The following is a 57,671-nucleotide window of genomic DNA, read 5'->3' on the forward strand; positions in this document are numbered from 1 at the left end:
CGGTACCCAGTTGATCCTGGGTGTCTTTGATATCCAGATTCAGGTTGCCAACCGTTGTCGTAGAGAGTTTTTGCTGGCTGCTGTTTTGGGCGGTGCTGCTGATTTGAGCGGCTGACGTTTTCAAAGTCATGGGCTTCAGCGGGCGGGTAACCCCATTCTCTTCAATCTGCCCGGCCATACCGACCTGGGCCTGCATTTGGGCTGAGTCCACATTGATATGGCTTTCACTGACCTCTTCAAAGCTTTCCAGATTGACTCGGATATTGTTGATCTCGGCAGGTCGGGTCAGCTCAAGGGTGACAGGAACGCGAGTGGTATCGGATTGCAGTTCATCAATACGAACCTGTTCAACAATAGCCTCGGTGGATGAGGTGCCAGTCTTTTTATCGGTTTTGTAGAAGGCATTCTTCACCTGTCCATGGCCTTTTACCGGCCCCTGAGAGAGAGACGCTTCTATGTTGTCTGTTGAAACGGTTGATGTCTGAAAACCTTGCTTATTAGTATCGGACTGGAACTCCAGAAGTCCCGTGCCCAGAGAGACTGTCTGGCTTAATGGTTTGCTGGGTGCTGTGTCCTGTCGGTCCTTGACCTCTTCCAGCTGTTTGAACAAGGGATCAAGCTGCTTCTTTTCGTTATCCGGCAGGTGTTGCCTGGCGGCTTCCAGAGTGTTGGTCAGTGTTTCTACAGCCTTCTGGCCGGCCTGATCATCCATGGACAGCTTGCTGGTCAGTCGGGTGCTGTTCACTATCCCTTTAATCTGAACAGGGCGGGCTGTGAACTGCTCGTCACCGTTGGCATCTTTGGTGGAGAGTTTTTCCGGAGGCTGAGTTGAGGTTTCAATGGCTATACCGCCGAGGCTCAAGTCTGTGCCGACCGAAAGATGCTTGGGCAGGTAGGAAGCGGAGGGATTCAGGCCTTCCCCTTTCAGTTCTTTGAACATGATTTTGGTTGAAAGGGCATCCGGTGAGCTCTCTGTGCCTTTCCAGGCAACGATATTGCCGGCGGTGCCTGTGACTGTCCCGACAGTATCGCCTTCAGTGATTTGAAGCGTGGCTTTGGGGAAACTGGTTTTGACATAGTCCAGGCCTTTCTCGGCATCAAAACCCATGGAAAAGCCAACTTGCTTGATATTCAGTGGTCCGGAAACCTGTGGGATAGCTCCTGTTTCGTTATCCGGGGAGGCGTTCGGTAAGGCGATTCGAGTCTGTGCATCCAGTTCTTCGACCGAGACTTCCAGATCGGTGTACGACAGTTTGCTTTGCGGCGTCTGCCAGGCTTCAACCTTGCGAGACAGGGTGTACTCTTTCTGGTCGACTTCTGTGGTCGGGGCGGTATTCATCAAATAGCCCACGCCGCAGTTATGCAACGTGGCGGTATCCAGTTTGATGTCCAGACTTTCGCCGGTAATACTTTTCTGCAGTTCTCCGCCTTCCAGTTTGACCTGCTCCGCTTTGATCCTCATCAGAGCCAGGTCATTACCCGGTGGGGATGTCTCCTCATCGTCTGGCGAGCTGGGAACCGATTTGTATTTCAATGAAGCATTACGCACTTTGGCTGATTGTGCTTTCAACAGACCGTCAGTGTTGTGGGCATCGATCTGTCCGATCCCGATCTCGGTTTCAATTTCCCCGGTGGGATCTGAGGTACGGGCAACATGAATAGAGATATCTCTGGCCGTACCGCCACCTTGCAGCAGCAGTGATTTATCAGTCACCTCATCGGGACGGCTGGACAGAGCAAAAGACTCGGCATCGACTTCCGGGATAGAAATCTGGGTAATATTGCGGCTGACATCCACATGGCCGGTAATTGTCGGCGCCTTACCTTTGGCCTGAATGCCGCCGTTGAGATCCGCCTCGCCATCTTTGATTTTGAACGCGACATCCAGAGCATTACGGGGGCCTTCATGCTCGGCCTTGATATAGACCACACCCCGCCCAAGCTTGACCGGGCCGGTAATATCGTAGGGTTGTTTAAAGGTGGATTGCGGGATACAAAGATCCCCTGATGCTTCCCGAAAACCGATGGCCGTTTTTGTACGGCCTGTCTGAATCTCGCCGGCCACTACGGATGGGGTAGGCATCATCTCGCTGGAAGACTGCGTAGCGACTGTCAGGCCTTTAATGACACCCTCCTTAAGGGTGATATCGCCGGATGATTCGGCCTTCAGTTCAGGGCAGGCCACCTTTAGGGTACCGTTGTCGTGAGTGATATTGATCAGGTCAGACTTCACCTTTATATCATTGGTGCCACGGGCGGTATATGGGAAGACTTCAGACAGAATCTGGCGATGAGTTTCCGGCAGCAGGGGTTCCATATTGTGGGTTTGCACCTGAGCATCCACATTTTGCAGCTGCACATGCAGAGGGTTGTTCCCACCATCTGTTGTGGAGGGAGCACTTGTGGGGAAGTCGGCAATAATATCAGCACTGTTTAATTTAATGGCAGATCGGCCGGCATCGGTGCCTTTCAGGACCGTCTGGATTTCAGCATTGCGAACCTGACACTGGATCTGTTGTGGAATGACGTTTTGTCGCCAGGCCTTGAGATTCATAAACAGGGCGGTGATATTGCCATAGATACTGCCGGTGCTGAGCAGGCGCTGCAGGTAGGTGCCTTTTTCAAAATTGAGGGTCAGATCGGCATCGGAAATATTGACCTCGACATCCTCTTCCTTTCCTCCGCCCATCTTGACTGCGGCCTGGCCGGTCACTGAGGCTTTGATTCTTAGTTTCTTAAAGGCGTCTTCACCTTCTCCCTCGCCAACAGCTTCAAGGGCTTTTATCTTGATGGTGACGTTGGATAGAGAAATATTGTTGGCACTCAGGGTCAAACTTTTCAGCTTGATCTCTTCCGGCTGGAACGGTTGGCCCGAGCGGGACTTGTGGTAGGCATTCGAGAGGCTTTTCAGGGCACCGGACAGGTCATAAGTACTCAGACCTTTGGCAAAAAAGGACAGGCCAAAGCTCAGCAGGCGAAAGAGAAGCTGGCGGTCTATAAGCCGGGTTCGGTCAGTCAGTGTTACCGAGCGCTCGTCTGTGGTTTTTGAGCGAAACAGTTTCCATGAGGCCGGACTGAACCAGCTGGTACTTGTAGACGGGTGCTTACGGGGAGTCCGCTCATTGAGTTGTTTGTCGCTATGTTCTTCAATGCCCGATTTTTCTCGAGCCAGGCCAAGATAGCTGACCATGCGGCCATCCTTGGTGCGATTGAGAAGCGGGTCGGCCTGAGTCAGCAGAAGATCGGCTTCACTCAACAGCTCAGGAGGGGAGCGTCTGGGCAATTCGTTGGGATTCGACGGAAGCTGCCGGGGTTGATCCGGTACCGCTCGGGTGGAGCGTTTGGGTTCCTGACTTTCAACTAGAGACGTCTTCTGGATTTCTTCATCCGGCAGATGTTTAGGCTGCGACTCCGGGGGGAGCGAAGAGGGAGAGGGTTGTGTTCCCGTGGGACGGTTTATGGAACCCGACATGGTGAGGCATCCTGCCAGTTTATAGCTTCTTTTTAGTCTAGCGTCTTCGTGATTGAGAAGACTGAGGAATAGGAAGTAACCAGAGATTATTAACTGACTGTTATTAAAAGATTTTGTTCTTGAGGGGGAGTGGACAGTCGGCTTAGTGACGAACTATGTTGATTAGGCTCTTTTTGATAAGTCCAAGCGTGGGTTGCCTACGCTGCTAGAGCGAGCATAGAAGTAAAAGCTGCTTCACCCACACGGGGTAAGCAGCTTTTTTATTGGGTAGTAATTATTTATTGGGTGGTCATTAGCGCAGATTAAAACAGATGTCTCTCGACATCAGCAAAGGTCTGCGCAAAGTAGGCCGTCATCCCATCACGGATAAACTCAGGCAGTTCCTCAAAGTCCCTCCGATTGGCTTCTGGAAGAATCACGGTCTTGATATTACTGCGTCGAGCTGCAATCACCTTTTCCCGTATCCCGCCAACCGGTAGAACATGGCCGGTCAGGGTCAGTTCTCCCGTCATGGCGATCGGCTTCGGCTTCTTGTTGAGGGCCAGGCTCAACAGGGCGCTGGCCATAGTGACACCGGCACTTGGGCCATCCTTCGGTGTTGCACCTTCCGGTACGTGCAGATGGATATGGGACTTGTCGAAGAAATCTTCCTGAGCGCCGAACTTCTTCAGGTTACTCATTATATAGCTGTAGGAAATCTCAGCCGACTCCTTCATCACCTCACCCAGACGGCCGGTCAGGCGGAAGCCCGGACGCAGGGTATGCACGCAGCTGGCTTCAACCGGCAGGGTAGCGCCGCCCATGGCGGTCCAGGCCAGGCCGGTAATGACACCAACGCCTTGAATAACCTTCTCTTTGCTGAAGTAAGGTTTGCCCAGATAGTCTTCGAGATCCTTAATGCCGATCTTGATCTTCAGGTCACGGTCTTCAAGGATTTTCAGCACCGCCTTGCGAATAATGCGCGCCAGTAGTTTCTCCAAATGACGCACACCGGATTCACGGGCGTACCCTTCGATCAGAGTCTTCAGGGTGGCATCACTGATTTTGAGCTGAGATTTCTTAAGCCCGGCTTTGCTCAGCTGCTTAGGCCACAGGTGGTTTTTGGCAATCGCCACTTTTTCCTGAGTGATATAACCGGACAGACGCAGAGTGTCCATACGATCCAGCAGCGGCCCCGGGATGGTATCCAGCTGGTTGGCAGTACAGATAAACAACACCTTCGACAGATCAATGCGCATATCCAGGTAGTGATCCAGGAACTCGCTGTTCTGTGCCGGATCAAGCACTTCCAGCAGAGCGGAAGCCGGGTCGCCACGGAACGAGGCGCCGATCTTGTCGATCTCATCCAGCATAATCACCGGGTTGCTGACATCGACCTCTTTCAGGGCCTGTACCAGCTTGCCGGGCAGGGCGCCAATATAGGTACGACGGTGGCCTTTGATCTCGGCTTCATCGCGCATACCGCCCAGACTGAAGCGATAGAACTTGCGCCCCAGTGCGTTGGCAACAGATTGGCCGATCGAGGTTTTACCAACACCCGGCGGGCCGACGAGCAGAAGAATAGAACCGGCAACTTCCTGCTTGTAGGCACCCACAGCCAGGAACTCGATAATCCGATCTTTGACATCATCCAGACCGTCATGATCCTTGTTCAGCACCTTGCGGGCATGGGCCAGATCGAGGTTATCCTCTGACAGAATGCCCCAGGGCAGGGACGTAGCCCAGTCCAGATAATTACGGGTGACGCTGAATTCCGGCGAGCCGATCTCTAGCATGGAGAACTTGTTCAGCTCTTCATCGATCTTCTTCTGGGCGGCTTCCGGGATGGTTTTTCCTTTCAGCCGCTTCTGGAACTCTTCCATCTCCGCAGTTTTGTCATCCTTGGCAATGCCCAGCTCTTTCTGGATGACTTTAAGTTGTTCCTTGAGGAAGAACTCGCGCTGATGCTTGTTGATCTTGAGGTTTACTTCCTCACTGATCTGGCTCTGCAGCTTGGCCACCTCCTGCTCTTTGCGGATCAGCACCAGAACCTTTTCCATACGACGCTGTACGGAGATGGTTTCCAGTACTTCCTGCAGCTCGGAGCCTGGTGCAGTGGTGATCGCAGCAGCAAAGTCGGCCAGCGGCGAAGGTTCGCGAGGACTGAACCGGTTCAGGTAGTTCTTCAGCTCTTCGCTGTAGAGCGGGTTGAGAGGCAGCAGCTCCTTGATCGCGTTGATCAGGGCCATGGCGTAAGCCTTGAGGGTGTCCTCGTCCTCGACCGGATCTTCCAGATATTCGACCTGCGCCAGAAATGGTGGGCGGCGGCGCAGCCAGTTGACGATGCGGAAGCGTTGTACGCCCAGGGCGATAAACTGCACCTGATCATCCACTTCAACAATATTATGGATTTTGACCACGCAGCCGATTTCCGGAAACTCCTCCGGTTCGGCAACTTCGCCGGCAATATCAGGCACGTAGGAAAGACCAAGTGCTTTATGGTCGGTCTGGGCAACACGCTTGAGGGTTTCTTCCCAGTGCTTGGCGCCAAACACCAGCGGCTGAACCTGAGCCGGGAAAAATGGCCGGTTAGTGGCGGGAATAATATAAAGCTTGTCCGGCAGATTCTGGTGGGGAAGTGTTAAAGCGGTACTGCCCAACTCATTGTCGCCTTTCTCAATGTACTCTGCAGTGTCGTCGTATTCTTCGCTCATAACTGTATTCGCAAGCTCTCTGTGCAGTGTGTCCGGTGCTGGATCCCTGGATCGATCTCACCCGGCTCGGACAATGATGTTGTGTACTGGTTTGGGGCCTGGTAGTGAGTCATCGGAAGGAGTCGGTCACCGCTGCAGGCTTCGGGTCAGTCACTCTTTGCTTTATAGATAATGGCGGCTTTCCGGTTTTAAAAGGGTATGAAGGAAATTATGGCTGAAATCCTCATCTGTGCAGGTCTGTGCACGACAGAAGACAGGAACAGGGAGAGTGTATTTATGTACGTTCGTACGGCTTTGTTGATTTGACGGCTAAGAAGCTATTAAATAGACGACTGACAGAAAAATAAAAATAACAGGTCATTCTTATGTCCATACTCTGGTCTCGCTTGCGTTTTTTGACGCTGTCCGGTTGTCTGCTGTCATTTGTTCTTTCTGCTCCATCCCATGCCATGAACGTCAAAGGTGTGGATATTCCCGATGTGCTTCCTGCGACGGATGAACGTCCGGCTATGCAGCTGAACGGCGCATCTCTACGGGTTATGTATTTGCTGGTGGATGCCTATATCGGCCAGCTGTATATGGAAAACCCCAGTACCGATCCTGAACAGATTTATCAGGATGAAGGGTATAAGCGTATGGTGTTCCACATCATGGCGCGCAGTGTCAGCGGCCGACGAATTACTTCGGTAATGAATGAGGCGCTGGAGCTGAATATTTCTCCTGCCGAACTGAAAGGCTATGAGGGTAAGCTGGAACAGCTGACGGAAATGTTCTCCGGTCGCCTTAAACGCGGTGAGCAGGGGATGGCTGAATATGTTCCCGGATTGGGGACTCGCGTCATTATTAATGGAGAGGTGCGAGGGGTGATTCCCGGCAAGGACTTCTTTAATGCTCTGCTGACTGTATGGATCGGCAAGAATCCAGTCAGCAGAGATTTCAAGAACGGTATTCTGGGCTTGAAAGAAGACGACAAGCCCGAGAAAAAGTCATAGGCGCTTGAGCCGTCTCCGGGCGATAACGGCATCAATGGAAAAGACTACCAGTGCTGCCCAGATAAACAGAAAGCTGATTTTGATGTTCGGGCCAAACGGCTCACCATAAACCAGTACTCCAAGGCTCAATGAGAGTGTTGGGCCGATATATTGCAGAAACCCAAGTGTTGTCAGTCGTAACTTGGGGGCTGCGCTGGTAAACAACAAAAGTGGTGCCGATGTAATGGCACCTGCCAGAATCAACAGGCCACTGGTAGTTGGATCCGACAGCGTAAAGGAGGACTCACCCTGCCAGGTCAGCCAGATCATAAAGCCCAAGGCAATAGGCAACAGCATCAGAGTTTCCATAAACAGCCCGGGAATAGCAGGCAGTGCGGCCTGTTTTCTTACCAGTCCATACAAACCAAAACTGACGGCCAAGAGAAGTGAGACTGTCGGAATTTTCCCCAAAGTAAACAACTGCCAGCAAACACCGGAGCTGGCCAGCAATAAGGCAATCACTTGCGGACGGCTTAAGCTTTCCCGTAGCAGCAGGGTACCCAGCAGAACACTGGCAATCGGGTTGAGGTAATAACCCAGACTGGTTTCCACAATCCGGTTGTTACTGATCGCCCAGATAAACGTCAGCCAGTTGACTGCAATCAGCACAGAAGACAGCAGCAGTATTTTTAACTGTTTCTTATCTGTGGCAATGGTAATGACCGATTTACGATGCCCAAAGAACCAGGCAATCAGGCCCAGCAGAACAAAAGACCAGACGACCCGGTTAGCCAGTACTTCAAGGGCTTGAACATGAGCCACCTGTTTGAAGTAGATGGGTACCAGCCCCCAGATAACAAAAGCACCTATGGCTGAAAAAGCGGCAATTGAGGTCTGTGCCGCGGTGCTGTCAGCATTACTTGTTTGCAATTTATGGAACCGTTTTGAAAAAGGGCTGGTAAAACACTATGAGTGGCGTTATATAGTGCCCGCGCGATAGAGCCCGCTGTCGTTTATGGCGTCCGGCCATACGGAATTTCATTTTATACCTCAGGCGGGACTTCTGAGTCACACCTTTTCTGATGTTTACGGACACCTTCCCGGTCCGGTTTTGTTGTGTTTGGAGGAAATATGTCACCGTCCCTGATGGAGTTCGGTGTTTTGTGCCTGACGTCCCTGTTTACCATGATCAATCCCATCAGTATTGCTCCGGTTTTTCTCTCCCTGACCAACGGGCTGAAAAGTGACCGTCGTCGTCAGGTAGCTGACAAGGCCATTTTAACGGCACTGGCAATTCTGATGTTTTTTGCCCTGACCGGTTCGGTGATTTTTGATGTGTTTGGTATCTCGGTGAATGGCCTGAGGATTGTCGGCGGTATTCTGTTCTTTGGCATGGGGTATGAAATGGTGCAGGCGCGCCAGAGCCGAACCCAGTTCGATAAGGCTGAAGAGCTGGAGACCATTGACGCCTACTCCCAGGATATTGCCTTAACGCCATTGGGTATTCCGCTGGTGTGTGGCCCGGGTGCGATTGCGACGGTGCTGATCCTGATTCAGGAGAAAACCTGGGACTATATGTTGCTACTGTTTGCCTGCATCTGTGTAGTGATGCTGGTGACCTGGATTACCCTGTTGTTTGCCGGCCCGCTGATGAACCGGTTGGGTGAGGGCGGAACCAAGGTGCTGACCCGGGTGATGGGTCTGATTGTGATGGTTATTGCGGTGGAGTACTTCTTTGCCGGTCTTTCTCCTATTGTCCGCAATATGCTTGACCTGCCTTTGATCTGATGCGCTCTGTAGAGTAACTAGTGTGGACAATCTAATGGCAGATCGTCGCCACGGATTGGCAGGGCCGCAGTCTGGATTGGGCAGATAGTGGGAAGCTCACAAGTGCCGGCTTGAGTATCCAGCCAGGTAAGAGCCTCGTTCAGGCTGAAAAAACGCTGACACAGGTGCTCAGCTTTGCCAGCCTGGTTTCGGTACTCCATATAGAGGGCGTATATCCGCTTGGGTATTCTGTGAGGGCGGGAGCTGAGTGGTTTAGCCTTGGTGGTTAACAGCAGAACCCCTTCCGAAAGCCAACAGTAAACCGGGCAGTTATAGCCGTGGTGGATGATAACCCGACTAAAGTGGGCAAGCTGACGGGCCTGCTGCTCCAGCTTCAACGGTGAAACAGGCTTATGGAAAACAAAGGTGCCGGCGGTGTTCAAACAGTTGGTCCCGGATGGTTCAGTAACATGCTTAAAAAGCAGAACGCCATTAAAGCAGTGCTATGAGAGAGCTACCAATAGGGAAAGACCGAAAATTGAACAAACACCTGTTGCCACACCATCGTCACTGTTATACATTACGCCCCGCTCGCAGGGCAGCGCTCTGCAGTAAGGCACTCTGGATGCGGAATGTGATCTGTAAGTAGAGTGTTAAAAATTTGGTGAGGTGTCCGAGTGGCCGAAGGAGCACGCCTGGAAAGTGTGTATACGGAAACGTATCGAGGGTTCGAATCCCTCCCTCACCGCCAAACAGCTAAGAGTTTATAAAATATTAAATCCCGCACAGTTACTGTCGCGGGATTTTTTGCATTTGTAACCCCTGAATAGCCCCACTCCAGCGCAGTTCGTCCACTTGCGCCAGCATGACTCTCCGGCTGCGTCCTGTCCCTTATCTTATTTTGTCTCTCAAAATGCTGATGGTAGTGAAAGGCCAAGGTTTCAATGTGGGAAGTAAGGTGCTGGTCGAGAAGGGTAGTATTGCCCAGGAAGTTCCAGATATTCCTGTCTACAGAAAACAGGTCTGAGCATCTACAGACTTATGATTCGGGTTATCCCCCTCTCCACCAATGAACTTTTATGGTGTAGTATGCCCGGTAATCCTGTTTTCTGATGATAGATGCAGGGATATTTAATGTGTCCATCCCACTCACTATAAGAAGTACAAAATGATGGAACAGGTATACCAGATTGATCGCCTCCTCTCTTACCTTGAGCACGACCCCGGTAATCCGGTGCTTCTGTGTAATCTCATTCATTCGCTGCTTGAGAATAGACGCATTGATGAGGCACGAGAGTGGTTACAAAAAGCACTGATTCATGCTTCCGAAGATCCTGGGGTAATTGCTCTTCAGGGGCAGTTTTATTTGGGAGATGGGGATGCGCTGAATGCAGAATGTAACTTTCAAAAGCTTCTTGATCTTGGTCATACCCATGAGAGTGTTTTTTACAATCTGGCTTATGCATCTCTTCTTCAGGGAAATGCGCATAAAGCAAAGGATATTTTGAAATCTGCCGACACCCCTTTCCTTCAGGCTGCAACATGTTTGCTTCTGGTCCGATGCCTTCATCAAACAGGTGATCTGGATGAAGCCTTGGCTGCTTTATCGGATGTGCATGCCGATGAAGCCGTACTGGCTGCTCAGGTTAATGGAATTAGAGCCCTGATTTATTTGGATAAAGAAGATCTTCAGGAATCCAGACAGTGGGCTGAAAAAACAATGGCAATCGATCCAGGCAACTTTGAAGCTTTGATCGCTATGGCCTATTGCGATTTTTCAGCAGCTGAACTGGACACTGCGAGTTACTTCTTCGATAGAGTACTTAAAATACGGCCTGATAGCGGTCGTGCTCATTTAGGGAAAGGTCTTCTTATGAGCCTTTCAAACCAGCAAAGCAAAGCTATAGAGCATTTTAATCAGGCTCTCCGAGATATGCCTGAACATCTGGGTACATGGAATGCCAAGGCCTGGGCAGAAATATTGCAGGGGGAATTCAAACAGGCTGAGCAGAGTCTGTTAGCGGCCCGTAACCTTGAACCACGCTTTGCGGAGACGCAAGGAACGCTGGCTGTTGTTTATGCAGTGCAGGGCAAGTGGGATCAGGCAGAAAAACTGGCAAAGTTGGCAATGCGATTGGATAAGTACGCCTTCTCTGCACAGTTTGCCCAGGTTCTGGTTATGGAGAATAAAGGGGATACTGGAACTGCCAGACAACGTCTGGACGCAATCTACCAAAGGCCTGTCAGCCAAAATGGTTCGCTGGAAAGTCATATTCAGCAATTCCTTCATCGCACCAAGCCGTAGTGTGGTTGTTGCTTATGACGACAGATTTTGCACTCTTTCTCTCTGAGCAGATGTTGATGACAGCCCTTATTATTGCGGCTCCAGTACTGACGGTTGCACTTGTTGTCGGGTTGTTGATCAGTATTTTTCAGGTCATGACCCAGATTCAAGAGATGACGCTGACTTTCGTACCAAAAATTATCGCGATTGTTGGTGTGTTGTTTCTGTTCGGGCACTGGATGCTGAGTACTCTGACAGGCTATGCATCTGAGTTGATACGATCTATCCCATCTTTGTTGTAGGTGTTTGATGGTAGATGTCTTAATCAGCACAGAAAAAATAGTGACAATCTTGCTGATTGCTACTCGTCTTATGCCTGTTTTTTTGGTTTTACCACTACAAAATGTTATCAGCCTGCCTAATCGGATCCGCTTTTTTATTGTCCTCGGCTTGTCTCTTGTTCTTTCTACCCTGACGAGCTCTGCGTCTCTTGATTCCCCCATGGTCCTTCTTTTCGCATTTGGCTACGAGTTGCTTATTGGGTTGGCTCTTGCCAGCATTGTTCTCGTTTTTTTTAGTGTTTCTCTTTATGCGGGAAGGCTGATTGACTTTCAGTCAGGGTTAAGTGCAGCCTCCGTTCTGAATCCTTCCTCCGGTAGTCAAAACTCTCTACTGGGAACATTGATCCTGCTGACAGGCACCTCCTTTTTCTTTTTACTTGATGCACACCATGTATTGATCAGAGGTTTGCTCTTTTCACTGGAAACTTTCCCGCCGGGGCATGGGGGAGAGTTCGACAGGTTGTGGAAGGATCTTTTGCTGCTCGGTGTTCCTTTGTTTATGTATGGTTTGCTGATCGCAAGCCCCGTAGTTATCGGGTTACTTTTCATGGATGTAGCATTCTCGGCAACAGCACGCACCATGCCTCAAATGAACCCTTACTTCATAGCGTTGCCTGCCAAGATTGCAGCGGGTGTTGCTCTTACGGCCTTGTCCATTGCTCAATTCAGTCCAGTGTTTGAACACCTGTTTACAGAACTGTTCACCCATTGGCATAAGGTGTTAAGGGGATAAGTATGGCAGAGCAGGGATCTGGCTCCGCCGAGAAAACCGAGCCACCATCTCCTTTTAAATTGCAGGAAGCCCGTAAAAAGGGACAGGTTGCCAAGAGCATTGAGGTGACCTCCCTGTTTACCTTTATAGCAGCCTGCATTGCACTGATAAGTCTATGGTCAAGCCTGCTCGACAAAACTCGTCAATATATGGCTGTCTCGCTTAATTTGGCTGATGGCAGGCCAGAAGCAATCTATGAAGCTGGATATCACCTGTTGTCTTTTTTGGGTATTCCCCTGCCTATTATGCTGATCATTCTGGTTGGTAGTGTCATTGGGAATATTCTTCAAACCGGACTTTTGCTGACGACACACCCATTGAAACCAGATATCAAGAAGCTAAACCCTATCACGGGATTTAAGCGCACTTTCTCTATGAAAATGCTGTTTGAGCTGATGAAGTCTCTGCTGAAAATTGTCATTTTAGTGCTGATTTGCTGGTTTCTTATTCCGATTTTTTTGCCTGAGTGGATAGCTTCACTGGATCAAGAACTTACCACAACTCTTTCCGCTGTTATTTCACAGGCAATACTCCTTGCCGGTGCCTTGCTTGCCGGGATGTTGGTTATAGTGATTCTGGATTTTCTGTTTGTCCGCTGGCAGTTCCTTAAGCAAATGCGGATGTCAAAACAGGAAGTGAAAGATGAGCACAAAAGGCGTGATGGCGACCCTTTGATCAAACAAAAGCGCAGAGAGCAACAACAGTTACTGCGCCAGAATCAGTCTGGTATGGCCAGCATTGGCAGTGCAGATGTCATTATAACCAACCCCATCCATGTTGCGGTTGCGATCCGTTATGATCGGGACTCAATGGCTGCACCGATTGTTGTCTGCAAAGGGCTTGATCAGCAAGCTCTTTATATACGAGAGCAGGGGCGACGCTATCGTATCCCCATTGTTTCAAGGCCAGCGCTGGCACGGCATCTTTTTAAAAAAACTGCAGTCAATGGTGTGATTCCGGTTAATAGCTATCTTGGCGTGGCCAGAGTGCTCCAGCATGTCATGCAAAGAAAAACAAAAAATAAAAATTCATGGAGACCGTCATGATAGGCCCTATTGCCGAAAGAATGGTTGGCACTCGAAGCGAGCTGGCACTTGTTGTTGCGATGCTGGGTATTCTTCTGGTTCTGTTTGCCCCCATTCCGGCTGCCTTACTGGATCTACTGCTGCTGTTGAACTTCAGCGTGGCGATGTTGATTCTTCTGCTGACCTTCTTTACTGACCAGCCTATTAAGTTCTCAACCTTCCCCTCTATCCTGCTGATGGCAACCCTGTTACGTCTTTCTCTCAATATTGCCGCTACTCGACTCATTCTCAGTGAGGGGGATGCTGGTGAGGTAATCGGGGCAATTGGTGAATACGTAGTTGGTGGGAATTATGTGATTGGCCTTGTGGTCTTTTGTATCTTGATCATTGTCCAGTATGTGGTTGTGACCAGTGGTGCGCAACGGGTAGCCGAGGTGGCCGCCCGATTTACCCTGGATAGTATGCCCGGAAAGCAAATGAGTATTGATGCTGATCTGAATATGGGGCTGATTGATGAGAAGGAGGCTCAGCGTCGACGCAATGTGATTGAAAAAGAGGCCAACTTTTATGGCTCTATGGATGGTGCCAGTAAGTTTGTTAAAGGCGATGCTATAGCCGGAATTATCATTATCCTTATAGATATTCTTGGCGGCCTGACAGTCGGCATTGTTCAAAATGGCATGGATTGGGGGAGCGCGCTGCATACCTACACGCTTATGACGGTAGGCGATGGGATAGTAACCCAGATACCCGCTCTCATTATTTCAACAGCCACGGGCATTATCATTACTCGTGCTGGTAGTGATAGTTTTCTTGGCGATGAGGTCAGCACGCAAATATCACGTTATCCGAAAAGTCTGGTGCTTGTTAGTGTCTTTCTGCTTGCCATGGCGGCTCTTCCAGGATTACCACTATGGCCAATCGCCATCCTGTTTTGTCTTTTTGCCGCAGGTGCCTGGCTTGCGATCAGGGCATCAGGGCGTGATCAAACAGAACATAATAGCCCCTCTTCTGATGCGGATAATCAGCACGAGGCACCTTCCCTGCAGGAGCAGATGCGTATTGAAGCTCTTGAGCTGACCGTTGCTCAGGATTTGTCTGATGTCATTAACGGTAGCCAGCTACTTCTGGAGAAGATCAAAAAGTTTCGTGAGCAGTATGCTCTGGAAATGGGTGTTATCCTCCCGCCTCTTAAAGTTAAGACCAATGCTCGCCTTGCACAATCCAGTTATGAGATCTGTCTCCATGGTACAAAGGTTGGAAGCGCAGAGTGTTACCCTGGTAAATGGTTGGCGATAAGCACAACCAGTGGGATTACATTTGATGGTCTTCAGGTTAAAGACCCATCATATGGCTTGCCAGCGGTTTGGGTTGAGGAGGATCAGTGCGACCAGGCACGTCAGCAGCAATACACAGTTGTGGATGCGCTGACAGTGTTGTTTACACATATTTCCGAAACCATACGCAGAAACTGTGCAGAGTTACTGACCAGAAAAGAGGTCGAAGCGCTTCTGGAACCTGTCAAAGCCAGTCAGCCTGCATTGTACGATGAGCTGATTCCAGAAATTCTTCCCACCGGAGAAATTCAGAGGGTTCTTCAAAATCTGGTGCGTGAGAAGGTCTCTATTCGCCATATTGATCGCATTATTGAAACTCTGGCTGATTATGGGCGCACGGAGAAAAATGCTGACAACCTCACTGAGCATGTGCGTAGGCAGCTTGGCAGGGCTATCTGCGACAAGCTGCTGGATGATCAGGGGCAGCTCCATGTCCTGACCCTCGACCCAGCTTTGGAGCAAGGGTTGACTGCGGGCAGTCAGGAGGGGGAGGCCAGCCTGTCATCTGTTCAGCTCTCGGAGATTCTTATCAGGGAGTTGGGGCAATCCAGTGAGCTTATGGCCCGGGAGGGTAAAGAGCCTGTACTGGTGGTTTCACCAACACTGCGCCGTTCTGTAAAAAAAATGACGGAACGTTATTTGCCCCATCTCACAGTTCTCTCCTTGAATGAGATTCATAATCTTGTCTCCATCGTCTCTTTTGGTATTATCGGAGCCAATACAAATAGAATAAACGTCGGTAGCCCGATAAAAAATAAAGAAGAGGCTGCGTAGTATGGATTCAATATCAGTTTTGTCTGGTGCCTTAAATGCGGATATCCAGCAGTTAAATCTGATTGGGCAGAACCTTTCAAACGTCAATACGACAGCTTACAAACGACAGGCCTTTGCTTCTGTTGTTGATAAGACTTTCAACACAGATCTGCTCGCCACGCCAGTCCGCTCCCAGACTGTTCTGGAGCAGGGAGCTCTAACTTATACCGGCAATAACTTTCATGTCGCTCTGGATGGTTCTAGCTTCCTCGCTGTCAGGCACAATAATTCTCTTTCTTTCACCCGTAAAGGTGAACTCGCGGTTGATGGCAATGGCCTGCTTACTCTGATCTCTGGACAAAAGGTACAGGGGCAGTCCGGTGATATACAGCTACAACCTGGCGGCTTTACTATCAGTGAGCAGGGCGAGGTTATTCAGGACGGCAGGGTTATCGATCAGTTTGCCCAGTATCAGCTTACAGAACAGCCGCTACCTATAGGCTCCGGACTTTATCAGGATGTACAGGCTGTCCAGGAGAGGGATCTCTCGATGGTCAGGCAGGGGTTTTTGGAAGCGTCCAACGTCAATCATCTTCAGGAGATGGTTCGTCTGGTAGAGACGGTGCGTCACTATGAGGCATCCAGTCAGGTCTTGCAGGGGTATAACGCCATTCTCGAAGAAGCCGTGACGAATCTGGCTCAGTTTTAATCTATACGCCTGAGATAAAAATAATGATAGAAGCGCTTTACATTGCCGCAACAGGTATGCACGCAGAGCAGCGTCAGCTTGATGTTATAGCCAATAATATGGCAAACCTGAATACATCAGCTTACAAAAAAGAACGGGCCAGTTTTGATAGCCTTATTGCTCTCGGTAATACCTCGTCACCAGTCTTATCCGTTGAAACTAAAGGTATGGGTAGCACCGTCAGCCATGTCGAGCGGACTTTCACACCGGGGGACTTGAAAAACACCGGTAACCCTTATGATTTGGCCATTAGCGGTGAAGGCTTTTTTGAGGTGTTGCTGCCCGATGGCAGTGTTGCCTTTACCCGGGATGGTTCATTCAAAACCGATGAAAATGGTCTTCTGACAACACGACACGGGTATTCATTGGCACAGCAATTTCGTATTCCACCAGATGCTCGTGCGATAACAGTCAGTGAAAGGGGAGAAATCACTGCAGATCTGGGTAACGGGCAGGAAGATACTCTTGGTACTCTGGAGTTGGCTCGTTTTACGTCAAACTCATCCTTGCAGTCTCTGGGGAATAACCTTTTCCTCGCCACTGAGCAAAGCGGTACGCCCTTCTTTTCTGTCCCGGGAGAGAATGGAACCGGTCTGGTGCAGCAAAACCATATCGAAACCTCCAATGTTGATCTTGTCGAAGAGTTGATGAATTTGACAGTGGCCCAGCGCGCTTATGAAGTGAACTCTCAGGTCATCAAAGCAGCTGATGAGATTATGCGGATTAATAACAGTCTGAGAGTTTAATGAATCGGCTGTTGTTTGGCTGTCTGGTTTTGCTTCTGCTTCTGCCACTGAGCCTGTCGGCATCGACATTGTTAGTTCTGGCACCCGTAGTCACTCTTAAGGATGAGCGTGTTTCCTTGGATAGGCTGGGAGACTGGTCTACCAGCCTGCCTGGCAGTCACTTGCAGTTAGAAAACAAAATGCTCACGTTTCCAAACGAATTGATCAGTCAGGAAGGTCGCAGCTGGATATCACGGCAGGTTGTTCAGGCCTTACTGCAAGAACAATACCCGACGTGGGATATAACCTTGAGGGGGGCTGATCAGATACTGATCCGAAAGCCACGCATCCCGCAGTCCGTTAGCCCTATCGTAGAAGCTGCGTCAGACCAGCTGCTAAGTGACTTGTTGAAAATATACTCCCATGTGGAATTGACGCCATTGGGAGTGCTGAAGGATGCCTCTATTCAGGGAACGATCAAGACGTTAACCGCCTCACGTTTTCGTGAAGGTCGTGCCGGAAAACGTGAAGCCGTCCGTGTCACTCTCGAGACTACCGAGGGGCAGCGGGTTGTGGTCCCTGTCTGGTTTTCCGTCAAGATTCCTGCCGAGGTTATGATGCTGGAATCTTCTGCAGCCGCGTTGACGCACCTCCGTGACCTTTCCCTGATTCCCCAGCAGGCGGATATCGCAGGTCTTAGAGGCGATATTGAATGGCCATCAGAAGAGTATCGACTCAATAAGCCCCTACCATCCGGCCATCTTCTTACCCTCGCAGATCTTGAACCTATCCCGGACATTGAAAAAGGGAGTGTGGTCAGAATTATCTCGCAAGCAGGGAGCACTGTTATCCATGCCCAAGGGCACGCTTTGGAAGATGGTGGCCAGGGGGAGTCGATCGCTTTTCTGGTTAAGGGAAGTCAGAAGCCTGCCATGGGTAAAGTTATCAACAAGGGAATCATTCTGGTAAAGGAGGACAGAAATGACCGTTAAGCCATTCTTTTTCGCCGTTCTGTGCAGTCTGCTGCTTGGTATTCAGGCGCATGCAACAAGCCTCTACCCCAGGCAAGGCTTCCAGTCATTAACATCAGACTCTCTGGCACTGGCAGTAGGTGACAGTGTTACGGTATTGATCGTTGAAGATTCTACTGCATCCGCTTCGTCTGGAGATGATCTGGAAAGAGGGCTGGGGGCTTCGGGCTCTATGGAACTGACCCGCCGTACGGAATCGGGAAGAATTGGATTTGGTCTGGATGCCAACGGCAGCGATTCGACCAACCGCAGCGGGAATCTTAGAGCAGTTGTTACCGCAGATGTCATCGCGGTTGATCCTCAGGGAAGACTCCAAATCGCCGGGCGGCAGTTGATTGTCGTAAACGGGGATGAGCAGCTTATCACTATTAGTGGCTGGGCAAGACCCGACCATATTGATGCGCAAAACAGTATTGTCTCCAGTCGGTTGAGCCAAACACGGATTGAATACAGTGGTATCAATGATGAAGAGGAAGGCATGCTTGAAAGTGTTTGGGAATGGCTGGCATCACTCGCAGAGACCGGTGAGCAGGAGCTCGAACCATGAATCAACTGTTCCGTGTACTATCCGTCCTGATTTTATTGATTAGTGTTTCTTCACCAACGATGGCAGCTGTTCGCCTGAAAGAGCTGGGGCGTATAGAAGGTGTTCGTGACAATGTTCTGATTGGCTATGGGCTGGTAGCCGGTCTTGCCGGTAGTGGGGATTCTCGGCGCAGCGAATCTACGACACAGTCCATTGTCAACACGCTTCGCAACTTCAACGTCCGTGTAGAGGCGGACGAAATTAATAGCCGTAATGTAGCTGCTGTTGTCGTTACGGCCGAATTGCCACCTTTTATTCAGGCTGGCGACCGTATCGCCGTTAATCTCTCTTCTTTAGGGGATGCACGCAGTCTCCTTGGCGGAACCCTTCTGATGACCCCCCTCAAGGCTGCAAATGGTCATACCTATGCCCTCGCTCAAGGTGCTGTCTCTGTCGGCGGTTTTCAATATGAAGCCTATGGTAATCGCGTGCAGAAAAACCATCCGACTGTCGCAAGGATTCCGAATGGCGCGATTATCGAGCAAGAGGTATCAACCTCTTTTCTGACGCCAGAAGGTGATTTGAACATTCTTTTGACTGAGCCTGATTTCACAACCGCAAACCGCGTCGTGCAATCTATTCGGGAGGCTATTCCCGACAGTGTGGTTAAACCCCGAGGGCCAGGGAAGATTTCTGTCACACCTCCCGAAGCCGGTGATGTCATAGCCCTGATTGCCCGGATTGAAAATATTACCGTTGAGCCGGATCAGGTTGCCAAGGTGGTAGTGAATGAACGCACGGGTACGGTTGTGTCCGGAGGCGATGTTCGCATATCAGCCGTATCGATCTCTCATGGCAATATTGAAGTGAGCATCCTGACTGACTATCAGGTTTCCCAGCCGGCCAACCTTGAATTGCTCAATGCCAGCGCTGGTGTTGATATTCGTACAGTTGTGACTCCCCAGACCCGGATCAACCTGGAAGAGCAGAAACTCGCCTCTATTCAGCTTGAGGGCAACAGCACGGTAAATGAGTTGGTTAAAGCCCTGAAGCAGATCAATGTCTCCACCAGGGATCTCATCTCGATACTGCAATCCATCAAATCAAGCGGAGCCCTGCACGCTCGTTTGATAATCAATTAATGCAAGGAGGGGCTCTCGATGCTTGAACTTTTGGATGGTGTTACCAGCAATCTGCTCAATAAAGCACTGGATCGCTCGGCGCTTGAGCATAAGCTGATCGCCAACAATATCGCCAATAGCAGCACGGTTGGCTTCATTCCTCAGACAACGGCCTTTGGTCAGACGTTGGCAACGATCCAGAATCTTGTTGAACAGAACGCGACTCCTGCAAGTCTCAGGGACGCCACCGAGAACTGGAACCCTCAACAGGATATCGGTACTGAGTCTGGTTATACACAGGTTGAACTGGATCGTGAAATGGTCAAGCTAACTCAGAATACCCTGCATTATCAGGCCCTGATGACCGCAAAGTCAGGCCTGGGTGATCTGCTTCGTACAGCTATTAAAGAAGGGAAAGGGTAATCATGGACACATTCGCCATCAGTTTATCTGGTCTTGAATTTCAAAAGTTGCGCCTTGAGACGGTAGCCAGGAACTTTGCCAACAGCCAGAACACCCGTGCTGCAGGTACAGAACTCTATCAACCTCTTGAAGCTATCGCTTTTAATGATGCCAGTCAGGAGCTGGCCGGTGTCGTATCATCGACGGTCATCGAACAGAATCGCGCGCCGGTAAAAAGTCATGAGCCGGGTCATCCGGATGCGGATCTGGACGGGTTTGTCACCCGCCCCGGCGTTAACCCGGTAGATGAAATGATTACATTGATGACCTCTGTCCGTACCTATCAGGCGAATGTTCAGGCCCTGAACGCGGCAAAGAAAATGGCTCAACTGGCTTTGGAAACAGGAAAATAAAAATTATGGAAGCTCTTGTTCCGCTGGAAACGATAACCGCCACAATACCGTTGCAGAGTGCTCCTCATTCCGCCGCACAATCCGATTTTGCGAATCTTCTCGGACAGGTGGGGGATTTAAATACCTCCATTCACAAGGCTGAACATCAGGCGCAAACACTCATTGATGGCAATCTGGATAATCTTCATCAGGTCATGGCTTCAATCAATCGGGCCAAACTGAATTTTGATCTGGCGGTACAAGTCCGCAACAAGATGCTGGAAGGGTATCAGGAAATCATGCGGACCCAGTTGTAAGGGAGTCAGGTCGCAATGGCAGTCACAGAAAACAGGGAACCGGTAAACAACTATAAAACCATCATTCTTGTGGTTGTTGGCTTGGTTATTCTTATTGCTCCAATTCTTCTCTATTTCCTGTTCATGAAGGAAAGCTATGAGCCCCTGCTCAGTAATATCAATGAAAGCAGGGCGGCCATTCTGGCTGATGAACTGGGCCGGCAGGGGATCGATTATCGCTATATCGCGGAGAGCCAGACTGTTGAAGTCAACACCCAGCAGATACACCAGGCCCGGATGGCTCTGGTATCTAATGGTGATATCGGCAGTGCAGCCACAGGTTTTGAACTGTTCGATGAAGCGGGTTATGGCATGACCGGTTTTACCCAAAAGGTTAACTTCCAGCGGGCTCTTCAGGGAGAACTTGAACGTACGATTACTAATTTTGAAGGTATCCGGATGGCGCGCGTGCATCTGGTTCTGCCAGAGCAATCGCTGTTTCGTGATCAACAGGGGGAGGCCAGTGCTTCGGTCGTCCTGATGCTGAAACCGGGTTTTCAGCCTGATACACGGCAGGTAGCAAGTATTCAACAACTGGTGGCTGCCGCAGTGCCCAGTCTTAATCCGGATGGGATTGTGATCAGTAACAGTACAGGTCAGGTTCTCAGCACACCCGGAGGTGAAAGTGCCGAGATGACTGGGCAGCTTGGCTACAAACAAGCGGTAGAGCAGTACTACACCAATAAACTCACGACTCTGGCAGAGCAAGCACTGGGGGCCGGGCAGGTGGCGGTGGTTGTTGATGCCAAAATCGACTTTACCCAGTACAGCACCCAAAGGGAAAACCCCCTCACCCAGGCCGATGGTACCGCCACGCTGTTAAAAAGTCGTACAGTAACCGAGTTTGAATCCGCCACCGGCAAAGATGGGAAAAGCAAACCTGGCATCATTAAAGAGAGTATTGAGCAGGATTTTCAGGCGGGTAAAGAACTGGTGCGTATGGAACAGCAACCAGGTGTGATTGAGACGCTGCATGTCTCTGTTCTGGTCAATGCACCGATAACGGCAGACGAGCAATCAGCGCTGGATAGTCTGATTCGCAGCGCGGCCGGCCTTGACGGTCAGCGTGGGGATACTCTGGCGCTCTCCGTCTTGTCTCCCAAAATTCAGATGCCTGTTCCTGTCGAGTCTCCGGTAGTCGCACCGGTGATGATTCACAAGTCCGAAGAACCACTTCAGGGCAAAACAACAAGTATGTGGGCAGGCGAACGTACGGGTATGCACTATCTCCTGATAGGCGGCGCTGTTCTGATTCTGATGCTAGGTATTGTCGTGGCAATTCGTATGCAGTCCAGGCGGCTGCCCAAAGCAGAAAGGGAACTGTTACTGGCGGATATGCAGGACTGGTTGACGACTGAGGATGTACGCTATGCCGTCCGTCAGTAACCCGCACCGTATCATTGCCCTCAAACTCCTGAATTTGGGCTGGTTTGACCGACGCTGGTTTTTGGCCCGCCTGCCAGCGTCAGCGCGTGCTGCGGTTAATCAGCATCTGGAGCAATTGCGCAAGAAGGGTGTCCAGAAACTGAGCTATCAGGATATTGAGCAGCTGGTTGCTACAGCAACAACGAAAGAGTCAAAGACTGACGAAAACAGTTTCGATTTATCAGAACATAGATCCACAGAGTACCCGGCCCCGATACACAACGCTCTGGTCCGGGAAGCTGAGAAGCAGGGATACCCGCTTGAGAAATCTCAGTACACCAGTGTCGACACTGCAGAACTCACTCCCTATGTGCGAGAGCTGTTGTTGTGCACCTTTCAGGAGCAACGCTCTGCTCGGGAGGTGCTGTTATGAGCCAGATCGTGAAAACAGGGGTTATTTCCGGTAGTAGAACACTCTCTGTTTTTTCGTCGCAATCGGCGACTGCCAGACAGGAACCCGCACCCCCGGTTACGCCGTCCTCGCCGTCTGCAGAGCAGCGTCTTCAGGCTGAGCTCCAGCATAAGCAGCAAGAGCTGGAAAAAATCACAGCCCTGTTACAGGAGCAGATGCAAAAAAGCGCAGAGCTGGAACAGGATAATAAAACGCTGACAGAAGGCTATAAGCAACTCGAACAAGAACGGGATAGCCAGTGGCAGGCTCTTCGTCTCAAGGCCGAACTCCAGCATGAACAGGCTCTGGAAAAGCAGAAGGCGGACTGGCAAACCACGGCTGATCAGGCGTTAAAAAGCCAGCTGACCCTCTTGGAAACAGTAGCCGCAGAGCAGTGGCAATCGCTGCAATCTGTGGCTCTGGATGTCGCATTTACGGCCTTGTGTCGTCTGGTTGGTAAACACTACGGCGAACAGCCTTTTGTCAGAGCATTGCTTGAGCAGGCGGTTGCGGATTTAAAAGGGCAAACCCATCTGACCTTGCGTATGCGTCCTGATGATTGCCAGACGTTGAGCGCCTGTGAAGATAACATCAAAACGGCACTGGGGTGTCAACATATCACCTGGCAGCCGGATACCTCGTTGCAGAATGGTGGTGTCGTCATCGTAACCGAACGGGGGGAATGGGACGCGCGACTGGACAGCCAGATCGAGCAAATCCGACAACTGCTGGCAGGTTATGCCCATGGGTGATATTCAAGCCTGCCTCTCCAGCCTGGAAACCGCACCCCTGATCAAACGTGCCGGAAGAATAACGGATTATCACGGTTTGGTTCTGGAAAGCCTGGGGCCGGATGCGGTACTGGGGGAACTGTGTGAGCTGGTGTCCAGTGATGGGCAATCCCTTTCCCGGGCGGAAGTCGTGGGGTTCCATAATGGCAAGCTGCAACTGGTCCCCTTTTCTGGTATTGAAGGAATCCGGCCCGGCGACCAGATTTTTGCCACCGGTCACGCTCCGGATGTTATATGTAGCCGGGAGTTGCTGGGACGCATTGTCAATGCCCATGGTGAACCTATTGATGGTTCTCCCCTGTCTCCCCGTGAGAGTGAGCGTCGCCCTCTTAAACGACAGAGTCCAGGCCCCTTGTCACGGAAGCCTATTAGCGGCCGAATGGATACCGGTGTTGTGGCTATCGATTCCTTCCTGGCCATGGGTTATGGCCAAAGGGTCGGGGTCTTTGCCGGCAGCGGGGTCGGTAAAAGTACTCTGCTCGGCCAGATAGCCCGAACAGCGAAGGCGGATGTCCATATCATTGCCATGATCGGGGAACGGGGCCGTGAGGTGGTCGAGTTTATCGAGGATATCCTCGGGCCGGAGGGAATGAAGAGTGCCGTAGTCGTGGTGGCCACGGCCGATGAGCCGGCACTGATGCGTGTACACGCGGCCTATGCTGCCACGACTCTGGCAGAGTATTTTTGTGACCAGGGACTGTCTGTTACTTTGACCATGGACTCCGTCACTCGGTTTGCCATGGCCCTGCGGGAGATCGGTCTGGCGGCCGGTGAGCCTCCCACTGCTCGTGGCTATACCCCATCGTGTTTCAGTGAAATTCCCAAATTAATCGAGCGGGCCGGCAACTTTCAGGGTAAAGGTTCAATCTCGGCGTTTTATACCGTACTGGTTGAGGGGGATGATTTAAATGAGCCCATCTCCGATACCCTGCGCGCGATACTGGATGGTCATATCCTCCTTACCCGGGAGCGCGCCAATCTTGGCCTGTATCCTGCTATAGATTTGTTGCAGAGCGTCAGCCGGTTAAGTACCAAACTGACGACAGATGAGGAACAGGAAACACTGAGGGAGAGTCGTCGGTTACTGGCCCTTTATCAGGAAAACCGGGAACTGATCCAGATTGGTGCCTACCAGAAAGGTGTTGACCGGGAACTGGATCGGGCCATTGTTTTCCAGAACACTATAAACCAGCTGCTGTTTTCCAATCAGGCTGCACTGTCTCATCAACAACTGCTGGAGAAGTTGCAGTCTGCTCTGCAAAAGCCTCCGGTCAGCGGAGAACACGACGGTGAATAATCAGATGCAGCTTAAACAGCGGAAGATCGCGCTGCATGTTCAGCTGGTGCAGGTTAAACACCAGAGAATGCAGGCATTGCAGCAGCTGAACGAGGCACGCAGCTGGCTTCAGACTCTGGTGCAGCATCAGGCAACATTGGTGCAGCAACAGGAACAGTTACTGGCCATTCAGCTTGATCTGCAAAGTCCGGGCGCTGTTGTTGATCCGGCCAGAGTTCAGTTCACGGCAGAAGCGGTGCTGGAAACAAATAAGCGGCAGGACCAGGTTCAGCATGATAGGCTGAGCGCAAAGAAGAAACTGTCGTCTATTTATGACGCCTTCCATACCTATAACAGACAGAAGGAAGGTTTGGAGTCGGCCTTAAACCGTCTGGCTCAGGCTCAGGAACAATGGCGTAGCGCACGTCAGCAGCACCAGACTGACGAGTTGGTACTGCAACGGAGATTCCCCAATGGATAAAACCACAGGCAGCCCATCCCTGGTTCCTCCAGCGGGAGGAACATACAACGCCACTGAGCGGTTACAGGGGCGGGCTTTGCGTGACTGGGAGCGTACCGTCGATACGGTGTTGAATGCTAAAACGCCCCAAGGGGCATCCACAGGTACAGCACAAGACTCTTTACCACGCGCACCTGACTTGTGCCAATTCTCCGTTGAGCATCATGCACCGACACGCCAGCCCTTGTCGGATATCGATCTTGCTCAGTCGCTGCTGACAAACAGAACGCGTCCGGCTGCGTCTGGAGCAGGGCAGACCCCTTACGCTGAGCACCAGCCCCAGGCGGTAACCCATGCTACAGCTGTCAGGCCTTCCCGGCAGCTGGTCGCAGAACAGGCCTTGCTAAAACAGCTGCAAACCATCCCGGTCTTGCGGGAGTATCTGCCTAAACAACGTGTACAGATTCTGGAAGAGCAACCTGGCCGGTTCACTCTGCGCATTCGCGACTTTTACGCATCGGAAGAACAGCTGATCAGGCACCTGAAAGTGTTTACTCAAATATCCGGTATTCCCATTCAGAGGGTGGTGATCAATGGGCAGGCCATCACGATCACCTGATACCACCCGGCAGAATAAGAAGACCCCTGATAAGAACCAAGAATAACGATAAGGAGCGAAACAATGGCTATTGATGCAGTAGGGCAGGTCGCAGGCACCCAGCTGGCCACCCAGCAAAGCTCGCTGAGTCTGGATGAGTTCCTGGATGTTTTTATCACCCAGCTCAACTACCAGGATCCTCTGGATCCTGTTGATAACAAGGAGTTCCTCGCCCAGATGGCGCAATTCTCCTCTCTGGAGATCGCCCGTAATTCTCAGAACCATCTGGAAGATGCCCTGGAAATCAGCGCTGTCAGCCAGACCGTCGGGCTGCTGGGCAAAACGGTGGAGGTCAATGGCGAGAAGGGTATCTCCATCGGCAAGGTCACCTCAATTCGGCTGGCCAATGGCAGCCCGGTGTTTTCAGTGTCAACCGCAGACAATACGGTGATTGCTGATCTTCGGCCTTCCCAGATCACGCTGGTCAGGGAGTAACCATGTCGACACTGGCCTCTATCTACAAAAGCTTTTCTGGTCTGATCGGGTTTACCCGCAAACTGGATGACCTCAGCCAGAACGTGGCCAACCTGAATACCGTTGGTTTCAAAAGCCGGGACAGCTACTTCCGTGAATTGCACGATGGCCAAAGCGGCCAGGGTGTTGCCATGGCCGGCAGTGAGATCAATTTCAAGGATGGTGAATATACCCGAACTTCCCAGGCGACTCATCTGGCTATGAGTGGTGAAGGCTTCTTTGTGCTTGAAGATAACAACGGCCAGCGTTTTTATACCAGAGCAGGTCAGTTTGTCCTGAATGGTGATCAGCTGGTTGACAGTCTTTCCGGGCACCGGGTTCTCGGGCTTTCGGAAGCGGGAGGCCTTGAAGTCATCAGTATTGCCACCGACAGCCGCAGTGCACCAGAGCCTACCAAAACGGTGACTTTCCGTGGCAACCTCAACGCCGGGACTGCGACAGATATTGTCTATCCCGGTGATACCGACACACCGGTGACCGCAGAAGTGTACGACAGTACCGGCAAACTGCACCGTCTGGAGCTGAGTTTTACCAAACAGATTGGTAATAACTGGTCCGTCGAAGTGGATGATGAAAACGGCCTGCAGGTTGCCAGCCATACCTTGTCCTTCTCGGCCACCGGCTCGCCGGTTACGGGCAGCAATCAACTGATGTTCACTTTTACGCCTGATGGCGCGGAATCCCAGGAGGTCACTCTGGACTTTGGCACCGCAGGGGAGTTTACCGGTGTCACTGGTTTCACCGCTGCCAACTCTTCCCTGACCAGTAACCGGGAAGATGGGCGAGGTGTGGGGGAGCTGTCCGGGAGCCGCTTTGATGAGCAAGGCAATATGGTGCTGTCGTTTACTAATGGTGATAGTCGACAGCCCTTTACCATTGCCCTGGCCCGTTTTCGGGATACCAGCCAGTTAATGACCAGCAGTGGCAACCTGTTTACCAGTCACAGTGATCCTGATGCTATCGGCAAGCCCGGAGAAGGGGCTTTGGGCAGTGTTCGCCCTGAAGGTCTGGAAAAATCCAATGTGGATATCTCTACCGAATTTGCGGAAATTATCATTATCCAGCGGGGCTATCAGGCCAGTTCGCAGGTGCTGAGCGTCTCTAACGAAATGCTGGAAGAGCTCTATAACAGCACAGGAGGGCGGTGATGTCCTATTACCCTGTTTATGGTTTCTCTTCGGGTCAGCTGGCGGAACTGGATGCCGCGCTTCGTGATGCTCTGGAAACCTGGGGACAGCGCTGGTTTACAGCGCCACTCGGGTTTTCTGTGGTCGAAACAGGAGCGGAAGATCGGTTCGATCCGGTAACGTTCCGATCCCTGTCTGGTGGTCAGCAGATTGGTTTTCATTCTCAGGAGATCAGTGAGAGCCTTTTTGCAGCGCTGTTTCATTGTCCAAAGAGCGAGCAGAGCCCGACGACCCTCAAGCTAACCGAGCCTGTTCAAACAGCCTGCCAGCAAGAACTGTTTGCCCTGTTGCTCAAGGCTGACGGGGGTGATGAGCAGGAGCAAGCGCCTCCGGCAGGTTTTGCCGAAAAATGGTCAGGCTGGCACAAGCTGATCATGGTCTGGCCGGATGAGAGCCTGCTGGTTGTGTATCTGAGCCCGGGGCTGATCCGCAGCCAGTGGCTAAAACACCAAGAGCAAACAACACAGCCAGCCCTGGCCAGTCGGGCAGAGGCCATTGGTCAGCAGAGGCTTTCACTGACCGCAGAACTGGGTTCTGTATCACTTCCGGTTGGGGAGCTGGCACGTCTTCAGGCCGGGGATGTGATCTTTTTTAACCCGCCCGTGGCCGAGAGCATCACCCTGAAAACATCCACAGAACACTGTATTGCCCGTGGGCAGCTCTGCCAGCATCAGGGACATCGTGCCCTGCTGTTACGAGGAGCCGATACCCCGGATCACAATCACGCTGCAAAAGAAGAATGATTATGTCAGAACATGCCGTACTGGAATCATCTCCCACAGACGAACAAACCGCCCCGATAGAAGCGGTTGAACTGGAACCGGCCACACCAGAGGCCCCGACCGGGAGCACGCTGTTTCATGGTGTTAACCCTGCCATTGTCGAAGGGCTTCACGTTAAGGCCCATGTCGCTCTGGGGCAGGCCAGCCTGACGGTTAAGGAGCTGTTCAACCTGAAAGAGAACAGCCTTGTCCCGCTGGATACCCTGACCGATGATCTGTTGGAACTGACGGTTGACGGCCATAAAGTCGCCCGGGGGCGGCTGGTGATCCAGGGAGATCGCTTTGGCATTGAAGTGGTGGACGTTGCAGCAGACGCTGTATGACACAGTTGAATAAAAGACAGTGGTTTGTACAGCCGCTGCCATGTATTCGCCGGTGGTTGATGATGGGCATTCTCACCGTGTCGTCTTCCGTGGTACTGGCGAGCGGGCAGGCTCCGGGCTTTAAGCCGGAACCTGAGTTTTCATCTCGTTTTTTATGGAGCTATGGCCTGTTGATGCTGGCTCTGGTGCTGATTGCCGCCGGGCTCTGGTATATCCGCCAGCGCCAGATTCATCGGTTAAGACAGGCAACAGGGCAGGTTGCGCTGCTGGAATGTCTGGACAGCCGCCGGCTGGATAGCGCCACCACATGCTGGCTGGTCAAGGCCGGTGACAGTACGGTGCTGGTCACCAGTAACGGTAAACAGCTGAGCACCCAGGTTCTTCCATTGTCTCGGGGTCCTGCATCGTTGTCGAAGGAGGAGTCCCATGTCCCTTAGGATGGCCCTGTCTGGAACGGGACTGTTGGCAGCGCTGTGGTTATTGCTGTTCAGTCCGTTGAGTTTCGCCGCACCGCCGGGGGCGGACCCCTCGCTGGTCAGCCTCGGCGGGCTTATGCAACTGTCGCCGGATGCCGGGGCCGATGAACTGGCTTCGCCACTGCGAATCCTGATTCTTTTAACTGTTCTCAGCCTAGCTCCGGCGATCCTGATGATGCTGACTGCTTTTACCCGGATCGTGATTGTCCTGTCGATGCTGCGGCAGGCGATCGGCATGCCCCAGACGCCACCCAACAGTGTGTTGATCAGCCTGGCACTGATCCTGACCCTGTATACGATGATGCCGGTGTTTGAAGCGATTAACGACAAGGCCCTGGTGCCCTGGCAGGCAGGCGAGATCTCGACCTTGGAAGCCGCCAGTGCGGCCGAGCAGCCGGTAAAAGCCTTCCTGATCTCTCAGACCCGTGAGCAGGATCTGGCCCTGATACTGGAACTGTCTGATAAGCCGGTACCGGACAGTGCCAGCGCATTGCCGCTCTCTACCCTGGTGCCGGCCTTTCTGCTGAGTGAGTTGCAGATAGCCTTTCAGATTGGCTTTATTATTTTTCTGCCCTTTCTGATGATTGATCTGATTGTTTCCAGCATTCTGATGTCGGTGGGGATGATTATGCTGCCCCCTATGACCATTTCCTTACCGGTGAAAGTGTTGATGTTTGTTTTGATCGAAGGCTGGGCGCTGGTGGCCTATGCCCTTGTAGGCAGCTTCCAGTAGGCCTTCGGTGCGGGCAATGGTGCAAACGGAAGCCGACGGCAAAGCAGCAATGGATGATTTCTCGGTATGGCAGGCTTACTGGCAGCAGCCTACCCGGGAGAAGAAAAACCGTCTGTTGGCCCGTTACAATGAGTTTGCCAATACCATTGCCTTGAAAGCCTGGCGTAAGGCCGGGTTGCCCGAAGCCGATAGAGAGGATTGCCAGCAGATGGCCACCGAAGCCCTGCTGCAGGCTATTGACCATTACCAGCCCGGCTACCAGGCCCGCTTTGAAACCTATGCCGGCAAGCGGATTTACGGTGCGGTGATTGATGGCATCAGCCACTACAGCGAGCAGGCCAGTTACTACCACTACCAGCAGGAACTAAAGCGGGAGCGGCGACGGGCGGTGGTTAAGGAGGCGGGCAATATCGACCGGCTGGATGATCTGATTGCCATCACTCTGGAACTCTCCCTTGTTCATTTGCTGGAACATGAACACCAGCGTCTGAATTATACGCCGGCTGAAATCGGCCCCTATTCGGAGCTTGAATCTGCCCGGCTGCATGATGAGCTGCATGGGTTTATCGGTCATTTAACCGCTGCCGAGCAGACCGTTGTTTTGCACCATTACCAGCAGGAGAAAAGTTTTGCCGACATTGCCAGAGAGCAGGGGATTAGTCGGGCCAGGGTCTCCCAGTTGCACAGCAGCGCCTTAAAGAAAATGCGTGTGGCAAGCCTGCCAGCTCTGGAGGAGAGTTATAGCCTGTAATGGGAATGATGGCGTAATAGTCTGCTCTGTTCGGCACAGAGCCAGAGACTGAGTTACGAGAGAAAACGGGCAATAATCCGGTCAAACTGCTGGCCCAGATCCGGGTCATTATTGAGTGTGTGCAGAATATCATCCCGCATGGGTTGTAACTCTCCCAGCGTCAGTCTGTCCGCATAGGCACTGCCAATCACCGTTTCAACAAACACCTGCCGTATATAAGCCTGATCCTTACGTTTTTCCGGTGTCAGACGCTGGAGTGCCTCAACAACAGCCCCGCGCAGTTGCTCGTTCTGTGGTTGTGATGTTGAGGGCGAGGGAGATGATGGGTGAGCACCACGATTGGTATGGGGGCGTTGCCCCAGCTGACGCAGCAGCAGGGTAAAACCGGTGGTGGGGCGATGAACTTTCACAATAATAAAACGTTAGGTCGTAGAACGTCAGGATTGTTGATAACGGGATAACAACATTTTACTTAGCCCCGTTGCTTCGTCTTCACTGGCGGCCTTGATCTGTTCTTCTGTCGTATTGTTTAAGGGAGCTTTCTGGTCCGCAGACTGCGTATAGGTTGCTTGCTGTGATGCACCAAGACCAGAGCGTTGCTCCAGATAGTGTATCACCTGCTGCATATCGTTATTGAGTGGAGCATTCTCTTTATTCAGTGCCAACCCCTGCTGCAAATATGTCACAGCCTGTGCGGGATTTTGCTGCTGGGCGGCCAGCAAACCCTGGGCAAATTGTTTCAGATAGTCCGGTGCTTCGCTGGTTAATAACAGTTGCCACTGGGCAACGGCTCCCTGTTCGTTATCCATGGTGATCAGCAGCTGGGCCAGCTGAAAGCGGGCAATCCAGAGTTGCGGATCAAGCTCCAGCGCCTGCTCCATACCGGCCAGGGCACGGTCGTACAAACGCAGCTCTGCATGCTGGGCGGCAATAAGCAGTACCGTTTGGGTATTATTGTTCAGGGCCTGTGCCTGCTTGAGTAGGGTTAAGGCCCGGTCATGCTGGCTCTGCTCCCCGGCCAGAATGGCGCAATGGAGCAGTTCTTCGTGATCCAGCGAGACTGGTATTTCTGTGGTCATACTGTTATTACTCGAATTTTTTCAGCTTTCAGTTAACGGTGCTGTGTAAGGGGTAGAGTTCTAAAATGACTCCGCCCCCTTTTTCCGCTTTTTCAGTTGGAACAGCTCACTTCAACTTTTTCCAATACCCCCTATAGGTACGTTCAGGTACAGAAATTTTCCAAATACTGCCATCTTTAACACATTTGAAATACCCCGAAGGGCCACCTTCATTTGGTGGTTGAGCATACCAATCTGGTTTATGAACCAACTCCAAAACACCTTTATTAAGAGCAGCTTCAATAGCATCATCGCAATCTTCGAATGCTCTAAAATCCTTGAAGGGACCTTCTGGAAATATGGTTTCACAAGTAATACTCATCGTCATTGCCCTTTGTTCAGAGGAATAATCCAATCTTCACTCCAACCAATTGTTTGCCCCTTAAACTGGTTGATTCCACCTTTACCAGCAGCTGGATAGAACAGTGTTTTAGGCTCCCAACCAGATTGCAGGGACTCTCCTAATGGCCTTGGGACTCTAGCATTTACTATTTGATTCGTGGGAATTTTCAGAAGGACATCTGGTTGCCCCCATTTAGAAAATACCTGAGATCTATCCATCAATACTTTCGGTTCTAGTCCAACATAATCTGTAGTCATATAAGCATCTTGGAAGATACCCTGATCTCTACGGTAATACTTAAGGACTCTGGAATTAGTTGCTCTATAAACAAACTCCTGTGAAGCCAAAGCATTATCTAGTTCTAACTGGAGATCTGTTCCACGACCTCGGTACATCGACATATATTCGTTATAAGAATCCCTAGTAAGAGATCTCTCACCTAGAATTGGCCTATAACCACCCTTATTGAATTTCGACTGCACTCTAATCGGATCGCCAAATAATCTAAAACTCTCCAGATTAATATCAGTGATACCAGATTCAGTTTTCCAAGCTCTGTAAGATTCGAGTCTCGTTGCCAATTCTGGATTGATGCGTTTCGTGTTTGGAGCATCAATTTTTCCGATGTTACTCAATCCTTTTGAGCCAACAGCCAGCTCAGCCCCTAAGATCAGGCTCTGTCCAGTAGCCCGCCCAAGCGCTCCATAAAAACCACCTTCACTATATGCCAGCTCATAGTTATAGACCAAGCCGTCAGCAAAGCTCTGAATAGCATTGGGTGCATAAGCACTGAGTTCAGGGTTGAAGTAGCGCCCGGCCAGGCTTTGCCCATAGGTCGAAGACAAAACAAGCTTTCCAAAACCATAAGCACCTCCACCAATGGTCGACCAAGCTTTGGCGAAGTCACCGTTCGAGTCGCCCAGACCAAGGGCCGAAGCGGTTGTATCCAGTGTGCCAAGAACCCCTTCCCCGAAGTTAGTTACGACCTTTCCAAACTGGTAGCCAAATCCACGATCCAAAGCTCTCGTGACAAAGTCGTCACTCAAGCTGGAGTAAGATGCTGGCATATAGCCATGACGCTGGATATATCCATCTTTTATTTCCTGCTGTTCCCGTTTCCTGTAAGTCTCAGCCTGCAGCTGTCTCTCTCTATTCTGACGCTCTCTTCGAGAAAGGCCGGTGAACCCATCAACTTCTTGGAGTTTATCCGTAGTAAATAGGCTAAGGTCATCGTACAGTGTTCCGTAGTCACTCTCAAAGAGACTTGCTAATTTTTCATCTGTCAGTGTTCCCAACGTCTCATCAACTCCAAAGACTGCTTGACGAAGTTCCTCTGGCAGTACTCCTCCATTTTCTCGAGCAGCCGCATCCAGGTAGGCAAGCTCCTGACTGGTAAACCGGGTATTGTCTTGTTGGCTAATCCAGTCGCTTAGATTATTTTCCAGCCCGTTTGATGCACTCAGACGTTGTTCTTGATCAGAGATAACAGCGCTTTGAATTACACCTTGGAAGTGCTTGGCACTAATGTAGCTATTAGAAATGGCATTTCCTGCTACCCCGGCAAAATCAAACTTATCACCATAAATTGCAGTTTGAACACCCTCATTCACTAACTCTTCTGTCAGCTGAGCCGGGAATTGATCCGCAAAGTTGATGCTTTGCTGTGATTTTTCCAGAGCTGTGCCAAAGGTACCAGTTTCTGTCTGCAAGGCACGGTTAGCTCCAGCACTCACCCCAGATACTGCCACATTGCGCCAGCTAAAGGATGTGACGCCTACTGCAGAGCCTAAGCTACTGGAGACAGTTGTACTCAAAGCTGCACGTGCTGCAACCTGATACCACTTGGCCTGTTCACCTGTGACCCCAACGATTTTGGCAAGGGCAGATCCTTCTGTCGCCAGTTTGCCGATACCTGCACCAGCCACAGCACCAAAGCCAGACATAGCCCCGCTTTTAAATGCATCCTTTAGAGAGATGCCATCCTGAGTCCCAAGTGCCACGCCAGTTAGCTGACCAGCGAGTGAACCAACAAATCCTCCCACTGCAGCAGCTACTGTACCAGCGATAAGTGAACCACCACCAGCAAGAACCGTTAGTCCTGCCCCAAAAGTTGCTGCTGCCCCTGTACCAGTAGCAGTAACCGCACCTAATGCAACACCCGCAGCCCCAGCCGTAAACACCGTAGCCACAGCTGCCACCACAATCACAATAATGCTGGCAGCACCACAGCCTCCACCCTCCTTAGGCGGTGGTGGCGGTGGTACATCCGGCAATGTTGGATTGGTGTCGCCTAAGGCCAGACCCGGATCATAAGGCCGGAATGTGCTGCTGGTGTTGTGGATATTGGTCACCACATTTGGCACAGTCAGGCGCTGGCCACGGGTCAGGGTCTCGGTGCCCTTCAGGCCATTCGCATCGGCCAGCAGATACCAGAGGTTGGCATCCCCCCACTGGCTGGCGGCAATACTTCTCAGGCTTTCGCCGGCTTCCTGCACCTCGTACTGGCTGTAGGTATGGGCCGGGTAGTCCGGGTTAATAGGCTGGTAGTTCTGATCAAAGTCAGCGGATTCAACCGGGGTGGCCTCATAACCGGTGTGGCGGTTGCTGTCCTGCTGGGCCAGCGCTTGGGCATAGTCGTAACGGGTTGGGGTTTTGTCGTTACCTACATCGCCAACGGCCTGGCCGTTGAAGTAGTAGAAGTGACGCAGTATCCGGTTCGGAGACAGGGTACCATCGTCTTCCCAATCCAGTTCTTCCCGTACCAGGGTACGGCCATCGGAATCACTGGCGTACACCAGTTCCCGGTTGGCAACTTCATCAAAACTGCGGCGGATATGGCCGTTACTGTCGTAGGCCATACGGGTAACCCCCGGCCCCCACTGCTCCCGCTGCTGCTGGTGCAGATCGGTATTGTCAGCATCAACGGTGATACGTACCTGCTTGTAACTATCCCAGGCTTCGTAGTGGTATTCGTAATCCAGTGTCGTATAGGCCGCGCCATCGGCATTGCGACCGGTGACAAACATTTTGGCAACGGTGCTGCCATCTTCCCAAAGCTCATAGCGGCGGCGCACCTGATCGCCGGTGGCCTTGCCATTTTCATCGTATTCCGTCGTACGATTCGCCAGCAAGACACCATCGGTATTGGTGTAGTTCTCGGTTATAGAGACAAGAATACCGTTGTTATCGTACTGGGATTGGCTCACGACCTGGCCGGCGGCGTTGTTGTTACGCGCTGATCGCAATACAAAACCACTGCCGCTATCAATCTCGACTGTGGTCAGACGACCATTGGCATCATACTCGTAGCGGTCTTTGGTGGTGGCACCTTCTCCCCGCGTTACGGTATAACGCTGATCCAGACCGTTATAGGTAATCAGGCTGCCGCTCTTACCTGCGGTAATGGTGCCGTTTTTCAGGGTTCCCAGTGTGGTGGTAAACCGGTTCTTGCGATCATAGGTGTAATAGAAGTTTTGTGGTGTGCCCTGGATGCCTCCATCGGTGGTGTCCACGTAGCGGCCGTTGTAGACACTTTCCACCGAGCGGCGGTTACTGAACGCATCGTAGGTGTAGTTGATCTGATAATGGCTGCCGTATTCATCCCGGCCGGTGATCTCGGTAATGCGGTTCCGTTCATCGTAGATGGCATTACTGTGCTGGTAGACCGTACGGCCTGCGGTGTTGTACAGGTCGTTGGCACGGTAGTAGAGCTCACCGGTCCGGTTTCCGTTGATATCGTAACGGTATTCCGTGACTGCCGGCATGCGGGCACGGTTCTCCGGGGTGTCATCACCATCCAGCGGTACACTGATGCCGTAATCAATCTTCTTGTGCAGATAACCGTTATGGAAGTACAGGAAGCGGATATCCTGATCATTCCGGGTGGTCCAGACATCATCGCCACTCCGGCCGGTGTTGCCCGTCTGGCGGGAGATCCAGCCTGCGTAGTTGTAGTAGTAATGGAACTGCTGGTTACCCAGATCATTCTTTTGCAGCAGCTTGCCGAAGTAGTCCTTCACCTCTGTCTGGACATGCTCTGCGCCAATATCGTTCCAGCCCAGCCCTTGACCGGCCGTTTCTCCTGCCATGCCGACATTCCAGCGGGAGACGATATAACCACCCAGTTTCGCTGTACCAAAACTGGTTTGCTGGTAATCACCAGTGGCCGCCAGGGTGCGGCGGGTGATTTCATCACTGTACAGATAGGCGTATTTGGTGACGTTACCGTTGTAGCTGGTGTAGCTGGTGACGCGGCCAAGGCCATCGTACGTGTAAATTTCCTGGCCGGCTGTCGCGGTTGTGGTGATGCCGGTACCATCAAAGTTGATGCCCGGTATCTTGTACTCCTGATTGAACAGGGCATTACGATGACGGATACGGTTGCCCAGTTCATCGTAGTCGTACTCATCGTACAGGCTGGAGCCGTTCCACTCGTAATTGACCGATGCCAGGTTATCCTGAAAACGGTTCACCCGGATCAGTTGATCATTGGCATCGTAGTGGTAGGCAATCTTGGCATAGAGTGCGGAGGTGCCCGCCCCTCGCTCATCCTTTTTGTAAACTTCTTTGGTTTCTGCCCGCAGGTTGCCGAAGGCATCGTAATGGGAGCTTTTGAGATAACCTTCTGCATCCTTCTCAACAGTCACCCGGCCATTTTCCATCTGCCGGGTAGTGATCTGGGCATGCTTTTGATTATAAGCGTCTACTGACGTACGTGTGGCACCATTGGCATCGTTGGCGGCTTCAACGGATTTCTTCTGCAGAACCTGTTCTCCAAAGGCGTTATAGCCATAGGATTCCAGCTCCCGTCCACGGAAGGCGGTCATGTTCTCGGCATAGATATCTGTTTCAGCGGCGGCCTTGGCCACCAGGTTGCCGCGCTGGTCGTAACGCAGTTCCGTCACATTGCCCAAACCATCGGTTTCGGAAATGATCTCACCGAATGCGTTATAGCTGCTTGAGCGGGCAATAATGCCATCATTGGCAGCCTCCTGCCCTGAAACCGCCAGAGCAATGGAGCGGATAGCCAGACGGTTATTCAGACCAGCCTGGGAGTAGAAGACAGAGGACTCACTGCCTCCGCTGTTAGAACCAGTATTGTTGTGCGTTTTAATTATTTCGCGCTGGGAGGCAGCATGTAAAATGTTCGTTGCATCTCCCCCTGAATTGTTCATTGTCCCTTTTACACGAGTGAGTACATCTCCCTTTGAGTCCTTAACGGTATATTCAAACGGAATTGCAGAATTGCTGCCAAGGTAGGCTGTATCAATTAGAACCTCCCCACCACTGACAGGAAGTGTTTTTGTTGTGCCTCCCGCTGTGAATACGACTGTTTTGGCTCCTACTGGAAGAGGGGTAAGCTTGGTGCGTGTTGGCCCGGTATAGCTTTTGTTGGAGAGCAGAGAATTACCTGCTCCCACTCCAACCTTGCCAGATTTGTATTCACTGGCCCATGTTTCCCCGTAGGCTTCAACCCAAAACTTCACACCATCACTTGGCAAATTACTACTTGAGCCAATAGTACTACCAAGTCGTTTGGAGAAGGTATGTGAGCCATTCTTGGTAATGGTGTAGACCTGAGGGGTCGAGGAAGAACTTTCAGCTATGTAAAGCTTAAGAGTTGTACCCGATCTTAGACCGGAGACGGTCAAGGATACTGATGCGCCAATGTCATACATAGTCTGACCGCCAGACCATGGTTCTGTACCATCAACACGGAGACGCACATCATTATAAGTGAGCCCGAGGGAGCCTAAAGCCGTGAGCCCTGAAGATGGAGCATTATATTTATCTTTGCCCTCCAGAGCATAGGTGGTGTTTTTAATGTTGGCGATCTCACCGTATTCTAAGTTTGTAACACGATGACTGCCTTGACGACTGACCTGGTGCCCACTGATAAGGTTAAAGCTATTAACAGCGTCATCATCACCCAGAGTCACCCCACCCAGTGGAATCTGGAGGCGTCCTTCCAGATCATCGCCGCTTCTTTCAAAGAGGCGGGTGCTGAAAAGAATCCGCCCTTGACTATCGAGAAGTGTCAGACCAAGTTTTTCTGTATTGTTTTCAAGTGTTGCACAGAGGTTGGGGCTGTAGTCCAGATCTTTATATAAAACGGACTCTCCACTGGCATCAATCTCATGCAGACGAACTTTTAATCCACTTCCCAAACTTTCGCGAAGGTCATCCCCAGATAATGTTAAAAGGCCGTTATCGAGAGTCCAGTCCAGAGAGGGAAGTTGTTGTAGCTGTTGATTCTCTATTTGGTTGAGTGCGTCGGCATCATCGATATCACCAAAGCTTGTAGTGACATCATAGTTTGAAGACGCAGTAATAACTCTGATTTCACGCCAAGCATACGTTACGTCATTTTTTATGAGTGGTAACTGTACATAGACGGTTTCAGTAACCGAAACACGATCTGTATTGATTGAGACCTTCTTTCCATTAGAAAGGGTTTCAGTGCGTTGCGTAGAAGTTGTTGTGGTTACACGTTCGACGTAACCACGATAATTACCTTGGGAACTGCCCGCCAGCAGGTGCTTACTGCTGCCACCAATAACTTCCGATAGTTGTGAAATTTGCCCGGAGGAGAGATTTAGATTTTGGAATTGCAGACGAGGATCCGAAGCTGCCAGATGAACAGTTTCAGTTACAATTTGCTCAGTGCCACTACGGACGTTGACATAACCACTGCCTGGTTGACTGGAACCCGAACCTTCAGAGTCAACCCATCCAATGCTGTTTGAAGTCTCGGCCCTTGATTCAGCCGGCAGATTCTTTGAAAGTGTGACAGCTGTATCAAAGCCAACAGTGTTGAGTTTTCCTTTGTCTGAAGCATTACTCAGATTAAGCCAGGTTTGTTTGCTGGATGGGTGGCCAGTCTCTGGATCAGAAATTATCACTTCCAGCGGATCACCACCATCCTTTTCCAGGATCAGTTCGTTACTAATATCACCGGTTTGTTCCTGAGTTACCTCCCAGTTGACATCCTGATTGAGGTGATCAGTGATGATGTTAATCGGGGGTTCAACCACTTTTATCCGGCGGTCATTGGTATCAAAGAGGCTGTAACGCCACTGGGCATTATCCTGGGTAATCTGGTTCACAGCCTGTTGGGCATTGCTGACCAGATCAAGGATATCACTGTCTTTGGCGCTGATTTCCAGAGTGGCGTTGCCGTTGCGGTCGTAGAGATAAATTCTCGGAGTTCCATTATCGGCATTGGTCTTGAACAGGTTGCCCAGTTGATCGTAGATGTAATATTCCTGGAACTGCTGTTCAACGGCTTGGCCGATAGCATTTTTACGCCAGTCGGTATTAATCCCTTTACCAATAATCTGGTTATGCTGGTTATAGGCAACAGTGCGTACGACATTGGCATCGGCGCTGTTTGCCCGTGCCACCTCGCGATTCATGGCGTCGTAACCGTACCAGTCGATAACCGCAGTGCGGGTACCGTCTGCCGCTGTCTGCTGACGGGTCTGGGTCACCACATTCCCAAAGCTGTCGTAGGTAAAGGTGCTGCGGCCATCATAGTTCGATGTGTTGGCTGTTGTACGGGCGTCAAGAGTTGCTGTTCGCAGGTTGGCACTGTTGTATTCATGTTGAATGATGCGTGAGCCAGCGCCCTGGCCAACCCGGGTTTCCAGTACCCGGTTACCAAACAGATCATAACTGTACTGGGTTTGCTGGCGGACCTGCTCGCCCCGATAATCAGTAAATTGCGGAGACTGCTGGCCGGTTTCCAGCCCCATGGCATCGTAACTGAACAGGGTATCCCGGCTACCGCTTTCACTTGTCCCATTCAGCTGGCGCTGCTGGATAAGGCGGTTGGCCCCATCATATGCGAGCTGGGTGACGATATCGCTTCGGGTTGAAGAGGCATCAAATTGAGCGTCGAGTGTTGTCCAGCTGACATCCTGAATACGTTGTTCAATCACCAGCCCACGGCCATCGTAAACAAACTGTTGGCGACGATCCTTGGCCGAAGAAAGATTTTGTGGCCAGTTGCTGGTGGATAGCTGTTGCTCAAGCCACTGATGGCGGGCAGAGGCTTCCGTTACCTCCTCTGGCCATGTCTGAACAAGGGCAAAGCGGGTTTCTGCTACTTTCTGGCCACGGCCATCGTACTCCCAGGCCGTCACTGCACCGGCGCGGTCAACCTGCACAATAGGATTGCCAGCGGCGTCAAAGAGGGTGTAAACGGCTTCGCCTTTGGCATCAAATTGAATGATGGCATTACCGTTGGCATCGAAAGTGGTGCGTAACTCGGCGACGATACCGTTCTGGAATCCAACCCCGATATTGTTCGGGTTGTCAGCCGCACGGGACAGATCAAAGAACAGTCCAGGCTCACTCCAGCTACGTATTTGCCGGTTATTGGCATCATAGGCATAGTTGGTTTTGCGATAGCTGGCGGTGCTGTCTTCGTTATCAAGCGCAAGGGCTGCTGCCTGCCAGGCTTGCTCTGTGCTTTGCTGGTCAGTTAAAGGTGCATCATAACGATACTCGGCGATTTTATTTCCGGCCGGATCGTATTCAAACCGGCTCAGGCCGTTACCGGCATCCAGCTGATATGTCAGCTGGTCCAGGCGGTTATAAGCCATCCGCTCAGTGCGTTGTTCGCCGATCAATTGATTGGCCGCGTTGTACCCGCCATGGCTCTGGCTGGTTTTACGCCCCAGGGCATCATACTGGGTAGTGGTCGTCTGACGAATGACCGTGGTGGCCGGAGATCCTGAAAGGGTCATCTGTCCGGGGTTGGTCACCGCCGCATAGGCAGGCCCCTGTTCACGCAGAAGACGTCCGGCATGGTCATACTGATAATCGGTACGTTGAATAGACGCGCTGTGAATCGTATTTTCACCGGCTTTCTGATAACGCCCCTGTTCCATCACAGTACGGTTGCCGAAAGCATCGTACTGGAAATCTGTAATCAGTCTTACCGCGACAACTGACTGAGAGCCTGATTGAATAATGCGCCCGACTTCCGGGCCGGTTTCACGAATACGCTGCCCCAGACCATTGTAGGTATAATCGCGACGAGCTCCGGTGCCATCTGTTTCGGCAACAAGCAGTCCACCCGCGTCGTATTCGTACTGCTGGGTCCAGCTGTGAGTGCTCTGGGTGACAGCGTTATACCCCTGTCGGGTTTCGCTGACTTTACGGCCCTGCTGGTCGTAATTGATGGTTATACGCTGATCACTGATGGGGTTGTCGGTGAGCTGGTTCTCGATATTGGTCAGGCTTAGCTGAGAGAGATTCCCCGTCAGCTTCTGGCTGTAGTGAACCGTTGCTGTGACTTCTCCAAAGGTGTTGTACTGGTAGGCCTGTACGCCGCCATCCGGGGTGATTTGATAGCGAAGACGATTATCAGTGTCGTAAATAAAGTAGCCCGTATGACCGTTCGGATCTGTCGTCTGGACAATATTGCCAAAGGTATCAAGCAGGGTGACGGTTTGCCCTCCCAGAGCATCTGTTTCACCACGTTTACGCCCAAGCTGATCAAAATACTGGTGACTGGTAAATCCATTACCTCTTGGATCCGTGATGGATCGCACTTCCCCGAAACGGCTGTAGCTATACAGGGTGGTTGTGGCACCTGTCTGTGAGGCGCTGTCAGCCAATGTGGCAGAAGAAGCATCCGCCAGACCTTTGGTTTCCTGCAGCAGTTGTCCCAGTGCATCATACTGACGGTAGGTGACTCGCTGTTCTGGTAGCCCCTTGGCTTCAATCAGAACTGTTTCTTCCCCGAAGCTGTTGTATCCACGCTCTGTAATAAGAGCCTGTCCGCTGTGGGTAAAGACTGTCTCGGTTTGTATACGACCAGCCGCCGAATAGCTGTAAGCCATACGGCGATCGGTATTGCCGGACAGCGCGGAGGTATCAATTTTGTTTGGTTCTTCGGTCAGAGTGACGGCCTGCTGATAACCGTGCTCCTCAAGTACACGCCCGAGGTTGTCGTAGCGATAGGTGGTTAGGTATCCCTGATTTCCATTAACGGCTTTCAGGCTATGGGTGAGTCGTCCGGCGGCATCGTAAGCAAAGTGAGTGCTAAAACCCCGGGCATCGGTCAGGCTGATACGCTGACCGAGGGCATCGTAGGTAAAGGTTTCCGTCTCATACTGCCACTGACCATTTACCCAGTTTTGGGTGTGAAGGGAGACCTTGCGGCCAGCAGTATCGAAGCTGGCGACGGTATAACGATCCTGACTGTTATTGGTCGTTATACTCAGATCATCAGCACTCAGTGTGGCCCATTCTGACGAAGGTGGAATCGTTGTTGCAGTCGCATAACGGATGGTGGTCTCTGTCCGCTGGGCATCATTACGGACAATAGCGGTCACATGGCCGAGGCTGTTGATGCTATGGGTCTGGCGGCCTGCGGCATCATAAAGGAACAGCTTGATCTGGTTTCCGACATCGCTCAAGTCCAGATCGGCAACTGTCTGTGAATTCAGGTCAAGAGGTTCGCTATAAACGACGCTAGCAGCGACTTCGCCACGGGCGTTATAGACAGATTCAGTGACCTTGGCTTTCTGGATGCCATCGATTTCAAACAGTTGGAGAGTATGTGTTGCACGGCCTGCCGCATCATACAGGGTACGTGTTTCACGATCTTCCGCACTATTGGCTACCAGATCAGCAGGAGATCCGGAAACGGGGTCAATTGATTGGGCATAGCGGATCACTGAGCTTATCCGGCCGGCACTGTCATAACGCTGCTCGACGACCTGTCCTTGGGCATCAATGGTGTAACGCTGACGACCGTCCCGATCGTAGATAATACGGGTCTGTCTGTCGGTGGCATCTGACGTCAGAGATGACGCAAAACCAGCCAACGTCAGATCAGGCAGGGGGATGAGTTCGCTGTGACGCACCGTCTGAACAAGGCGCCCGGTCTCATCATATTGCTGCTCGCTGACCACATAGTGCAGGGAGCCATTTTTCAGGCGATCCGGCGTCAGGGTATAGCGCAGCTGCCCGACGGCATCATAAACAAACCGGGTGGTTTGACCGAGGGCATTGGTTTCACTGATGAGCTGATCACGACCATTGTAGGTGTAAGTGGTGGTGAGATTCAGACCGTCAGGATCCACGGATCGGCTCAGCATTCGCCCTGCAGCATCATAACTGAATTGCTCACTTCGCTGGTATTGAGCGGTTCCACTCACCAGCCTGCCTTCTTGTTGTTTGATCAGCTGACCAAGGCCGTTGTAGGTGAAATCTGTCACCAGCGCCAGGCCGTCCGGATCAGTGATGGTACGAACGATACGGCCATTGGCATCAAACAACTTACGAATAACGGTACCGCTGGCATCCGTCGTCTCTTCCTGACGATGGCTGTAATGGATACGAGAACGCAGGGCCAGGCCGTCCGGATCAACAATAGTCTCCAGTTGTCGTCCTTGTGGATCATAGTGGAAGCGCGTCTGTATACCTTTGGCATCCGTCTCCAGAGTCAGACGGTTGTTGGCGTCATAGCTTGCTGTGGTCTGCTGACCGAGTGCGTTGGTGGTCTGGATGCGATTGCCGGCGGCATCGTAAGCAAATTCTGCCTGCTTGACGCCATCCAGCCAGACTTGCCAGGTTTCACCGTGTTCATTGAAAACCGTCTTGCGAACAACACCTTCAGCGGAGGTGACAGTCTGGCTGCGCTCCTGATCATTGTATTGATAGGTGACAGTGGCACCTGCAGGGTCGGTGTGTGTTAACTCTCGACCAAAGGCATCATAAGCCCACTGTGAGGAGTGATTCAGGGCATTTGTTCGAGCCGTCAGTCGGCCAAGCCCATCGTACTGGTTACGGATGGTACTGCCGACCGCATCGGTCACAGAGACGACTTGCCCGAAGGCATCATAGCTTTGTCGTGTCGTCAGGCTTGATTGTTGTGCCAGAAGCTGAGAGCTGCTGATAGTCTGGCTGAGCCGATCATAGTCAAAGGTTGTGACGGCCCATTGGTTGTTGGCTTTATTAATGGCACGGGCCAGCTCAGTCAGCTCGCCAAAGGCGTTGTAGTTGGAGCGAGTTTGGTAACCTTCACCATCAATCGCTTCCGTTTGCAGACCTCGCTGATCAAAAGACTGTCGTGTAAGTGTGTCCTGACTATTATCCATCAGTGAGGAAACAAGTGCTTGAATATCGTCTGCCTGACCACTGTTCTGAAGTGCTTCGCTTAAGGCCGTGGTGGCAAGACGGTTGGCAAGCTGCCGCGTTTCAGTAATCTCACCAAAGGCATTGGTTTTGAAGACACTGATCTGGTATTCCAGCTGTCCCTGACTGTTGAACACCGGCGACAGGCTATAGCGAAGTTCGTCACCACTGTAGAAGTAGTAATGACTGTTGCCCAGCGCATCGGTGCTGCGAATACGTCGCCCAACGTCATCATATTGGTGTGTGCGGCTGTGACCACGGCCGTCAGTCTCTTCAATCAAACGACCCTGAGCATCGAATACATAATGGTGCGCTCGTGCAATGTCGGTATTTAATGTGTAGGTGTCAGAGAGTATTGAGCCCGCCACCGTGATACCCGCTTGCTCACTGATCAGCTGACCCATAGCGTTGTAGGTATAACGGGTGGCAATACGGTTCTCTGACTCCAGAACCAGTTCATTGCGGGCGTTGAACTGCCGTTCCTGTATGCGGTCTTGTGCTGTAGCCAGTGGGCGCACCTGTCCGAGTGCTCGATCCTGACCAAGAGTCAGTCGGGCAGGGTCGTTATTGACGGCCTTCAAGGCGATATCCAGCTCCAGCGCGCTCAGTTCTGAGGCATAACGGTGGCTGCGAACACGATTCCCTGCTGCGTCGTAGCTGAACTCTGTCAAATAACCTTCGGCATCAATAGTGGCCTGAAGGCGGCCCTGACCATCATAGATCTGATAGCTTTGACGATCCTGTCCACTGCTGATTGGGCGCAGGCGGTCAAGCGGCGCAGTAGCCAGCCAGCCAGGCTGGTTGTCATAACTTGCGATTCTTTGGGCGTATTGGGTTGTCTGGATCTTCTGACCCAAGTGGTTGTAGTGGTATTCTGTCAGGTAGCCTTCTGCATCAAGCAGGCCAATCAGCTGACCTTGCTGATCATAAAAATTACGAGTGGTTCGTGAATCTTCAGAGCCCTGAACGCCGGCATTGAGAGCGATAGTGGTTGTTGCGCCGGCTTTGACCTGGAAGCGACCATTGCCGGATTTAACAATAGAGGTTCCATTGATTACCAGTGTGTATACCAGACTATATTCATAATCACCAGCAGCTAATTGATCGAGTGTAACCTCAAGTGTGTCTTCTGTTATTGGCAGTGTAGAGTATTCAGATTCGCTAGGTCGCTTATAGAGAAGACTTAAGTCCCTAACCGGATAGCTCTCACTAAGTGAAAGAGCTAAAACAGGTTTGTTTATCGCTTGAGTTTGAGGGCCAACTTGATGAATAAATGGAGAAAGTGTCTCCACTCTCCCATCGAGAAAGTATTGCGTTACTTCAATAGAGTAGTCACCATCAGCTAGTGGTTGCCCCATAGTCAAATTGATAGCACCAGAGAAACTACCATCACGTAATGTGGCGGGATCAATATATGTTCTAACAGGATCGGTTGTTAAGCTTTCATCAGTGGCTCTATTGGTAATAACAACATCAACGTAATCAATCTGATTGGCTAAGCTTGTGCTGATGACGTCATTGATTGCATAGCCAGTTGTCGAGCTTCGGGTATATTGGGGGAGTGTGTAGTCAATGGCCAATGTTCCCGTTTCGCCGATTGAAAAACTACCATTAGCTTCACGGAGCAATCTTCCATATTGATTACGGGTGACAATTTTTATCTCATAACTTCCACTGATATTGTGACCTAGGTTAACGCGCCAATGACTGTCGATTTTCTCCATGGCAGCAGTCTGGAAAGCCTGTTCACTGCCTGCTTTTTTGTACTGAAATAAAATAGTCTCACCGGGTTGGGGTGAAAACTGCTGATCGGACCAGGTCAGAATTTGATCGTTAACCGGTTGATTACCAACCTCGTGAATGAACTCGTGATGGCTTGTTGTGGCATTGCTATGGTGGAATGTAAGGGAAACCCTGTATTTGCCATCGGTTAGAGGGTTATCAAAAGATAAGTTAATCTGTCCACTATAATTGGAAAATAATTTGGGATGTGTTTCTGTTTTTGTTATCTCTTGGTTATCGCTGTTGTAAATAGTGGCTACGATTTTTTCAACAGAGTCTGGGACACTGAAACCTTTGATGGCAGAACCCGCTGTGCTTTTTAACTCAGTTATATCAAATGAAAATGTTGTTTCATCTTTAGCGGTTTCACCTTGGATAACCTGGAGCTGGCCACTCGCCTCCTTAACGGTTTTGTCGCCGTCTTTGTAGCTGATTCGGTACGAATAGTGACCAGCCGCCATTTCACCTAGGTTAGCCTGCAACCAACCATCTTGTTGGCTTACTGGGACAGTTTTCCATTCTCCTTCGTTTAAATATGAAAAAACAACCTGACTGGCGTCCGGTTTGCTTGTAGCAGGCCAGCGGAAGGTAGTGGGAAGATATTTAACCTGTTGCCCTATTTCGTAGCTGAATGATTGCTGTCGTGGTTCCCCATTCAACGATATTATATTGAGCTCAACCCAGTATTTTCCATCTGCCAGTGAACCATCAGTTTTTAGATGGATCATCCCATTATATGCCGTGTTGTCAGGCTTCCAGGACAAATACTCTGCAGGGTTTGTAGTTGCAGTGCTGACCAGATTTCCATTGCTATCAAGGACGCGAGCTTCCACATGGCTGATAGCACTTGCTTGAGCTTCGGTGAAAAAGCCAGTTATTGATGTACCCGAACCTTGAACGAAACGTGTTGCATTGTATGAAAAACCAGCAGATAGAGTATCTGACTGTCCTTTCTTGACAGAAAATGTTCCATTTGAGGTTTTTACAGAGTTACCATTATCCAGATAGGTAATTTGATACTCATATTGCCCTTCAGTAATATTTGGAAGCTCGGCTCGGTGTACATTGCCATCTCTTACTGGGGCTGCATACTTCCATGAGCCACCAATTGGACGATAGGCTAATTTAACTGCAGTATCACTCGGCTGCAGGCTGGCTGGCCATGTTAAAACAGTAGGCCTGTATTCTGTTTGGGTACCGACTTCGTAATAAACGTTTTTGGTAATAGACGTGCCGTCGGTTTTTGTGATTGTGATTGTGATGTTGTACCGCCCTGTTGGGAGGGTTCCATCTGTTTTTAGATTTACCTGACCATTCCAATAGCCAAGTTCTCGGTATATGAGGGAGGGGGGAGGTGTATGCGGTGCTTATCCAAGCCCCGCTGGTGTTTTTTACTACAGCTTTAATTGTGCTTATGTTCTGAGCTGGAATATCAGTAGAGTATCCTGTTAGCGCCGAACCTGTTTTCTTGGTAACACTGGCATAATCGAAACTGAATGAGGTTGAGATATTTTTGTTTAGATTCTCACTTCCAGAGAAAACTCCAGAAGCTTGCTGGGCTATCACGCCATTACGAATATATTCAATCCTGTAATCATAATTCCTATTGGCAAGGCCGGGGATTGAGACTTGGTGATTGCTGCCAGATGTCGATACCGAGACTGATTTATAGGAGCCAGAACCTGAAGTTCGATAATAAAAACGTACAGAAGTGCTAAATGGTTGACTTGGCTTTGTCCACTTAAGAATGGTGGGTGGGTTCTTACTGCCAACATCTGCTGTGAAGCCTTTTGATTCTGTTCTTGTACTTGTGGTAAATAGGTAGGTCCACCCTCCACCCGAAGAAGGGAAGCGGCGCATGGATCTTGGTGACATGCCACCACCATCGACATACTCATATCTTTTAGAGAACTCCTTAACCGATACTGAGATTGAGTATTTGCCTGTTGGCAGTCCGCCAGTGCTGGATTGGGTTAGATTTACAGAACCGTCATATGTCTTTGAATAGTAATTATATGTAAATGAGCGTGCATAATTTGAAGGTAATGATACGCCTATAGGGGTGATACTGACAGTAACTTCAAAATGACTGAATCGCTTACTTAAGCCGTTTTCATCAGCTGTCCAGCTGTGCATGCTGCCAGGCTTTAGCTTGGTTGATGAACTGGAATGCTGAACTATCGAGCTCTGGGATACAATATCGCCACGGGATACATTGATAGTGCTTGAGCTGGTGTAGGTTGTTCTATTGTCAGTAATAACCTGGGTGCTATAGGTATAGCTTTGTGCGGGAGGTCTTGTATATTTGGATGTGCTAACAGAAATGTTTGCACTGTCTGTTTTTGTATAGTTTTCTTTTATTAAGGTCTTGCTATCTAAAGGATATGGTTGCTTTGGTGGGACAAGCATTGAGTCCGTGATGGTCTCATTTTCGGTTACTTCCGTTTCTGTCCTGGTATTGATATCCCAAGCTTTTGAATCTTGGTAATCATTGTCTGCCGGTCGAGTGTTTGCAGTTAAATCAGCCGTTATGGATCCAGATGTGTTCACTGGTGATCGTTGATCAAACCCGACCTGATCAGACTTTGAATAATGTTGTATAGGATCGACATTCTGGCTTGCGCTTGCGCTAGAGACCGTTAGCTGCGCGCTGGTATTACCAAAACGTGCCTTTAGGGTGTTGTACTCAGCTTGCTCTAGATCCTCGATCACCAAGCTGTGACGGATGGTGTCCGTGCGCTCACCGGCACCATTGTAGCGATACTCCGTTGTATAACCTTCACCATTTATAACAAACCGCAGGCGGTCAGCATCATTGTAATAGCGATAGACGGAGCGATCATTGTTGGGATCTTTGTCTGGCCGCAGATCACTCAACGCAAGTGCTTCATTTATCCCCGTTATATTCTGACTGTCATCCTTAACTAGCAGACGGGTTAAGGATTCTCCTGTTACCCTTTTTGCATAGATGACTTCTTGCTCCAGTTGCCCCTTTTCGTTGTAGATAAGCTCTGTCAGAGTGCCTGAACTATCTAACCGCGCAATTAACCGGCCCTGATTATCATAAAGCTGGTGGGTGGTGGCACCACTGGCATCCTGGGTTGCGCGCAAACGCCCCAGTGAATCATAGAAATTCCGACTTTCACCCAGGCTTCTGGCAGTGTTGCTGGTGTCCGTTTGAATCTGGCTGATCAATCGGCCTGCCGAGTCGTAAAGACGTGTGGTTTGCAGGCCGTTAGGAGCGGTTGAAATAATCTGGGACTGATTGTCCTGGTAGAGCCAAGTGGTTGTATGCCCCAGTGCATCGGTTTCTGTCAGCCTGCGGCCCATGCCGTCATAGGTGTATTCTGTTCTGAATACCGAGCTATCCTGTCCTGTCCCTCTTGGGTCCACCGTTGCAATGTGACGCCCCCACGCATCATACAGGGTATAGGTTGTAGAATGATTGCCATCTGTATTGCCATATCCCTCAGCATTCAATGAGGAATATTGTGTGATGCGGGATACCTGCCCGCGAAAGTCGAGGGTTGTATCGACGCGTCGGGCGTCTTGGGCGTTCTGGCTCGCAACCCATTGCTGTAGCTCGTTAAGGGTATAGGTGTTTTGTACAGATAATGTACTATGCCACTCAATCTGGCTGACGATACGTGCTCGGCTCTGTGAATCGTCATAGCGAATTTCTTCAACGGAGCCGTCAGCTTCAATAGTAAAACGTAAGCGCTGTTGGCTGTCGTAAATAAAATGCCGGCTACGGGGGGCTCCGGCTTCATTTGGACCAGCACCATCAGTATCAGGCTGTAGCCAGACGGTCTCTTTGGTGAGCTGGTTGTTGGCACTGTAGTTGCGGGTTATCAAATTACCTTCTGGGTCCTGTACCCGAACCTTGTTGCCTCGGCTGTCATACTCATAAACAGTATGACGCTCCCCAGGTTGAGTAATCTGGGTCAGATTGCCATCGGCATCATAGGTGTAGCTGGTAATCTGACGCTGGCCATTAATATCCGCAGGGGTGGTCTGCCGGATAACCCTTCCTTCTTCATCAAATTGAAGGGAGGTTGTTGGTCCGGATTGACTCTCTCCGGCAACCTGAACGATATCGGTTGTGCGTTCGTCCAGATCATACTCATAGCGAGTGGTATGTGATGTCTGCCCCGATCCTGTGGTTACCTGACTAACACGATATTGGCTGCTCTGTTCCACATAGGCGATGGATACTGTGCTGCCATCGCTTTGGGTTATGTGTTGGATTCGTCGGCTGTTACCGTCATATTGATACGTTGTTGTGTAGACTTTTCCATCAGCAATGGAACCATCGGGGGTCAGGTCCAGTTTTACGGACGTCAGGCGACCAAGGTTGTCATATTGGTAGTAGACTTTTTGGGTGGTAATACCATCGCTGGTGAGGGAGAAACCTGTGACGTTTTGTCCGCTGTACTGAACACTGACTCTCTGGCCAGAGGCATCTGCGATCTGGACGACTTGCCCCTGGGCATTGTGGCCGAACGTAGTAATCCGCCCTTCGGCATCCTGCTGCTGGACCATTCGTAGAACGCCAGCTACTTCAGTATAGGTTTCACTCATCTGGGTGCTGCCTTCCTGCCACACCCATTGACCCGATTCAAAACGCAAAGTGTCGTGGGCTCCGGCACCATCCGTGGAAACGTAAACCTGCTGATATGAATCGTATTTGTAGAGGGTTTCGCTGCCATCTCCAGCGACACGGGTGATCGTGCTGCCGGGTTGATTGACTGTACCTGTCAGGTTTATGAGCCGCTGGTTGAAGCTGAAGTAAGTATTGTCTCCATTGGCATCAGTTAATGAACCTTGGCTGTTGTAGGTCCGAACCAGTGCGGTATCCAGACCAAGGCTAGCGATAATCTCATCCTGCTGTCGTAAAACCAGGTTGCCGGTGTTGGCATTGACGTAGACTTGCTGTCCGCCTTGGCCGGTACTGGCTTGACCAGAAACCTTGTTGTGATTGAAAAGCCCAAGATCACTGCTGGAGATTATTGCTACCATGATTTTCCCTCAACTCCGGACCAATATCCTTATGAGTTTTTTTAGTTCTTTTAATCATCTATCCGGGGAGATTGAGGATGTGTTAAGTGGAAAGAGAAATTTTTTATCTGTGATGGATTTACGAATGAGTCATGTCTGTTGGGGAATGGCATAGGGGAGCTGAAATGGAGAAATAGACCTCACCATGTGGCCCCGCCACCGCCACATACAAGAATCCCGCTACAGACCTCTGTAGCGGGATTTTTTGCATTTGTAGCCCCTGAAAAGCCCCACTCCAGCGCAGTTCGTCCACTTGCGCCGGCATGACTCCCAGGCAGTGTATTGCCACAACCATTCTCCCTCTGACTAACAAGTCACAATAACCAACCAAAGCTGGTGAGCAGAGTATCGGTTTTACTGGTCATATAGGGTTTTGATGAAGAGAATAATGGAGTTACTAATGGAGAAGATTCCAAATCAGGGGCAGCAATACAGCTCCAGGACACCTCAGGACAAAAACAGTGACTCTAAAAACTGCCTTGTATGTACCGGCATTTTTGGTCGATCCCTTACGGTATGCCCCAAAGGTCATGCCTATTGTGGTGAGTGCATCACAACACTTCAGCTACAACCTGATAAGTGCCCCAAGTGCAAAGCCCCTCTACCAGAGCTGAAAGAAAGGGAGGTACATGCAACCGCCCCAAGGTTTTCTGATGGGCTTGCCACAGAGGTGGTCATTCAACCTTGGTATCATCCTCGTGCCTTTGAAGACAATCCCTTTGGTTTGCAGACACAACTTCAGGCTATAAAGCGAAAGTCCCCGGAAAGAGAGACAAAGGAGGATTCGCAGCTCCAACCACCTCCAGCAAAAGTTACACCACCTCCTGTTCAGGACGTAGAGACAGTTGATGAGCGAGAAATTATAAACAAAGCGAATGCATGGCTTTCACCCATTGAAGAAGGCACATCGTTGGATCTGGATAACTATAGTGATTTTAAAAAGGTCTATTTAGCCCTGAGGTTTTATCGCCAAGATCTTGAAAATATTTTCATTATGTTTGGTCTGTCTAAAAATGATATCGATAGTGAAAAGCTGACTCCGAGTGCTGAGCCTTTGGAATCAAGACTACTGAGAACAGTAAAAACAAAATGTCTTTTTGACTCTTCAAGATTGAACGTGACTACCTACGGTGATCTGGCTGAAAAAATCAGTGATGGTGCGGGTGGGAGTAAAGAAGCTGCCATAAAAATCATTCAGGAACAGTTAGGAGAGGCACAAAAAACTGCGGAACAATGCGACATTGTTTTCAATCAATCAGTGAGTGAAGAAAACTCAAAATATCTTTATCAAGACGTGCTAACGAAAACAGTGAGTCGTCTGATTTCTGACCATACTTCTCACATAGGTTCAATCAGTGTATTCGTATTGAAAAATCATATTCAGCTTGGTCATGTTTTTTATGGTCCTCATTCCCCGGATCAGGCAATAGACAGGTTAGAGTCAATTATACAAAGACAGTTTAGACTTAGCATTTATGAGCTATTGCAGGCTATTGTTATGGGTGCAGGGATAGCGCCTGAAAGCTTAATAAAACAGTTTAACGAACTTGAAAGATCCGATTTTGTTACCCACTTCTAAATTGGAATTTAGGGTCGTTTTCAAACAAGTTGATGCCTCAATCTTGAAATAAGCTATCCGATGATCTTGTTGTTCAAGGTTGAGGCAATTCGCGCCTAATCAATATTCTTCTCATGGAGCTGTTTAGCTTATTGGTTGCATCGTCATGCTACCGCCATCACTAAATCCGCTTTAGTCTTTTAAAGCGGCCTTTTCACTTAGTAATTATTCCCCTGTGATGTATCTACTTTTACCGGCGTCGCGGACTTTTTGCGTAAAAGAGGGAGTAGAAACATCATCCCCACATACATAACGGACATCGCTGTAAAACAGTGGATAAAGGCAAGCATGGACGATTGTTGTTGCACCATTGATGCAAGGTGTTCAAGGAAACTGGTATCCGTTAACTGGCTTCCTGATTGTTCCGCATAGATTTGTAATATCGGGTCTGCCCGGCTCAATGCTCCCCCAAGATGCAACCACTCTTCCTGTTTTACGTAGCTGACATAGGTATTAACAATCGCTATCCCGACGGAGGAACCAATTGTTCGTGATAGATTGAATACCGCACTGGCTCTGGTTGTATATTCTGTGGGGAGAGTGGCAAAGGCTATTTTGGCCATGGTAGAGAACACAAGACCTAATCCAGCGCCCTGTATAACTGATGGCACCAGAACCCAGAAGGTATCTATATTCAGGGAATATTGTCCCATCATATAAATACCTATGGCATTCAGTGAGAGACCCATTAACACAAGAATTCGGCTATCAACTTTATCTGCGAGAGGCATTATGGCCACCAGTACGCAGGCCGATGCTATGCCTCGGGGTGACATCATAAAGCCTGTGGTTTCGACAGGGTAATTAAATAATTGCTCCATCAACATGGGCTGCAATTGCAGTATTCCAAACGTCCCAATGGCAAAGAAAAATATAATCAGACAGGACACACCAAGGTTTCTATCTTTCATTAGCCAGATAGGTGCTATATCTCCCTTAGTGACAATGGAACGTATAACGAAAATAATAATTAACAAGAAACTGATGATGGATGAAAAGAAGATAAGGTTGGAACTGAACCAGTTCTTTTCATTACCCTGCGATAAAACCATTTGCAGCAGACCAATGCCTCCAGCCATGGTTATCATTAACAGCCAGTCGATTGATGTCTCTCCCTGATTGTTGATGTGTATATTCCGAAAGATCATCATAAGACAGAGCAGGCCTACTGGCAGATTGATATAAAACACCCAGCGCCAGCCCATATGCTCAGTCAGTACACCGCCCACGACCGGGCCCAGAACCGGCCCGATAAGTACGCCGATGGTATAGAGGGCCATCGCTTTCCCTCTTTGCTCCTTAGGGAAAATCTGTACCAGAATGGATTGGCAGATAGGTGTCACGGATGCTCCGGAAATCCCCTGGAATATACGGAACAGAACCATTTCCCCCAGAGAGTTTGCCTGTCCACAGAGGCCTGACATAAGGACAAAGCCACAGATCGAGAAGGTCAGAACTTTCCGTTCGCCAAATCGAAGGACCATAAAACCCGTCAGAGGAATAAATATGGCCTGGGCCATGCTAAAGCTGGTCAGTACCCAGGTAATTTGGTCTGACGTTGCGCCCAGGTCACCCATCATATTGGGAAGGGCGACATTGGCCACAGTCATATCCACTATGACCATTAACGCGGAGATGACAACCGTTGCGGCAACTTCAGCCCGGCTGGGGTTGGAGTCTATGCTCATGGGAATCCATCATGCAGCGAGTAATGGCGTAGCCATAAATCTCATAACCAGAAAATGCCTGTGGCAAGGGTAGATAACGGACTTGGTCAGCGGCTAGTCATTGCCATACGTTTCCTTGAACAGTGCTTTATCCAGCCCTTCTTCAATCTGTTCCGTTGTCACCCTGATATTGGAACTCTTATCCATAACACGCATCAAACAATAGGAAACCAGCATGGAATAAACCGCAACAAAGCAGGCGCCAAACAGCTGAACAAGGAACTGATCCAATCCGGCACTCGTATGATTAACCAGAGAGTTTGCCAGCAGGCCGATCATGATCGTGCCAAGAAACCCGCCGACGCCATGAACGCCCCAGACATCAAGAACATCATCCCAACCCCGCTTTCTTGGGATTTTGATGGCATAGAAGCAGACCAGTCCGGCCAGTGCACCGATAAGCAAAGCTGAGCCTGGTGTGACATACCCGGATGCGGGTGTAATTGTTGCCAGCCCGGCAACAGCACCAATCAGTGGATCGAGAAAGGAGAAGTAGCCATTCTCGCGGTAGACCATGAGGGACCAGACAATCATGCCGCTGGCACTGGCCACACCGGTATTGGTAAATACGATCGCTGTTGTACCGGCCGCAGCCAGTGTTCCCCCGGCATTAAAGCCGAACCAGCCAAACAAAAGAATCCCTGCACCAATGGCAACCAGTCCCATATTAAATGGACCTTTCCCAGTAATGACTTTTCGGGGGCCAAGCACCCAGAGTGTTGCCAGACCAGAGAATGCTGCGGTGACGTGAATCACCGTGCCGCCGGCAAAATCTACAAAACCCATACGCGACAGGAAGCCATTACCCCAAACCCAGTGCGCCACCGGGAAATACACAATGATCATCCAGATAACCAGAAACTTAAGCCAGGCACCTATGGTGATTCGGTTTACGATGCAACCGGTCATGAGTGGCAGGGTAATGATGGCGAACATCAGCTGATACATGAAGAACATCAGGAAGGGGATCGTCAGCCCGTATCGGCTGTTGACCTGAAAAACAATATCCTTGAAACCCATGTACTGAAGCGGGTTGCCGACAACCCCGAAAAAGGAATTGCCAAAAACCATACTGAAACCGCCAAAGATCCACATAAGTGTGACGATGCCAATGGCGATAAAGATTTGCAGCATGATCGTTAGAGAGTGTTTTTTCTCAACCAGACCACCATAAAAGAAGGCCAGCCCCGGTGTCATAAAAAACACCAGAACTGTCGCAACGACCATGAATGCAACATTCCCGTGAACAACACCTTCAAACATTGCTCTTATCCCGAATAAGACACTGTCAGAATAATAGTTAAGCTAGAGTGGTTGGGCGGTATAAACGGCAATGTTCGTTAAGATGGGATCATCTGGCATTCAAGGCAGTTATGAGGCACTGTAGTCCGCACAATAATAATGTCTGTTTCGGGACCTGGAATGTCAGGGCTTTGATCTGCTCTGAGACATCTCTCGGAAATCAAAGACATAAGAATAATAAGAAAGGACGACCATGGACGCATTTGATTACATCATTATTGGTGCCGGATCAGCAGGGTGTGTTCTGGCGAACCGGTTATCGGAAGACTCTGACGTTTCCGTACTCCTGCTTGAAGCAGGCCCTGCCGATAATACGCCGATGATCAGTACACCCGGTGCTTTTGCCTATTTCATGTTCAGTAAAAAATATAACTGGGCCTACGAAAGCAAACCCGATCCGTCTATTCGTAAAGGCTCCCCATTATTTACTCCCCGAGGCAAAACCCTGGGCGGTTCCAGCGCCATCAATGCGATGGTGTATGTCCGAGGCCATAAAAGTGATTACAACCGCTGGGTAGAGCAGGGTAATACCGGTTGGGGCTGGGAGAATGTTCTGCCTTATTTTCGTAAGTCAGAATCAAACAGTCTGGGAGCCTGTCATTACCATGGTGATAGCGGCCCCTTGTCTGTGACCTCTATCAAAACGCAGTATCCCCTTAATGATGTCTTTCTACAGGCTGCGGGCGAGGTCGGGTTACCGTTATCTGCTGATTTCAATGCGACTCAGTTTGAAGGGGCGGGCACGTATCAGTTCACCATCAAAGATGGTCAGCGTTGTGGTGTGGCCCGTGGCTATCTGCATCCCGCAATGGAACGGGAAGGTTTAACGGTGGAGGTGAACGCCCATGTCAGTCGTATTCTTTTTGACGGCAAGTGTGCGGAAGGTGTCGAATATCTGCAGAACGGAAAGCTAAAAAGTGTCCGGACCCGCAGGGAGGTCTTGCTCTGTTCGGGGGCGATTAATTCACCACAGATACTGATGTGTTCAGGTGTTGGCGATCAACAAGAGCTGGAGCGGCACGGTATTGCGGTCGTTCATAATCTTCCGGGTGTTGGCAAAAACCTGCAGGAGCATGTGGATTCCTGCGTGCTCCAACTCAGTAAAAAACGTGATGGCCTTACCCTGAGCGCTGGTGGTTTGTTAAAAATGCTGCCGGATGTGTTCAGCTATATAGGCAGCAAGACGGGTAAGCTGGCGAATTCGATTACAGAGGTCGGTGGTTTTTTCCGTACCCGTGATGATCTTGATGTTCCCGATGTACAGATGCACTTTATCCCGGTGTTATTTGATGATTCCGGCAGGGATCTCAAGTTGATGCGGCGGCACGGTTATTCTCTGCATGTTTGTGTCCTGCGTCCGAAGAGCCGGGGCTGTATCACTCTCAACTCAGCTGACCCGTTTGCGCCTCCGGTTATTGATTACAACTTCCTTGATGATCCTGAAGATGCCAAAACGCTGGTGAATGGTGTGCGGCTGGCTAGAAAAATTATGGCTGCGCCAGTCTTTGAGGATTGGAGGGGTGAAGAACTCAGCCCGGGTATTGATGCCCAAACGGATGAAGAAATACTGCAGTCCTGCAAGGATACTCTGGGGCTGGTCTATCACCCGGTTGGCACCTGCAAAATGGGCCATGATGAAATGGCGGTGGTTGATGAGGAGATGCGTGTTCACGGTCTCGCAAAACTCAGGGTGATTGATGGTGCGGTGATGCCAACATTGGTTAGCGGGAATACTAATGCACCGATTGTCATGATGGCGGAACGCGCAGCGGATCTTATCCGGTTTGGTTGTGGACGGCTGGATGCAGAACCGGCTTCGGAAAAGGAACTTGCTCAGGCAATAAGCTGATTGTTTCTATCGGGGGATTCTGTTCGTTGGTTGAGCTGTCGCAGTTGTTATCAACCTTTCATTAATTGTTAGGGAATGATTGCGTTTTGCCTCCACGCGGATTAAACAATGAACAGAGTCTCTCAGCCTGCCAATGCCTTGAATGGTTACCCTACAGATACGACGGTGTTAGATCGTCAGCCGCCGGGTTATCGACCCATGACTCCATTGTTAGGATCGTTTTTCCTGGGGGCTTGTATTGACAGGCTTCTTTATCGACAGGTTGATATTCGAGGGCG

Annotated in this window: 42 protein-coding genes and 1 tRNA gene (2 of these 43 running past the window's edge); 32 read left to right on the forward strand and 11 right to left on the reverse strand. The window is 50.5% G+C overall.

What is annotated here, in order from left to right:
• Positions 1-3,472: the 5' portion of a hypothetical protein gene (locus EHSB41UT_RS18330; RefSeq protein WP_087112311.1), read on the reverse strand. It extends 1,553 nt beyond the left edge of the window; only the first 3,472 of its 5,025 coding nucleotides appear in the window; it begins with the start codon at positions 3,470-3,472; its stop codon lies off the left edge, out of view.
• Between the two features lie 302 nt (positions 3,473-3,774).
• On the reverse strand, positions 3,775-6,165 hold the full coding sequence (lon, locus tag EHSB41UT_RS18335) for an endopeptidase La (protein WP_087112312.1): 2,391 nt from the start codon (positions 6,163-6,165) through the stop codon (positions 3,775-3,777).
• A gap of 365 nt (positions 6,166-6,530) precedes the next feature.
• Here lon and EHSB41UT_RS18340 point away from each other — a divergent pair, with 365 nt between their 5' ends.
• Complete coding sequence (locus EHSB41UT_RS18340) at positions 6,531-7,157, forward strand: chalcone isomerase family protein (RefSeq protein WP_087112313.1); 627 nt, start codon at positions 6,531-6,533, stop codon at positions 7,155-7,157.
• Here the strand turns inward: EHSB41UT_RS18340 and rarD are convergent.
• Positions 7,152-8,066, reverse strand: a complete 915-nt coding sequence (gene rarD, locus EHSB41UT_RS18345) for an EamA family transporter RarD (RefSeq protein ID WP_087112314.1) — start codon at positions 8,064-8,066, stop codon at positions 7,152-7,154. The two genes, EHSB41UT_RS18340 and rarD, sit on opposite strands and share 6 nt — an antisense overlap.
• 201 nt (positions 8,067-8,267) lie before the next feature.
• Here rarD and EHSB41UT_RS18350 point away from each other — a divergent pair, with 201 nt between their 5' ends.
• Positions 8,268-8,924, forward strand: a complete 657-nt coding sequence (locus tag EHSB41UT_RS18350; RefSeq protein ID WP_087112315.1) for a MarC family protein — start codon at positions 8,268-8,270, stop codon at positions 8,922-8,924.
• A 17-nt stretch (positions 8,925-8,941) separates the two neighbouring features.
• Here EHSB41UT_RS18350 and EHSB41UT_RS18355 read toward each other — a convergent pair whose 3' ends face one another.
• Positions 8,942-9,346 carry a hypothetical protein gene (locus EHSB41UT_RS18355; RefSeq protein WP_087112316.1) on the reverse strand — a complete coding sequence of 135 codons (405 nt, stop codon included), beginning with the start codon at positions 9,344-9,346 and terminating at the stop codon, positions 8,942-8,944.
• A gap of 220 nt (positions 9,347-9,566) precedes the next feature.
• Here EHSB41UT_RS18355 and EHSB41UT_RS18360 point away from each other — a divergent pair.
• From EHSB41UT_RS18360 to EHSB41UT_RS18490, 27 genes are all read left to right on the forward strand, one after another.
• Positions 9,567-9,654, forward strand: a tRNA-Ser gene (locus EHSB41UT_RS18360).
• Positions 9,655-10,071: 417 nt separating this feature from the next.
• Complete coding sequence (locus tag EHSB41UT_RS18365) at positions 10,072-11,208, forward strand: CDC27 family protein (RefSeq protein WP_087112317.1); 1,137 nt, start codon at positions 10,072-10,074, stop codon at positions 11,206-11,208.
• Positions 11,209-11,222: 14 nt separating this feature from the next.
• Positions 11,223-11,489 carry a flagellar biosynthesis protein FliQ gene (gene fliQ, locus EHSB41UT_RS18370; RefSeq protein ID WP_087112407.1) on the forward strand — a complete coding sequence of 89 codons (267 nt, stop codon included), beginning with the start codon at positions 11,223-11,225 and terminating at the stop codon, positions 11,487-11,489.
• Positions 11,490-11,496: 7 nt separating this feature from the next.
• On the forward strand, positions 11,497-12,261 hold the full coding sequence (locus EHSB41UT_RS18375; RefSeq protein ID WP_087112318.1) for a flagellar biosynthetic protein FliR: 765 nt from the start codon (positions 11,497-11,499) through the stop codon (positions 12,259-12,261).
• Between the two features lie 2 nt (positions 12,262-12,263).
• Complete coding sequence (locus EHSB41UT_RS18380) at positions 12,264-13,346, forward strand: EscU/YscU/HrcU family type III secretion system export apparatus switch protein (RefSeq protein WP_087112319.1); 1,083 nt, start codon at positions 12,264-12,266, stop codon at positions 13,344-13,346.
• Positions 13,343-15,436 carry a flagellar biosynthesis protein FlhA gene (gene flhA, locus EHSB41UT_RS18385; protein ID WP_087112408.1) on the forward strand — a complete coding sequence of 698 codons (2,094 nt, stop codon included), beginning with the start codon at positions 13,343-13,345 and terminating at the stop codon, positions 15,434-15,436. Before EHSB41UT_RS18380 ends, flhA begins: the two co-directional genes overlap by 4 nt.
• Position 15,437: 1 nt before the next feature.
• A complete protein-coding gene (locus tag EHSB41UT_RS18390; protein WP_087112320.1) occupies positions 15,438-16,124 on the forward strand; it encodes a flagellar hook-basal body protein in 687 nt (228 codons plus the stop codon).
• Between the two features lie 23 nt (positions 16,125-16,147).
• Positions 16,148-16,909 (forward strand): flagellar basal-body rod protein FlgG, encoded by a 762-nt coding sequence (gene flgG, locus EHSB41UT_RS18395; protein ID WP_087112321.1) that lies wholly within the window; start codon positions 16,148-16,150, stop codon positions 16,907-16,909.
• A complete protein-coding gene (locus EHSB41UT_RS18400) occupies positions 16,909-17,880 on the forward strand; it encodes a flagella basal body P-ring formation protein FlgA (protein WP_087112322.1) in 972 nt (323 codons plus the stop codon). Before flgG ends, EHSB41UT_RS18400 begins: the two co-directional genes overlap by 1 nt.
• Positions 17,870-18,466 carry a flagellar basal body L-ring protein FlgH gene (locus tag EHSB41UT_RS18405; protein WP_087112323.1) on the forward strand — a complete coding sequence of 199 codons (597 nt, stop codon included), beginning with the start codon at positions 17,870-17,872 and terminating at the stop codon, positions 18,464-18,466. Before EHSB41UT_RS18400 ends, EHSB41UT_RS18405 begins: the two co-directional genes overlap by 11 nt.
• Positions 18,463-19,587: a flagellar basal body P-ring protein FlgI gene (locus EHSB41UT_RS18410; protein ID WP_087112324.1), complete on the forward strand. Its 1,125-nt coding sequence runs from the start codon at positions 18,463-18,465 to the stop codon at positions 19,585-19,587. Before EHSB41UT_RS18405 ends, EHSB41UT_RS18410 begins: the two co-directional genes overlap by 4 nt.
• 18 nt (positions 19,588-19,605) lie before the next feature.
• Positions 19,606-19,989, forward strand: coding sequence for a flagellar basal body rod protein FlgB (locus EHSB41UT_RS18415; protein WP_087112325.1), 384 nt, complete (start codon positions 19,606-19,608; stop codon positions 19,987-19,989).
• 2 nt (positions 19,990-19,991) lie between these two features.
• Positions 19,992-20,381: a flagellar basal body rod protein FlgC gene (gene flgC, locus EHSB41UT_RS18420; RefSeq protein WP_087112326.1), complete on the forward strand. Its 390-nt coding sequence runs from the start codon at positions 19,992-19,994 to the stop codon at positions 20,379-20,381.
• Between the two features lie 5 nt (positions 20,382-20,386).
• Positions 20,387-20,677, forward strand: coding sequence for a flagellar hook-basal body complex protein FliE (gene fliE, locus EHSB41UT_RS18425; protein ID WP_087112327.1), 291 nt, complete (start codon positions 20,387-20,389; stop codon positions 20,675-20,677).
• Positions 20,678-20,692: 15 nt separating this feature from the next.
• On the forward strand, positions 20,693-22,102 hold the full coding sequence (fliF, locus tag EHSB41UT_RS18430) for a flagellar basal-body MS-ring/collar protein FliF (protein WP_087112328.1): 1,410 nt from the start codon (positions 20,693-20,695) through the stop codon (positions 22,100-22,102).
• The gene (locus EHSB41UT_RS18435; RefSeq protein WP_087112329.1) at positions 22,086-22,514 is read left to right on the forward strand and encodes a hypothetical protein; all 429 of its coding nucleotides are present in this window, start codon (positions 22,086-22,088) and stop codon (positions 22,512-22,514) included. Before fliF ends, EHSB41UT_RS18435 begins: the two co-directional genes overlap by 17 nt.
• Positions 22,511-23,284, forward strand: a complete 774-nt coding sequence (locus EHSB41UT_RS18440; protein WP_087112330.1) for a FliH/SctL family protein — start codon at positions 22,511-22,513, stop codon at positions 23,282-23,284. The genes EHSB41UT_RS18435 and EHSB41UT_RS18440 overlap by 4 nt, the downstream gene beginning before the upstream one ends.
• Positions 23,277-24,620 (forward strand): FliI/YscN family ATPase, encoded by a 1,344-nt coding sequence (locus EHSB41UT_RS18445; protein WP_087112331.1) that lies wholly within the window; start codon positions 23,277-23,279, stop codon positions 24,618-24,620. Before EHSB41UT_RS18440 ends, EHSB41UT_RS18445 begins: the two co-directional genes overlap by 8 nt.
• Positions 24,621-24,624: 4 nt before the next feature.
• Complete coding sequence (locus EHSB41UT_RS18450) at positions 24,625-25,080, forward strand: hypothetical protein (protein WP_133060570.1); 456 nt, start codon at positions 24,625-24,627, stop codon at positions 25,078-25,080.
• Positions 25,073-25,678 (forward strand): hypothetical protein, encoded by a 606-nt coding sequence (locus tag EHSB41UT_RS18455; RefSeq protein WP_087112333.1) that lies wholly within the window; start codon positions 25,073-25,075, stop codon positions 25,676-25,678. The genes EHSB41UT_RS18450 and EHSB41UT_RS18455 overlap by 8 nt, the downstream gene beginning before the upstream one ends.
• Before the next feature lie 63 nt (positions 25,679-25,741).
• Positions 25,742-26,152: a flagellar hook capping FlgD N-terminal domain-containing protein gene (locus tag EHSB41UT_RS18460; protein WP_087112334.1), complete on the forward strand. Its 411-nt coding sequence runs from the start codon at positions 25,742-25,744 to the stop codon at positions 26,150-26,152.
• Positions 26,153-26,154: 2 nt separating this feature from the next.
• Positions 26,155-27,339 (forward strand): flagellar hook protein FlgE, encoded by a 1,185-nt coding sequence (locus EHSB41UT_RS18465; protein WP_087112335.1) that lies wholly within the window; start codon positions 26,155-26,157, stop codon positions 27,337-27,339.
• Positions 27,339-28,121 (forward strand): FliM/FliN family flagellar motor C-terminal domain-containing protein, encoded by a 783-nt coding sequence (locus tag EHSB41UT_RS18470; protein WP_087112336.1) that lies wholly within the window; start codon positions 27,339-27,341, stop codon positions 28,119-28,121. Before EHSB41UT_RS18465 ends, EHSB41UT_RS18470 begins: the two co-directional genes overlap by 1 nt.
• A gap of 2 nt (positions 28,122-28,123) precedes the next feature.
• Positions 28,124-28,483 (forward strand): FliM/FliN family flagellar motor switch protein, encoded by a 360-nt coding sequence (locus EHSB41UT_RS18475; protein ID WP_165767319.1) that lies wholly within the window; start codon positions 28,124-28,126, stop codon positions 28,481-28,483.
• A complete protein-coding gene (locus EHSB41UT_RS18480) occupies positions 28,480-28,920 on the forward strand; it encodes a hypothetical protein (protein WP_087112338.1) in 441 nt (146 codons plus the stop codon). Before EHSB41UT_RS18475 ends, EHSB41UT_RS18480 begins: the two co-directional genes overlap by 4 nt.
• Complete coding sequence (fliP, locus tag EHSB41UT_RS18485) at positions 28,910-29,692, forward strand: flagellar type III secretion system pore protein FliP (RefSeq protein WP_087112339.1); 783 nt, start codon at positions 28,910-28,912, stop codon at positions 29,690-29,692. Before EHSB41UT_RS18480 ends, fliP begins: the two co-directional genes overlap by 11 nt.
• Before the next feature lie 16 nt (positions 29,693-29,708).
• Entirely contained in the window at positions 29,709-30,443 is a 735-nt protein-coding gene (locus EHSB41UT_RS18490) for a sigma-70 family RNA polymerase sigma factor (protein ID WP_087112340.1), read from the forward strand.
• A 53-nt stretch (positions 30,444-30,496) separates the two neighbouring features.
• On the opposite strand, the gene EHSB41UT_RS18495 is transcribed toward EHSB41UT_RS18490, so the two are convergent.
• The 5 genes from EHSB41UT_RS18495 to EHSB41UT_RS18515 all read right to left on the reverse strand — a co-directional run bounded on the left by EHSB41UT_RS18495 (position 30,497) and on the right by EHSB41UT_RS18515 (position 50,858).
• The gene (locus tag EHSB41UT_RS18495) at positions 30,497-30,853 is read right to left on the reverse strand and encodes a hypothetical protein (RefSeq protein WP_087112341.1); all 357 of its coding nucleotides are present in this window, start codon (positions 30,851-30,853) and stop codon (positions 30,497-30,499) included.
• A gap of 27 nt (positions 30,854-30,880) precedes the next feature.
• Complete coding sequence (locus EHSB41UT_RS18500) at positions 30,881-31,522, reverse strand: tetratricopeptide repeat protein (protein WP_087112342.1); 642 nt, start codon at positions 31,520-31,522, stop codon at positions 30,881-30,883.
• 106 nt (positions 31,523-31,628) lie between these two features.
• A complete protein-coding gene (locus EHSB41UT_RS18505; RefSeq protein ID WP_165767320.1) occupies positions 31,629-31,883 on the reverse strand; it encodes a hypothetical protein in 255 nt (84 codons plus the stop codon).
• Positions 31,884-31,885: 2 nt separating this feature from the next.
• Complete coding sequence (locus EHSB41UT_RS18510) at positions 31,886-46,321, reverse strand: hypothetical protein (protein ID WP_165767321.1); 14,436 nt, start codon at positions 46,319-46,321, stop codon at positions 31,886-31,888.
• A 655-nt stretch (positions 46,322-46,976) separates the two neighbouring features.
• Positions 46,977-50,858 carry a hypothetical protein gene (locus EHSB41UT_RS18515; protein ID WP_087112345.1) on the reverse strand — a complete coding sequence of 1,294 codons (3,882 nt, stop codon included), beginning with the start codon at positions 50,856-50,858 and terminating at the stop codon, positions 46,977-46,979.
• Positions 50,859-51,297: 439 nt separating this feature from the next.
• On the opposite strand from EHSB41UT_RS18515, the gene EHSB41UT_RS18520 reads away from it, so the two are divergent.
• On the forward strand, positions 51,298-52,476 hold the full coding sequence (locus EHSB41UT_RS18520; RefSeq protein ID WP_133060572.1) for an RING finger protein: 1,179 nt from the start codon (positions 51,298-51,300) through the stop codon (positions 52,474-52,476).
• 197 nt (positions 52,477-52,673) lie between these two features.
• Here EHSB41UT_RS18520 and EHSB41UT_RS18525 read toward each other — a convergent pair whose 3' ends face one another.
• Positions 52,674-54,203, reverse strand: a complete 1,530-nt coding sequence (locus EHSB41UT_RS18525; protein ID WP_087112347.1) for an MDR family MFS transporter — start codon at positions 54,201-54,203, stop codon at positions 52,674-52,676.
• A 93-nt stretch (positions 54,204-54,296) separates the two neighbouring features.
• Positions 54,297-55,505: an ammonium transporter gene (locus tag EHSB41UT_RS18530; RefSeq protein WP_087112348.1), complete on the reverse strand. Its 1,209-nt coding sequence runs from the start codon at positions 55,503-55,505 to the stop codon at positions 54,297-54,299.
• A gap of 232 nt (positions 55,506-55,737) precedes the next feature.
• Between EHSB41UT_RS18530 and EHSB41UT_RS18535 the strand changes: the two genes are divergently transcribed.
• Complete coding sequence (locus EHSB41UT_RS18535; protein ID WP_087112349.1) at positions 55,738-57,393, forward strand: GMC family oxidoreductase; 1,656 nt, start codon at positions 55,738-55,740, stop codon at positions 57,391-57,393.
• A 108-nt stretch (positions 57,394-57,501) separates the two neighbouring features.
• On the forward strand, positions 57,502-57,671 hold the 5' portion of the coding sequence (locus EHSB41UT_RS18540; protein WP_133060573.1) for a hypothetical protein. The gene runs 682 nt beyond the window's last position; the window shows 170 of its 852 coding nt (coding positions 1-170); the start codon lies at positions 57,502-57,504; its stop codon lies off the right edge, out of view.

The sequence above is a fragment of the Parendozoicomonas haliclonae genome (genome assembly GCF_900174585.1).
GTDB classification, from domain to species: Bacteria; Pseudomonadota; Gammaproteobacteria; order Pseudomonadales; family Endozoicomonadaceae; genus Sansalvadorimonas; species Sansalvadorimonas haliclonae.

Bases quoted from the DNA above. Each gene is read 5' to 3' on its own strand.
- lon (WP_087112312.1), bottom strand. From the start codon at position 6,165: ATGAGCGAAGAATACGACGACACTGCAGAGTACATTGAGAAAGGCGAC.
- EHSB41UT_RS18340 (WP_087112313.1), top strand. From the start codon at position 6,531: ATGTCCATACTCTGGTCTCGCTTGCGTTTTTTGACGCTGTCCGGTTGT.
- EHSB41UT_RS18350 (WP_087112315.1), top strand. From the start codon at position 8,268: ATGTCACCGTCCCTGATGGAGTTCGGTGTTTTGTGCCTGACGTCCCTG.
- EHSB41UT_RS18365 (WP_087112317.1), top strand. From the start codon at position 10,072: ATGATGGAACAGGTATACCAGATTGATCGCCTCCTCTCTTACCTTGAG.
- fliQ (WP_087112407.1), top strand. From the start codon at position 11,223: ATGACGACAGATTTTGCACTCTTTCTCTCTGAGCAGATGTTGATGACA.
- EHSB41UT_RS18375 (WP_087112318.1), top strand. From the start codon at position 11,497: ATGGTAGATGTCTTAATCAGCACAGAAAAAATAGTGACAATCTTGCTG.
- EHSB41UT_RS18380 (WP_087112319.1), top strand. From the start codon at position 12,264: ATGGCAGAGCAGGGATCTGGCTCCGCCGAGAAAACCGAGCCACCATCT.
- flhA (WP_087112408.1), top strand. From the start codon at position 13,343: ATGATAGGCCCTATTGCCGAAAGAATGGTTGGCACTCGAAGCGAGCTG.
- EHSB41UT_RS18390 (WP_087112320.1), top strand. From the start codon at position 15,438: ATGGATTCAATATCAGTTTTGTCTGGTGCCTTAAATGCGGATATCCAG.
- flgG (WP_087112321.1), top strand. From the start codon at position 16,148: ATGATAGAAGCGCTTTACATTGCCGCAACAGGTATGCACGCAGAGCAG.
- EHSB41UT_RS18400 (WP_087112322.1), top strand. From the start codon at position 16,909: ATGAATCGGCTGTTGTTTGGCTGTCTGGTTTTGCTTCTGCTTCTGCCA.
- EHSB41UT_RS18405 (WP_087112323.1), top strand. From the start codon at position 17,870: ATGACCGTTAAGCCATTCTTTTTCGCCGTTCTGTGCAGTCTGCTGCTT.
- EHSB41UT_RS18410 (WP_087112324.1), top strand. From the start codon at position 18,463: ATGAATCAACTGTTCCGTGTACTATCCGTCCTGATTTTATTGATTAGT.
- EHSB41UT_RS18415 (WP_087112325.1), top strand. From the start codon at position 19,606: ATGCTTGAACTTTTGGATGGTGTTACCAGCAATCTGCTCAATAAAGCA.
- flgC (WP_087112326.1), top strand. From the start codon at position 19,992: ATGGACACATTCGCCATCAGTTTATCTGGTCTTGAATTTCAAAAGTTG.
- fliE (WP_087112327.1), top strand. From the start codon at position 20,387: ATGGAAGCTCTTGTTCCGCTGGAAACGATAACCGCCACAATACCGTTG.
- fliF (WP_087112328.1), top strand. From the start codon at position 20,693: ATGGCAGTCACAGAAAACAGGGAACCGGTAAACAACTATAAAACCATC.
- EHSB41UT_RS18435 (WP_087112329.1), top strand. From the start codon at position 22,086: ATGCCGTCCGTCAGTAACCCGCACCGTATCATTGCCCTCAAACTCCTG.
- EHSB41UT_RS18440 (WP_087112330.1), top strand. From the start codon at position 22,511: ATGAGCCAGATCGTGAAAACAGGGGTTATTTCCGGTAGTAGAACACTC.
- EHSB41UT_RS18445 (WP_087112331.1), top strand. From the start codon at position 23,277: ATGGGTGATATTCAAGCCTGCCTCTCCAGCCTGGAAACCGCACCCCTG.
- EHSB41UT_RS18450 (WP_133060570.1), top strand. From the start codon at position 24,625: ATGCAGCTTAAACAGCGGAAGATCGCGCTGCATGTTCAGCTGGTGCAG.
- EHSB41UT_RS18455 (WP_087112333.1), top strand. From the start codon at position 25,073: ATGGATAAAACCACAGGCAGCCCATCCCTGGTTCCTCCAGCGGGAGGA.
- EHSB41UT_RS18460 (WP_087112334.1), top strand. From the start codon at position 25,742: ATGGCTATTGATGCAGTAGGGCAGGTCGCAGGCACCCAGCTGGCCACC.
- EHSB41UT_RS18465 (WP_087112335.1), top strand. From the start codon at position 26,155: ATGTCGACACTGGCCTCTATCTACAAAAGCTTTTCTGGTCTGATCGGG.
- EHSB41UT_RS18470 (WP_087112336.1), top strand. From the start codon at position 27,339: ATGTCCTATTACCCTGTTTATGGTTTCTCTTCGGGTCAGCTGGCGGAA.
- EHSB41UT_RS18475 (WP_165767319.1), top strand. From the start codon at position 28,124: ATGTCAGAACATGCCGTACTGGAATCATCTCCCACAGACGAACAAACC.
- EHSB41UT_RS18480 (WP_087112338.1), top strand. From the start codon at position 28,480: ATGACACAGTTGAATAAAAGACAGTGGTTTGTACAGCCGCTGCCATGT.
- fliP (WP_087112339.1), top strand. From the start codon at position 28,910: ATGTCCCTTAGGATGGCCCTGTCTGGAACGGGACTGTTGGCAGCGCTG.
- EHSB41UT_RS18490 (WP_087112340.1), top strand. From the start codon at position 29,709: ATGGTGCAAACGGAAGCCGACGGCAAAGCAGCAATGGATGATTTCTCG.
- EHSB41UT_RS18500 (WP_087112342.1), bottom strand. From the start codon at position 31,522: ATGACCACAGAAATACCAGTCTCGCTGGATCACGAAGAACTGCTCCAT.
- EHSB41UT_RS18505 (WP_165767320.1), bottom strand. From the start codon at position 31,883: ATGAGTATTACTTGTGAAACCATATTTCCAGAAGGTCCCTTCAAGGAT.
- EHSB41UT_RS18515 (WP_087112345.1), bottom strand. From the start codon at position 50,858: ATGGTAGCAATAATCTCCAGCAGTGATCTTGGGCTTTTCAATCACAAC.
- EHSB41UT_RS18520 (WP_133060572.1), top strand. From the start codon at position 51,298: ATGGAGAAGATTCCAAATCAGGGGCAGCAATACAGCTCCAGGACACCT.
- EHSB41UT_RS18525 (WP_087112347.1), bottom strand. From the start codon at position 54,203: ATGAGCATAGACTCCAACCCCAGCCGGGCTGAAGTTGCCGCAACGGTT.
- EHSB41UT_RS18530 (WP_087112348.1), bottom strand. From the start codon at position 55,505: ATGTTTGAAGGTGTTGTTCACGGGAATGTTGCATTCATGGTCGTTGCG.
- EHSB41UT_RS18535 (WP_087112349.1), top strand. From the start codon at position 55,738: ATGGACGCATTTGATTACATCATTATTGGTGCCGGATCAGCAGGGTGT.